The sequence below is a fragment of the Streptomyces sp. 7R007 genome, from assembly GCF_054850255.1.
Map to the genome: position 1 here is coordinate 440,749 of NZ_JBTWMV010000001.1, position 56,059 is coordinate 496,807.

Genomic DNA, 56,059 nt, shown 5'->3' on the forward strand with positions numbered 1-56,059 from the left:
CCCGTCGGTGACCCCCGTGAGCTACCCCCGCCACCAGACGCCGCCGGCCAAGCGGCCCCTCCACAACGGCCCGTCGCCGGTCACCTTCGTCCTGCTCATCACCGCGCCCGCAGTGATCGCCATCGCCGCGCTGCGCCCGCGCTAGCCCTCTGGAGGCACTCCTTGCCGGATTGGCTTGTTCTCACCCTCGCGATGCTGGCCGCCTGTGTCGTGGTGGTCGTCATCACCCTCGTACGCCACAAGGCCGCTCCCGACGACGAGGACCCCAGCGAGACCCCGGACGTCATCGAGTACATGACGATGTGGATCGGCGTCGTCTACGCCATCGTCCTGGGCCTGGCCATGGCCGGGGTGTGGGAGGCCCGCAGCGCCGCCCAGGACCACGTGCAGACCGAGGCCGTCGCCCTGCACGAGATCTCGGAACGGGTACGGGTCTACCCGGCCGACGTCCGTGACCGCATTCGGGACGATGTCAACGCCTATGTCGGACAGGTCGTCACCACCGAGTGGAAGACGATGGCCGACCAGGGCGAGGTCACCGCCCGCGGCACCGAGCTGTTCGCGCGCATCCGCCAGGACGTCACCGACTACCAGCCCGCCAACGACTTCGAGGCCCAGGCCTACCAGCCGCTCCTCGACCAGGTCACCGCGGCGGACCAGGCGCGCAACGCCCGCGCGGACTCCCTGGGGGCGACCATGCCCGGCGTGGTCTGGTTCGGGCTGCTGACCGGGGCGGTGGTCACCATCGGCATGGTCTTCGCGCTGCAGATCCGGCGCACCGCGCGCGAACTGATCCTCGCCGGGCTCTTCTCCGCGCTGATCGCCTTCCTGCTCTTCCTCATCTGGGACTTCGACGCCCCCTACGGCCGCGGCATCACCGCCTCGGCGGAACCCTTCCTGAACCTCTTCCCGCACCTCAGGGCCTGACAAGCCCTCACCCGACGGGCCGCCCGGACGGTGTGCGCCACGCCGCGCGCATCCCCTGGGTGGCCCACACTCGTGCCCCATTCGCCCGACTGCGATCGCGCGGACGCACACCTGTTCCTACCGTTTCGGTCATCGAGGTGCATTTCTGGCCCCAGCGGAAAAGGTCCGCAGCTGCTCCTCGGGGACCCGGAGGACTCACCATGCGCGCGATACGCGTCGCCTCTGCCGCACTGCTGGGCGCGGGCGCCCTCGTCTGCTCCGCGCCGGCCGCCGTCGCCGGCAACGTCACGCCGTTCGGCTTCAGCGTCCTGCCCTCGACCATCGCGGCCGGCGGCCAGGTCACGCTGCAACTCGACCGGGACGGCGGCTGCCGGGGAGCGGCCACGGTCACCTCGGCCGTCTTCGACACGGTCACCATCGCCCAGGGCCGTTCGTCGGCGACGGCGAAGGTCGACTGGGACGCCAAGCCGGGGGCGGTGTACCAGGTGACGTTCACGTGTGACGGCGTGAGCGGGTCGACGGACCTGACCATCGCGGGCGGCCGTCCCGTCGGTCCCACGCCGGTGCCCAACCCCCACCGGGGGGTGCACGCCGGGCAGGGCGGCAGCATCGCCGGGTTCGACGGGAAGGAGATCGGCCTCGGGGCGGCGCTCATCGCCGGGTCGGTCGGGGCGGCGTACCACTTCTCCCGCCGCCGCACCGGCGCGGACGGCGCCTGAGGACGGACCTTCGCCCCGGATTCCCGGTCGGGAGTCCGGGGCGAAGCGCTGTGCGCGTCAGATGTGCTTCTCGGCGCGCCGGCGCATCCAGAACAGTCCGCCGCCGACCACGGCAGCCGCCACGAGCCCGCCGCCGATCGCCATGTCCGTCGGCGTCGCCCCGCTGGTGCTGCTGCCGCCGAGACCGCCGCGGACCCCGCCGATGACGGTGTAGGCGGCCGGGTTGGTCAGGGTCTGGCTGCCGCAGGTGACGGTGATGCTGTGCGATCCCGTCCTGGCGTTGTTGTTGACCGTGGCGGTGCCCCTGGAGGTGTTGCTGTTTCCGACGCGGTTGAGCGTGGTGGGCGAGAAGGCGTCGGAGGTGGCCGTGGCGATGCCCGGGCAGCCGTCGACGGTGATGGTGAGCTGCCCGCCGCGGGCGATGACGCTGGGCAGGGCGACGAGGTTGCTCAGGGTGATGGGCATGCCGTCGCGTGCGACGGCCGCCGGGGCGGCGAGCCCGACGGCGGCGACCGTGGCGGCGACGGCCGCCAGGGCACGAGTAGTACGCATGTGATCCTCCGCGGAAGACGCCCCGGGGCCCGTCCCCGGTCGATCGGCGAGAAAGCGCCTCCCAGAAAGACCCTCAGTTGCCGTGCGCGAGCCCGCATTTCGGCGCTGGTCCGTCCTGGTGAGAGGACACGCCGAGCGAAAAGCACACAATCGGATATCACCGCAGGTCACGGACCGTCAGAAATTTCCTTTCCGCGGCAACTCGGATGGCGCACCAAAGGAGTCCGGACGATGGGCGGCCACCCGTTCGCGCCGTCCCCGTCGCCGGTTCCGGGCAGGCGTCCTAGCGTTCTCGTATGCGCGAATGACGTGGCGACGGCCGCGTCGAGAGGGGAAGTCGAATGTCTGCGTTCGAGCTGGCCGACGACGAGGAGGAGCTGCGGCCGAAGAAGCGTGCTCCTTGGGGCGTGATAGCGCTTGTTCTGCTGACCGGCCTCGCGCTCATTCGCAACGGTTCGGGGGAGTTCGACATGGGTCCGCCGCAGCCCGCCTCCGCGGCCGCGGCGGACAGCCGTGTCCCGAGCACCTTCGCCAAGGCGGCCCCGCTGCCGTTCTCCGCCCCCGACCGGGTGCGGATCCCCGCCATCTCCGTCGACGCGCCCGTGATGCCGGTCGGCCTGGACGCGGACGGCTGGGTCGGCGCGCCGCCGCCCGAGGACCCGAACCTGGCGGGCTGGTTCACCGGCGCCGTCTCGCCCGGCGAGAAGGGCACCGCGGTCGTGGTCGGCCACGTCGACAACATGCAGGGCCCCGCCGTGTTCTACGGCCTCGGGGCCCTGAAGAAGGGAAACCGCGTCGAGATCGCCCGCAAGGACGGAAAGACCGCGGTGTTCGAGATCTACGGCGTCGAGGTCTTCCAGAAGAACGACTTCCCCGGCGACCGTGTCTACGGCTCCAAGGGCGCCCCGGAATTGCGGGTCATCACCTGCGGGGGCGGTTTCTCCAAGCAGAAGGGTTACGACGGAAACGTCGTTGTCTTCGCCCGCCTGGTCGAGGTCCGCTGAGCGTTCCCCGGCCGGGCGGGCGGGCGGCGATGGTGCGTATCGCCGTCCCGGTTATGCGTATCGCCGTCTCGGGACGGTGATGTGATAGCCGGAATCCAGCAGATACGGAAGATAGTTCCGCAGGGCCCGGACGCTCTGGGAGCGGTCGCCCCCGGCGTCGTGCGAGAGCACCACGACGCCGGGGGCGGCGCCGTCCTCGACCCGGTGGACGATGGTGCGGGTGCCGGGGGTGGTCCAGTCGAGGGTGTCGACGGTCCAGGCGAGCGGCTCCATGCCCAGCTCGGCGCCGAGCTGGAAGGCGGCGCGGTTCCAGGCGCCGTAGGGGGCCCGGAACCAGCGGGGGCGTTCGCCGTACGCCTCCTCGATCACGTCGCTGGTGCGCTGCATCTCGGACCGGATCCGAGACCTGGTCAGACGGGTCAGCAGGGGGTGGGACCAGGTGTGGTTGCCGACGATGTGGCCGTCGTCGGCCATCCGGGCCAGGAGGTCCTGGTTGTCGACGGCCATCTCGCCGCAGACGAAGAACATCGCGCGCACGTCGTAGCGGGCGAGCGTGTCCAGGATGTCCGGGGTGTAGCGGGGGTCGGGGCCGTCGTCGAAAGTCAGCACCATGGTGCGACCGCGTCCGGAGACGCGCAGGAACGGCTCGTGGCGCACCAGGGTGCGGGCGGGCGCGGCCTGCGGCGGTCCGTATCCGGTCAGGGGCTGCAGACGGTAGGCGGACGGCTTGAGCGCGCGGCCCGCCCGGGGACCGGCGGCGGGCGCGGCCGGCCGGGCCGGCGCGTCTCCGTTGCCGAGCGCGAGGACGCCGGCGGTGCCGGCCGCGCCCAGAGCGGCGGCGCCGGTGAGCAAGGCCCGGCGCCGCGTGAACAACTGATCCTTCTTCATGACTCATCAGTCGACCGGCGCGAGGCCGACGCACCCCGGCGACACCGGTGCGGCGGCGGGAAAACACCCGCACGGGCCAAGCAGTCGGGTCATACGACGGACGGCGGCCCCGGCGTCCCGCGGCGGGGGCCGCCGTAATCGCCTTTCGAGGAGCGGCCGTTCCTCGCTACCGTCGGCACGGTGGGTGATCACACGGCGCTTCCTCCCGTCCTCGGCGACAGCCCGGACGCCACGCTGGCCGCCTTCCTCACCCGGGCCCGCGCCGACCCGGGCGTCGTCGGCCTGGTCCTGAGCGGCTCCCAGGTGCACGAGGGCATGGCCACAGCCCGCTCCGACCACGACCTGCACGTCGTCCTGCGCGACCGGGCCGCCTCCCCGCTCGCGGGCCTCGACTGGTTCCGCTCCGCCCATCTCGACCTGGCGGTGCTCTCACTGGAGGAGTTCCGCAGTCGTGGCCTGCCCGGTGCCCCCGCCGCCTTCCTGCGGTACGCGTACGTCCACGCCGAGGTGCTGTTCGACCGGCTGGACGGCGAGATCGCCGCGATCGTCGACCGCAAGCGGACCCTGACCCCCGACGAGGCGCACACCGCGGTGGCCGGTCACCTGGACGCGTACGTCAACCAGACCTACCGCTCGCTGAAGAGCCACCGCGACGGGCGGGGCGAGGCCGGTCACCTGGACGCGGCGGAGAGCGTGCCGTACGCGTGGGAGGTGCTCTTCGCGCTGCACCGCAGGGTGCGGCCCTACAACAAGTACCTGCGGTGGGAGCTGGAGCGGCGGCCGCTCGGGGACGGCGACGAGTGGAGCGTGGGGTGGCTGCTGCCGGCGGTGCGCCGCATCCTGGCCGACGGCGATCCGCACACCCAGCGCGAGCTGTTCGTCCGCGTCGAGCGGGCGGCGCGGGCCGTGGGACACGGCGGGGTGCTCGACGCCTGGGGGGACGACCTGCGGCTGCTGCGCCACGCGCCGTCAGGCGGGTGAGACGGGCGGGCGGTTGGCCGGGCCCGGCCCCGTCCCCTCCGGCGAGGCCGAGCGCCGGACGCGCCGGCGGCCCCTCGGCCGGGGCGGGCCGACGCGCCCCCTCGGGTGCCCCGTTCGGCGGGACTTGTGCACGGCCGGGGCGGAAGTGAGGCCCGGGATCGCGCCGGGAGGTCCCGCGTGGCGGCGGGACCTGCGGTTTCCGATAGCCTCGCTGCCGTGACGGAACAGCACTCGCACCAGTTCGAGCGGGGCACCGACGGTCCCAAGGTCATCCTCGTCGGCGTGGACGGCTCCGACTCCTCGCTCCGCGCCGCGGCCTACGCCGGCGGCCTGGCCCGGCGCCAGCACGCCCTGCTGGCGGTCGTGTACGTGCAGCCGGTGCTCGCGGCGGGCGCGGCGATGGGGGCGCCGGTGGCGGAGACGACGGACGAGATCGCCGAGGACCTGGTGAAGCAGATCCGGGAGGCCACCGAGCGCACGAAGGGGATATTCGACGTGCGCTGGGAGTTCCACACCTTCCGCGGCGACCCGTACGGCGGCCTGGTGAAGGCGGCCGACGAGCTCAAGGCGGACGCGGTGGTGGTGGGCGCTTCGGAGCAGGCCGGTCACCGCATCGTCGGCTCGGTCGCCGTCCGCCTGGTGAAGGCGGGCCGCTGGCCGGTGACGGTGGTGCCGTAACCGCGCCTCAGGACAGGCGCCGGCGCATTCGGCCGGCACGCGGGCGGGGCGCGCCGGGTACGCCCCGCCCGCGTGGCGATCCCCTCGTCAGAGGACGTGGTCACGGGCCGTTCGACACCGGCGCGAGGGCCGCGATGCCGCAGACGAGCAGCGCGAGCACGGTCAGCCAGGCCCGCGTGGTCCTCGTGAACATGCGCATAAGCCATCAGCCTCCGTCGATATGGCCGTCGGGCGTGACCGCGTTGTCGTGGTAGCCACTGTCGTGGAACCCGCTGTCGTGGAACCCGCCCGGCACGTCGGCCGCCGACGCCGCGCCGGCCCCGGCGAGCAGGCCCGCGACGGTCAGCGCCGCGGCCGCCAGCGCCGCCGCCACCCGTGTGTGTTTCATCCGTACTCCCCCGTTCCTGGGTCGTTGCCGTCGGTACCAGGTGTAGCGGTCCGGGCGTTGTTCGCGTTCGGGCCCTGGTGCCGAACAAACAAGTCCGGAAAAATGTGACGGCGTTCGCGATGCGTGACGTGCGGGTTCGACGGGGAGGTGCGGCGATGCCGCGCAGGGAGCGACCGCTGGATGCCGGGGACGGTCCGTTACGGGAGTTCGCCGCGGGACTGCGGCGGCTGCGGCGCAAGGCCGGCAATCCGCCCTACCGGCGCCTGGCCGAGCGGGCCCACTACTCGATCTCGACCCTGTCCTCCGCGGCGTCCGGACAGCGGCTGCCGACGCTGGCGGTGACGCTCGCCTATGTGCGCGCCTGCGACGGGGACACAGGGGAGTGGGAGCGCCGCTGGCGGGAGACGGCACGGCTGCTCGGCGCGGAGGAGACGGAGCCGGGGCCCCAGGACGAGTCCGGGGTCCCGCCGCCGTACGTCGGGCTGCGGCCGCTGACGGAGCAGGACGCCGAGTGGTTCTTCGGCCGGGAGCAGCTGGTCGGGCAGGTGGCCGGCCGGCTGGAGCGGCAGCGGTTCGTGATGGTGATCGGGGCGTCCGGGTCGGGCAAGTCGTCACTGCTGCGGGCGGGGTTGGTGCCGCGGCTGCGGGCCGGGGGCGCGACGGTCGTGGTGTGCGCGCCGGGCGCGCGGCCGCTGGAGGAGTGTGCGGTACGGCTGAGCGCGGCGGCGGGGGTGACACCGGGCGCGCTGTACGAGGAGCTGCGGGCGGACACGGAGAACCTGAGCCGGGTGGTGCGGCGGATCACCGCGGGCTCGGACGGGCCGGACGGCGAACTCGTGCTGGTCGTCGACCAGTTCGAGGAGACCTTCACGCTGTGCCGGGACGCGGCCGAGCGCGACCGCTTCATCCGGGCGCTGGTGGTCGCCGCAGCGGCGCCGGAGGGCCGGTGCCGGGTGGCGCTCGGGGTGCGGGCCGACTTCTACGGGCACTGCACGCGCCACGCGCCGCTGGTGGAGGCGATGCGGGACGCGCAGGTGCCGGTCGGTCCGATGAGCCTGGAGGAGCTGCGGCAGGCGGTGGTGGGGCCGGCGCAGCGGGCCGGGCTGAGCGTCGAGGGCGCGCTGCTGGCGACGCTCACCGCGCAGGCGTACGGCCGGCCCGGGGTGCTGCCGCTGCTGTCGCACGCGCTGCGCGAGACCTGGCGGCGCCGGCGGGGCAACGCGCTGACGCTCCAGGGGTTCGAGGCGGCCGGCGGGCTGGAGGGCGGCCTGGCACACACCGCGGAGGAGTTCTACCAGCGGCTCGACACCGCCCAACAGGAGCTGGCGCGGCGGGTGTTCGTCCGGCTGACCGCGCCTGGCGAGGGCACGGAGGACACCCGGCGGCCGGCCTCCTTGACGGAACTGGCCGGGTCGGCCGACGACGACATCGATGTCAGCGGCGTGCTGGAGCACGCGGCCGCCGCGCGCCTGGTGGTGCTGGACCGCGAGCGGGTGGAGCTGGCCCACGAGGCGCTGATCCGGTGCTGGCCCCGGTTGCAGGGCTGGCTGGCCGAGGACCGGGAGGCGACGCGGACGCTGCGGCGGCTGACGGAGGCGGCGCAGACCTGGGAGACCCTCGGCAGGGACCCCGGCGCGCTGTACCGCGGGACGCGGCTGGCGCTCGCGGCGGCGCTCGACCGGGCGTCGATGTCGCCGGCGGAGCGGGCCTTCCTCGACGCGAGCCTGGCCGCGGACTCGGCCGAGCGCGCGGCGGAGCGCCGCCGGGTGCGGCTGCGCCGGGTGATGGTGGCGCTGCTGAGCGTCCTGCTGGTGCTGGCCACCACGACGGCGGTCCTGGCGGTGCGGGCGCAGCGGTCGGCGGACCGGGAGCGGGACGTGGCCAGTTCACAGCGGGCGGCCGACAAGGCGGCGGCTCTCCGGGGCGTCAGCCCTTCCCTGGCCGCCCAGTTGAGCCTGGCCGCCTACCGGATCTCCCCGACTCCCGAGGCGCGCGGCGCGCTGCTGAGCACGTTCGCGACGCCGTACGCCACCCAGCTGACCGGCTACGGGGGTGCGGTCACCGCGCTGGCGTTCCGGTCCGACGGCAAGGTCCTGGCGACCGGCGGCGGCGACGGCAGTGTGCGTCTGTGGGGCACCGGGAACCCGCACAGGCCGCGCAGGCTCGGCGTGCTCGCCCTGTCCGGCGGCGTGCGCGCGCTCGCCCTCAGTCCCGACGGCGGCCTGCTGGCGGCGGGCGGCGACGACGGGGCGATGGCACTGTGGGACGTGCACGACCCGGGGGCGCCCACGCCGGAGGCGACGCTGCACAGCGGCGCCGGCCCGGTCCTCGCGCTGTCGTTCGGTCCCGACGGACGCACGCTGACGGCGGCCGCCCGTGACGGCATCCGGCGCTGGAGCCTGGCCGACGCCCGCCGGCCGCGGGACCTGGGTGTGCGCGAGGTGTCCGCGGACGTGACGGCGGCGGCGTTCAGCCGTGACGGGCGGACGCTGGCCACCGGCCACGCCGACCGCACGGTACGGCTGTGGTCGGCTCCCCCGTCGGGCGACCGGCCCGGCGAGCTGTCGCGCGCGGTCGGCCACCGGCAGGCGGTGACGGCCGTGGCGTTCGCCCCGGACGGCCGCCGACTGGCCACCGGCAGCAGCGACTTCACGGTGCGGCTGTGGGACACGCGCAGCACGCGGCACATCGGCCGGCTGGACGTGCTCACCGCGCACACGGACACGGTCGAGGCCGTGGCCTTCGCCCCGGACGGCCGCACCCTGGCCACCGGCAGCGCCGACGCCACCGTGCGCCGCTGGCAGGTGGCCGGGGCGGGACCCGCCCGGGAACTGGCGGTCCTCACCGGCCACACCGGCGCGGTGGGCGCGCTGGCGTTCGGCCCGGACGGCCGTACGCTCGCCACCGGCAGCGAGGACGAGACCGCCCGCCTGTGGGACCTGCCCGGACCGGCGCTGATCGGCCACACCAGCTCGGTCTACTCCGTCGCCTTCAGTCCGGACAACCACCTCCTGGCGAGCGGGAGTTACGACCAGTCGGTGCTGGTGTGGAACCTCGCCGACCCGCGCCGGTCGCACGAGCCGGTGCGGCTGGCCGGCCACACGGGTCCGGTCAACTCGGTGGTGTTCCGGGCCGGTTCGGACGTCCTGGCCAGCGGCAGCGCCGACGGCACGGTACGGCTGTGGGAGGTGGATGCCTCCGGGAGCGGCCGGGTGCTGACGGTGCTGCGGCCGGGCGACGGCCACGTCAACCGCGTGGCGTTCAGCCGCGACGGCCGCGCCCTGGCCACCGGCAGCGAGTCGGGCACCGTACGCCTGTGGGACACGGCGGATCCGCGCCGGCCCCGTCTCCTGGCGACGCTGCCGGCGGGCGACGCGGTCGACTGCGTGGCCTTCTCCCCCGACGGCCGCACCCTCGCCGTCGCCGGCCGCGACCACACCGCCGCGCTGTGGGGGTTGGCCGACCGGAACCGGCCCACGCGCCTGGCCGTGCTGCGCGGCCACTCCGCCGCCGTGAAGTCCGTGGCGTTCAGCCCCGACGGCCGCACCCTCGCCACCGGCAGCGAAGACCGCACCGTACGGCTGTGGGACGTCTCCGACCGGCGCCGCCCGGATCTGCGCCGTCCGATCACCGGCTACACCGACGGAGTCATGGCGGTCGCCTTCGCCCCGGACGGACGGACCCTGGCCACCGCGAGCTCCGACCGCACCGCGCGCCTGTACGCCCTGTCCGGCCAGGGCGACGTCCGCGAGCTGGCCGTCCTCACGGGTCACGGCAAGCCCGTCGACACGCTCGCCTTCAGCCCGGACGGCCGCACGCTCGCCACCGGCGGCGAGGACTGGACCGTACTCCTGTGGGACCCTGACCCCGAACGCGTGGCCGCCCGGATCTGCGCCACCGTCTCCCCCGCCATGAGGCGGACGGAATGGCGCCAGTACTTCCCGCACCGGGACTACCGGCCGCCCTGCCCCGAGGCACCCCGCGACCATCCGAGGCCGGACGTGCCGTCCTAGGTGGTCCCGTGGGCGCGCATCCGGCCAACCGGGCGCTGACGCACGCGCGTTGGCCGGCTCCGGCCGGTGCGCTGAACGCGGGTTCGGGGTGCGCGCCGGCGTCGGGCGGCTGCGCGGCGTCTTCCGTACCGGGCGGCCCTGGGCCATCATGATCCACCGTCAGCCGTTTCCCGAACGTGAAGAGGTGACGCGCATGGCCGGGCTCCGGACGGGCGAGGGGATTCTCCGCCGCAAACCGATCGAGCACATCGAGGAGACGGAGGTCGGCGAGGGCGTGCGGCTGGACCGGTCCCTCGGACTGTGGCAGCTGACCGCGATCGGCGTCGGCGGCATCATCGGCGCGGGCATCTTCACCCTGGCCGGAACCGTCGCCAACGGCACGGCGGGTCCCGCGGTCCTCGTCTCCTTCCTCATCGCCGGCGTGGCGAGCGCGGCGGCCGCGCTGTCGTACGCGGAGTTCGCGGGGCTGATCCCGAAGGCCGGGTCGGCGTACACGTACGGCTACGCGGTGCTCGGCGAGTTCGCCGGCTGGTTCATCGGCTGGGACCTGCTGCTGGAGTACACGGCGATCGTGGCGGTGGTCGCCATCGGCATCTCGGGCTACTTCAGCTTCCTCGTCGAGGACATGGGCGCCGAACTGCCCAAGTGGATGCTGGGCGCGCCCAGTACGGGCGAGGGACACAGGGTCGACCTGTTCGCGGTGATCCTGTGCCTGCTCATCGCCGCCCTGCTCAACCTGGGCATCCGCAGCGCCGCCCGCTTCGAGACGGCCGTGGTCGCGCTCAAGGTGCTGGTCGTGCTGCTGGTGATCGCCGTCGGCGTCTTCCACGTCGACACCGGCAACTACCACCCGTTCTTCCCGTACGGCGTCGGCGGCGCGTTCACCGGCGCGGCGACGGTGTTCTTCGCGGTCTTCGGCTACGACGCGATGTCGACGGCGGCCGAGGAGTCCCGGGACGCCCAGCGGCACATGCCGAGGGCGATCGTCTACTCGCTGGTCATCTCGATGGTCCTCTACGTGGCCGCGTGTCTGGTGCTGACCGGCATGCAGGACTACCGGCACATCGACAAGGAGAGCGGCTTCTCCACGGCGTTCAAGTCGGTGGGGCTGGGCGGGCTGGCGGACGTGATCGCGGTGGGTGCGATCATCGGCATCCTCACGGTGATGTTCACGTTCATGCTGGGCGTCACCCGGGTGTGGTTCTCCATGTCCCGGGACGGGCTGCTGCCGAGGTGGTTCGCGAAGACGCACCCGACGCGGCACGTGCCGACCCGGGTGACGTGGATCGTCGGGGTGGCGTCGGCCGTCATCGCCGGGTTCCTGCCGATCGGCGAGGCGGCCGAACTGACCAACATCGGCATCCTGTTGGCGTTCGTGGTGGTGTGCACGGCGGTGATCGTGCTGCGCTACCGGCAGCCGGAGCTGCCGCGTGCCTTCCGTACGCCGTGGATGCCGGTCGTGCCCGCGGTGGGTGTCGTCTCCTCGATCTGGCTGATCACGTATCTGCAGTGGCAGACGTGGGTGCGGTTCGCGGTGTGGTTCGTGATCGGCGTGGTGATCTACTTCGGGTACTCGTACAAGAGGTCGGCGCTGGCGGGGCGTTGAGCGTCACAGGCCGCCGGGGAAGGCGTCACAGGCCGCGCAGGAAGTCGAGCAGGATCGCGTTGAAGGTCTGCGGCTGCTCCATGTTCAGGTAGTGGCCGACGCCTTCGACGACCTCGGCCCGGCCGTCGGGGACGGTGTCGGCGAGGCGCTGCGCCGCGTCGAGCATCTCGGCGGGCTCCAGGGCGCCGTTGACGGCGAGCACCGGGACGCCGAGATCCGGCAGCCGGGACCAGGAGCCGGTCACCCGCACCAGCCAGTCCTTCTCGTCGGGCGTGTGCTTGGTGATCGTTCCCAGGGCCATCTCCCGCAGCCGGCGCCCGATGTCCGGGTCGACCTCGTCCGGGCCGCGGTACGGGCCGGGCACGACCCGCAGGAAGACGTCGAGCCAGCCCTCGATGTCACCGGCGGCCAGGGTGCGGGCGTACTCGGCCTGGATGCCCCGGGTCCAGTCGTCCGTGTACTGGAAGTCGCCGGTCGCCGCGCCGCAGGTGACGACCGCGCGGACGAGCTCGGGGTGCTCCAGCACCGTGTCGGTGGCGATCACGCCGCCCATCGAGACGCCGACGAGGACGGCGGGCCCGGCGTCGAGCCGGCGCAGCAGTCCGGCGAGGTCGTCGGCCCAGCGGAAGGGCCCGGTCGCGTTGGCGGAGGCGCCGTGGCCGCGGACGTCCGGGGCGATGACGCGGTGCCCGGCGGCCAGCGCCGGGATCTGGTCCCGCCAGAAGCGGTGGTCGACGTAACCGGAGTGGAGCAGGACCACGAGGTCCCCGGAGCCGGTGTCGAGGTAGGCGAGGTCGCCGTCGGCGGACGCGTGAAAGCTCAGTTCGGAAGCAACCGTCATGACAACCAAGGTGTCATCTCCGGGCGACTTTGACAACTGGGTTGTCATGATGGATCGGTGCATGATGTCCGGGTGAACGACGACGACGCCCCGCTGCCCCCCGACGAACTCGGCCACCGTGTCTCCGAGGTGTTCGACCTGATCGGCGCGCTCTACCGGCGCGGCCTGCGCAAGATCGAGCAGGGCGAACAGGTCGAGGGCGTCCCCGTCGGCGTGCGCTCCGTGCTCGCCCTGCTGCGCCGGCACGGGCCCATGACGGTGCCCCAGATGGGCCGCGTCATGACGCTGACCCGGCAGTTCGTGCAGCGCATGGTCAACGACGCGGCGGCCGAGGGCTGGGTCGAGGTCACGCCCAACCCGGCGCACCAGCGGTCCTCGCTGATCCGGATCACCGGGGCGGGCGAGACGGTGATCGACACGATCCTGGCCCGCGAGCACGCCCTGAACCGGCAGGTCGGCGGCGATCTCACCGACGCCGAACTCACGGCGTGCGTCCGCGTGCTGAAGCAGATGCTGAAGACGTTCGACCACGTGGAAGCCGAGTGAGCGCCCCTACTCCCCCATCACCAGGCCGTCGTTCGCCGCACCCCGGCTGAGGACGACGTCCCGGATGCGGTCCCGCACGCCCTGCAGATCCGCTCCCTGCTCGATCGCCCGGTTGAGGTTGACCACCCGCCCCGCGTCGACATCGAACACCTGCGGGATGAACTCGGCCCGGGTCACCTCCCAGCGCCCGCCCGGACGGCTCGGCGGCGCGAAGGTGAACCGCGCGAGGGTGGACTGGTTGCCGCGCGGGTCCTGCGCGCCCTCGTGGTTGTACATCTCACCGGCCACCTGGTCGCCCATGCCGTAGACGACCCAGGTGCCGTTGACCTTCTCGTACGCCTGCGGGACGTGGGCGTGGGTGCCGAGGACGAGGTCGATGTCGGGTCGGCCCCCCGTGCGCGAGGCGGTGAGCGTCTGGGCGAGCGCGAGCTGCTGCTGGTCGGGCTCGTCCTGCCACTCCGTGCCCCAGTGCAGCGAGACGACGACCACGTCGGCGCCGGCCCGCCGGGCGGCGCGCGCGTCGGCGATGATCCGGTTCTGGTCCATGAAATCGACCGCCCACGGCTGGCCCGGCGGCAGCGGGAAGCCGTTGGTGTCGTAGGTGTAGGCGAGGTGGGCGACCTTCGCCGCGCCGGCGCGCAGGAGGGTGGTGGTGCGCGCCTCCGCCTCCGTACGGGCCGTGCCGGCGTGCCGTACGCCCGCGCGGTCGAGGGCGTCGAGGGTGCGGTCGATGCCGGCGGCGCCATCGTCGAGGCTGTGGTTGGAGGCGGTGGAGCAGCCGTCGTAGCCGGTGGCGGCCAGGCCCTGGGCGATCTCGGGCGGGGACTTGAAGAGGGGGTAGCCGGTGTAGTCGCCGTTCGCGCCGTAGACGGTCTCCATGTGACACAGCGCCAGGTCGGCGCGGGCGACGACGGAGCGGACGCCTGCGAGCATCGGGCGGAAGTCGTAGGTGGTGCCGCCGCCGTCGAAGCGGGCGCGGTCGATGACGGAGGTGTGCGGGAGGACGTCGCCGGAGGCCACGAGCGTGAATCCGCGGGCGGCGGGCGGGGCCGGGTGGGCGGCTCGGGCGGCGGCTTCGTGGTGCCGGGCCTGGCAGGCCGCGCCCGAGGCGAGGACGGCCGTGAGGGCCAGGGCAACCTGTCGTCTGCGTGCAATCATCAGCTCACCCCAGAGTGGCGGCTCGTCATATTTACGGACAAAAGGTACGGAGGTGAGGGGCCCCGGATGCGGCTGCGGCACGCCGATTAGCCCGTCCGGCGCGCACACCGGCCGTCCGCGACCGCCCGGAAGGACCGCCCGGGACCGTTCGTCGAACCGTTCGTCGACGCGATCGACCGTCCGCCGCAGATCCCCGTACGGGCCCTGTCCCGGAACCGGTGCCTGCGGTGCCATACGGCCATGACGGCCGGAACCACCCTCACGAACGGGACGACCGCCGAGCACGAGCTCGCCGCACTGCAGCGGGAGCACGGCCGGCCCCTCTTCGCGCTGCTGCTCCGGCTGTGTGACGGCGACCGACAGCGCGCCGAGGACCTCGTGCAGGAGACCCTCGTCCGCGCCTGGCAGCACCCCGAGGCGCTGCGCGCCGACGATTTCGACTCCGTACGGCCGTGGCTGATGACCGTCGGACGGCGGCTGGCCATCGACGCGCGCCGGGCCCGCCAGGCGCGGCCCGCGGAGGTCGGCGACGCGATCCTGGAGAACGCTCGGGTGTGCGCGGACCACGCCGAACGAGCGGCCGCCACCCTCGATGTGCGCGAGGCTGTGAAGACACTCACTCCCGAGCACCGCGAAGTCCTGGTGCTCGTGTACTTCCAGGGGGCGAGTGTTGCGGAGGCCGCCCAAACCCTGGGAATCCCGCCCGGTACGGTGAAGTCCCGCGCGTACTACGCGCTGCGCGCCCTGCGCCGGGTGCTTCCGGGATACGCGGCCGACCTGCGGTGAAACCAACGGATCAGTCAAACCTCCGTAAAGCGCCTTGCTGAGGACCCCTGTTGAGTATTCGGCTGTCCTCATCCGTGTTCCGGACTGGAGCCCGGGCGTTCGGGCTGACGCGCACGCACCACCGGAGGAAGGCAGGAAGGGATGCTGCACAGAGGTCAAGAGAGCACGGACGGCGCCGGCGGCGAACTGGTCGTTCCCATGGCCTGGTTGTACGCCGAGTACATCGCCGACGAGCTGCTGCGGACGGGCGATCTGATGCCGCCGACGTCCTTCGAGTTCCGCGCCGGGCGCGACGCGCTGGCGCTGACCATCTTCCTCGCGGACACCGACGGTGAACTCTCCGGCATCCGGGTCGTCTCCCAGCTGGAGACCTGGCTGTCGCTGACGGCCTACGACCAGCCGTGGCAGGACTGGGTGGGCGAGCGGATGGCGAAGCTCGCCGCCGAGGCCGCCGAGGCCGGCGTCCGCGCGCCGGACCTGGACCTGGCCGAGGCGGCCTGGCGCTGGCTGGAGGAGACCGAGTTGCTCGCGCCCGATCTGAACGCCGTGCCGGGCGGCGCCGTAGGGGTCGGCGAGGACGAGGGTCCGAAGGTGTGGACGAAGGCGTGGCAGCTCGGACTGCCCCTCGGGCACCTGGCCATCCACCTCTTCTAGATTTTTTCTCTTCGGACCAATCCGCGAGCCGGGCCGCTACGAATCCGAAGGTTCACGATTCTGTGTGTGCCTTGAGTGATTCGGCGGCCTGGTGCGTACCGGTGGGAGCAAGGAGTAACCCCACCCGCACCCAACGGCACGAGGATTCGGCATGAGGTCCCTGGAGAGGCATCGCGACGTCGCCGCGTACGCGCTCGGCGTGCTGGACGAGGCGGACGCCTTCCGCTTCGAGGACCACCTCATGGAGTGCCCGCGCTGCGCGGCCTCCGTGACCGAATTCGGGCCCATCACCCGCCAGTTGATGCTGTACCGGCGGGCCACCCCGCGTTTCGTGCACCCGATGGCCGGGCCCGGACCCCAGCTGCTGGACCGGCTCATGGGCGCGGTGGCCGCCCGGCGCCGCGCCACCCGCCGCCGCTTCCTGTACGCGGTCGCCGCCTCGGTCGTGGTCGGTCTCGCCGGACCCGGCATCGCGCTCGGCGGAGGCGACGAGGAGGGCGCCGCACGGGTCTCGGCCACCGACGCCCGCTCGGGCGTGTGGGCACAGGTGACCACGAAGAAGGAGGACTACGGCAGCGACCTCACCCTGGAGGTCAAGGACGGCGCCGGTCCCCGCTCCTGCCGCCTCGTGGTCGTCGGCCGGGACGGCACCGAGCAGACGGTCGCCAGCTGGAACGTGCGCCGCCACGACGCCCGCCCGAACACCGTGCAGGGCAGCTCGGCCATGCGCCCGGACGAGATCGACCGCTACGAGGTGCGCACGGACGAGGGCGAACACCTGGTCACCGTGGACGCACACCACTAGGCCGGCCGGGCCGCGGCGTACGGAGTTGCCGCACCGTGCCGACCGGCCGAAACTGAAGACGATGACGTGGAGCCACCGTCGGTCCGACTCTGCGCCGCCCCGACCCGTACGGACGAAGGGGCTGACCCGGTGGAGAAAGAACTGCGGATCCTCCTGACCGAGGAGGGCGCGGAAGCCGAGCGGGTGGCGACCCTCACCGGCTATCTGCGACAGGAACTGCTGCAACTCGACGTGGACGACGTGACCGCCCTGCCCGGCGCGGAGGTACCGCCCGGGGCCCGCGCGGTGGACGTCACCCAGATCGGCGCCCTGCTGGTGGGGCTCGGCAGCTCGGCCGGCGCGCTGAACCAGGTGATGGGCGTGCTGCGCGACTGGCTCGGCCGGTTCCGGGGCACCAGACCCGCGCTGCGGCTGACGCTCGACGACGACGTGCTGGAGATCTCGCAGGCCTCGCCGGAGCAGGTGAACGAGGCGTTCGACGTCTTCATCCGGCGGCACACCCCGGCCCAGGCCCCGCCATGACCGAGTCACGGCACGCGCTGATCATCGCCAACGACAGCTACGACGACCGGGGGCTGAAGCAGCTGAAGGCGCCGGGGCACGACGCCGACGCGCTCGCCGAGGTGCTGCGCGACCCGCAGATCGGCGACTTCGAGGTGGTGGTGATCCGCAACCAGCCCGTGCAGGTCATCCGCCGGACCATCGAGCACTTCTTCGCCGACCGGCGCCGCGACGACACGCTCGTGCTGCACTTCTCCTGCCACGGGCTCAAGAGCGAGTCCGGCGAGCTGTACTTCGCCGCCAGCGACACCGAGCCGCTGCTGCTCGAAGCGACCGCGGTCGCCGCCCCGTTCGTGCGGCGCTGCATGTCCCGCAGCCGGGCGGGACGCACGGTGCTGTTCCTCGACTGCTGCTACGGCGGCGCCTTCTCCCGCGGGTCGTCCGGCGTCCGGGCGGCGGGCGACGTGAACGTCCTCGACAACTTCGCCGAGGAGAGGCCGGCCGGCGGACGCGGCTGGGCCGTCATCACCGCCTCCAACTCCATGGAGTACGCCTTCGAGGGCGAGCAGCTCGCCGAGCACTCCGCGCGGCGGCCCTCGGTGTTCACGCGCGCGGTGGTGCAGGGCCTGGAGACGGGCGAGGCGGACCTCGACGCGGACGGCGAGATCTCGCTGGACGACCTGTACGACTACGTCTTCGACCACGTCCGGGAGCAGAACCCGAACCAGACGCCGAGCAAGACCGTGGAGCTGCAGGGCGAGCTCTACCTGGCGCACAGCCGGCGGCCCACGATGAGGATCGTTCCGGAGCCGATCCCGGTCTCCTGGCACACCGCCCTCAACAGCCGCAACCACTTCACCCGGCTGGGGGCGGTCGCGGAGTTGCGGCTGCGGCTGGAGAACGAGGACCTGTCCCGGGCAGAGGGAGCCCGTCAGGCCCTGGAGGAGGTCGCGCGCAACGACGTCAGACCGGTCGCGGACGCCGCCACCGCCGCGCTGCACGAGGTACGGCTGCGGCCGTCGACCGCGAGGGTGGACTTCGGCCGGCTGGCACGGGGCGCGCCCGTCGCGCACCGGCAGGTGGCCCTGACCGGCCTGCCCCTGGCCCGCGCGTGCGTGCCGCACGTCTCGGAGCCGTGGCTGCGGGTCGGTGTCTCGGCGGAGGGCCTGGACGTCGGCGTGGACCCGGTCGCCGAGGGGCGCCTCAGCGGCGACATCGTGCTCAAGGGGGTCGCCGGCGACGCCACGATCCACGTGGAGGCCGAGGTGGAGCCGGCGGCCGAGGCCAGGACCGAGGAGCACGACGCACGCCAGGACACGGAACGCCGGACACGCGAGGAGCAGGAGGAGGCGGCGAGCCGGCGCCGAGAGGCCGAGGAGACACGGCGCCAGGCCACCGAGGAAGCGCTGCGACAGGAAACCGAACGGCGGACGGCCCGCGAGGCGGAGGAACAGGCGGCACGGGACGCCCAGGAGCCCCAGGCCCCGGCGGCACGCGAAACTGAACAACAGACGGCGCGCGAGGCACAGGAGCGGGCCGCGCGGGAGGCACAAGAACAGGCGACGCGCGCGGCCCAGACACAGACGGCCCGCGAGGCGCAGCAACAGGCGGCGCCGGATACCCAGGAGCAGGCCGCGCGGGAAGCCCACACACAAGCAGCCCCCGAGGCGCAGCAACAGGCGGCGCGCGAGGCGCGGGCAGCGCCGGAGGCCCAGACACGGGCGGCGCGCGAGGCGCAGCAGCTGGCAGCGCGGGAAGCCCAAACACAGGCGGCCCCCGAGGCGGAGCAACAGGCGCGCGAGGCACAAGAGCGGGCCGCGCGGGAAGCGCAGGCACAGGCGGCACGGGAAGCCCAGGGGCAGGCGGCACGGGAAGCGCAGGCACAGGCGGCACGGGAAGCGCAGGCGCAGGCGGCGCGGGAAGCCCAAGCACAGGCGGCACGGGAAGCCCAAGCACAGGCGGCACGGGAAGCCCAAGCACAGGCGGCGCGGGAAGCGCAGGCGCGGGCGGCGCGGGAGGCCGAGGTGCGGGAGGCTCAGGAGCGGCAGGTGCGGCTGGAGGCCGAGCGGCGGGCTCGCGAGAGCGAGCAGCGCAGGGCCTGGGCGGCCGAGCAGCGACGGGCGTACGAGCGCGCGCAGGCCCAGCGGCGGCGCCGCGAGACGGCTCCGCGCCGGCCCAAGACCGCGCCCCTGCTCGCCGTCGCCGCGCTGGTCTCGGCCGCGGTCTCGCTGGTCACCGTGATCCTGTCCGCGCTCGCGGCGATCGACGACGTCACGGGCTGGCGGCACGATCCGGGGAGCAGACTCGAAGACCATGTCCGCGACATGTCGGCGTCGCTCACCCTCGCGCTGATCACCGCGGCGGCAGCGCTCCTGCTCGGCGCGATCGCCCGGCACGGCGCGAACGCGCGCAAGGACCGCTACACGGCCACCGCGAAGGACGTCACCGCGTCCCTGACCCGGGCCGCGAGGATCGTGGCCGTCCCGGCGCTGGTCCTCGCCGTGCTCCTCACCGTCGCCCACGCGGTGGTGCGTCACCTGTGACCGCTCACTTCAGCAGCCGGGACATCCTCCGGTCCGCGAGCGGCTTGCCGCCGGTCTGGCAGGTCGGGCAGTACTGGAGGGAGGAGTCGCTGAAGGAGACCTCGCGGATGGTGTCGCCGCAGACCGGGCAGGGCTCGCCGGTGCGGCCGTGCACGCGCAGGCCGCTCTTCTTCTCCGACTTCAGCCGCCCGGCCGCCACACCCCGGGAGCGCTCGACCGCCTCGGTGAGGGTGGTGCGCAGCGCCTGGTAGAGGCGGGTGGTCTCCTCGGGGGTGAGCGAGGCGGCCAGCTTGAACGGCGACATTTTCGCGGCGTGCAGGATCTCGTCGCTGTAGGCGTTGCCGATGCCGGCGATGAGGCCCTGGTCGCGCAGGGCGCCCTTGATCTGGCGTCTCTCCGCCGTCAGCAGGCCGGCGAAGGCCCGCTCGTCGAAGTCGTCGGCCAAGGGGTCCGGGCCGAGCCGGGAGACGCCCGGGACCTGCCCGGGGTCCTGGACGACGTACACGGCGAGGCGCTTCTGCGTGCCGGCCTCGGTCAGGTCGAAGCCCTCGCCGGTCTCCAGGGCCACCCGCAGGGCGAGCGGCCCCTTGCCGGGGCGCGGCACGCCGTCCGGGAGCCGGTCCTTCCACTGCAGCCAGCCCGCGCGGGCCAGATGGGTCACCAGGTGCGGGCCGCCGTCCGTGGCCAGGTCGAGGAACTTGCCGTGCCGGCGCACGGCGACGACCTCGCGGCCCTCGACGGCGGTCAGCGGGGGGTCGTACGTCTTCAGGACGCTGATCGCGACGGGCAGCACGCGGACGATCTCGTGGCCGACCAGGTGCTCGGCCAGGAAGTCCTTGAGCGCTTCCACCTCGGGGAGTTCCGGCATACGTCCAGAGTGCCAGGCGGGCTCACTCGCGTCCCGGCACCACGAACTCGCACCACACGCACTTGCCGCCGCCCCGCGCCTCCACGCCCCAGGCGTGGGTGAGCAGGTCGACCAGGAGCAGGCCCCGCCCCGAGACGCCCGACTCCCCCGCCTCGCGGCGGCGTGGCAGGGCGCTGGAGGAGTCCTCGACCTCGACGCGCAGTCGGCGGTCGCCGCCGGTGAGGACCCGCAGGGTGACGACGGCGGCGCCCTCGGTGTGCATGAGGGCGTTGGTGATCAGCTCGTCGGCGACGAGTTCGATCTCGTCGGCGCGCTCCCGGGCGCCCCAGGCGCGGACCGCCGCCCGGATCATGTGCCGTGCCTCGGTGAGGGCCTCGGGGTCGCCGGGCGCCACGTGCTGGCGCAGCCGGCAGCCCGCGCGCGCCGCCTCCAGGCCGCGGCGGCGCAGCAGGAGCAGGGCCACGTCGTCGTCCCCGCCGCGCTCCTCGGCCACGTCGATGAGGCGGTCGGCGAGATCCCGTACGTCGTCCGGGCCGGTGGCGATGAGGGCGGTGAGGTTCTGCATGCCGTCGTCGAGGTCGGCGCCGGGCTGTTCGACCAGTCCGTCGGTGCACAGCAGGAGGGTGTGGCCGGGGTCGAGTTCGAGGGTGCCGACGGGGTATTCGAGGCTGCCGAACTCGGCGGACAGGCCCAGCGGCAGGCCGCCCTCGACCGGGACGCGCCGGCAGCTGCCGTCGGCGGCGCGCACCAGCGGGTCGATGTGGCCGGCCCGGACCACCTGCACGACCCCGGTGGCCAGGTCGGCCTCCGCGTACAGGCAGGTCGCGAAGCGGTCGGTGTCCAGCTCGTGCAGGAAGACCGAGGCGCGGGCCATCACGGTGGCCGGGGTGTGGCCCTCGGCGGCGTACGCGCGCAGCACGATGCGCAGCTGGCCCATCACCGCCGAGGCGTGGGTGTCATGGCCCTGGACGTCGCCGATGACGGCCCCGACCCGGCCGCCGGGCAGCGGGATGAGGTCGTACCAGTCGCCGCCGATGTCCCGGCCGAAGGAGCCGGCGGCGGACCCGGCGCGGTAGCGGACGGCGACGTCGGCGCCGCGCACGCTGGGGATGGTGCGCGGCAGCATGGCCTGCTGGAGCCCGGTCGCGAGGTCCTTCTCCTGCTCGTAGAACATGGCGCGTTGCAGGCTCTGCGCGATGCCGCTGCCGAGGGCGACCAGGACGTTGCGGTCCTCGGGCGAGAAGCCGTGCCGGTCGCTGTAGAGCAGGCCCATGGCGCCGATCGGGCGGCCCTGGGCGATCAGCGGGAGGTAGGCGGCGGCCGTGATGCGCAGGTCGGTGATGTGCGGCCACAGCACGGGGTAGCGCTCGGCGAACTCCTCCGGTGACTCGATGAAGCGGGGCGTGAGGGTGCGCACGACCTCGCTCATCGGGTAGGGGTCGTCGATGCGGGTGATGTCCGTGCCGGGCACGAAGCTGCCCGCGGGTCCCTCGGCGACCAGCCGGATGCGGCCGGCCTCGACCAGGCCCATCACCAGGCTGGTGGCGCCGAGATGGGTGAGGCCGTGGGTGTCCTTGAGGACGTCGATGACGTCCTGGACCGTCCGGGCGTAGGCCAGGGCGGCCGTGGTCAGCTGGACGACGTTGGTCTGTTCGCGCCGGGCCGCGTCCTGGGCGGCCTGCTCACGGCGGGCCTCGCTCTCGCGCAGCTCCTGGGTGGCGTCCCGGACGATGCCGATGATCCGGCGCGGGCGGCCGGTCTCGTCGCGCCGGATGTAGCCCTGGGTGTGGGTCCAGCGCAGCGTGCCGTCGCGGCAGCGGATGCGGAAGTAGGCGCCGTAGTTCTCGCTGCCGTCCTTCATCGCCTGGGAGACCAGGCCGTCGAGCCGGTAGGCCTCCGGCGGCGGGACCCGGATCGCGAGGGACTCGGGGCGGCCGTCGTACTCGTCGGGGCGCACGTCGAAGACCTCGTGGGCCTGGGCGTCCATGTGGAACAGGCCGGCGTCCAGGTCCCAGTCGAAGCTGCCCATGCGGTTGAGCGCCAGGATCGGATCCGGGTGGGCGGGCCAGTCGTCCGGGAGTGACAGGGCGCTCGCTCCCCGATCAGCCATGGGGCCACCTTGCCAGGAATCGCCCGATTCTTCGACCGGGGTGGCGAGGTTCGTCACGGGGCGTCCGCGTTCAGCCCGCGAAGACGTCGGTCGGGCTGTCGAAGATGCTGCCGGTGTCGTCCGGGATCAGGCCGCCGCCGTCGGGCAGGTCGGGGGTCTCCGGCACGGTCGAGGGGCCGAGGCCGTCCGGGGAGTCCGAGGCGGTCTGCGGTGCGGTCTGCGGCGGGGTGCCGGGGGAGGATTCCGGCCGGCCGGGCACGGGCGTGGTGGGGGGTGTGGCCGTGGCGGTGGCCGCCGGGCAGCCGGTGGGCGGCGGGGACGGCCGGGCGGACGTCAGGGCGTCGGTGGCGCCCGGGGGGGCGGTCACGGCCGGGGTGGGGGTGGCACAGTCGGTGGGCGAGCCGGACGGCGAGGCGCTGTCGTGCGGGCGCGGCGAGGGCGTGGACGGTGTGGGGGTCAGCGGCGGGGGCGCGGGCACCACGCGGTCGTGGCCGACGTCGTGGCCGACGTGCCGTTCGATCCAGGTGTTGCGGACGACGTCGATGATCGTGAGGGTGGTGACGACCTGCGCGGCCGGTGTCACCACGACCGTCCGCTCCGGCCGGTAGCCGGCCCAGGGGCGGCCGCTCGTGCTGTAGGCGCCCTGCGGTGCCGACGCCTTCAGCGGGTTGCCGCAGGCGCAGCGCACGCGCGGCACGCCCCGGTCGTCGACGAGGACGGCGGTGCCGGCCTGGAGGACGGACGGGAAGGCGGTGGCCCCTCCGGCGCGGAAGCCGTGGTTGGTGACCAGGGTGTCGGCGCGCAGCTGGACCGGGGCGAGCGCGCGCAGGTAGGACGGGATCGAGGCCGGGTCGATGCCCTCGGCCTCGGCGAAGGCACGGGCCTTGGCCGGGTCGGCGGTGAGCTGGTCGATCTGCCGCTCGACGTCGCAGCTGCCGACGCGTTCGGTGCCGCCGTACAGGCCGGGGGTGGTGCCGGAGACCTGGCGCGGCGCCTGCGCGGACGCCGCGGGCTCGGCCGGCCGGGTGACCGGCGCGGGGGTGGCCGTGGAGGGCGTGAAGGGGTCGGGGCCCTGTGCGGCGGCGGGCTGGAGGAAGACCTCCCGGCCCGCCTCCGCCTGCTCCCCGCCGTCACCGGCGGCGCAGCCGGCCACGACGAGCGCCGCCGAGAGCGCACAGACCGTGGTGAAGGTTCCGGTGGTTGTCGGCACCTCGTCCTCCTCGCGCCCCCACCTCACTTCGGGCATTTCGCCACTATTGTCTGCTTCACTCACTTGGGTTACGCAAGCGGAGGAGGGATACACGGAGCGTGACGCGGGGGTCCGGCGGGAGAATGGAGCGAAGGAGCGTACGGCCGTGGACTGGTTCACCGCATCCGAGTACTGGTGGAGCCGGCTGGTCTTCCAGCGGGCTCTGGCCGGCGTGTACCTGGTGGCGTTCGCGGCGGCGGCCCTCCAGTTCCGCGCGCTGCTGGGCGAGCGCGGAATGCTGCCGATCCCCCGCTTCACCGAACGGGTCGGCTTCCGTCGCGCCCCGAGCCTGTTCCACCTGCACTACTCGGACCGCTTCTTCGCGGTCTGCGCCTGGACGGGCTGCGCGGTCGCGGCAGGGCTGGCCGCCGGCCTGGACTCCCTGCTGCCGCTGTGGGCGGGGATGGTGCTGTGGCTGGTGCCGTGGGCCCTGTATCTGTCGATCGTCAACGTCGGTCAGACCTGGTACGCGTTCGGCTGGGAGTCGCTGCTGCTGGAGGTCGGCTTCCTGGCCGTCTTCCTCGGCAACGACGAGGTGGCGCCGCCGGTCGTCGTGCTGTTCCTGCTGCGCTGGGTGCTGTTCCGCGTCGAGTTCGGCGCGGGGCTGATCAAGATGCGCGGTGACGCGTGCTGGCGGAAGCTGACGTGCCTGGACTACCACCACGAGACCCAGCCGATGCCGGGCCCGCTGAGCTGGTTCTTCCACCATCTGCCGCGGGCGGCGCACCGGGTGGAGGTGGCCGCCAACCACGTCACCCAACTTGTCGTACCCGTCCTGCTGTTCACCCCGCAGCCGATCGCCACGGCCGCCGCATCCCTGATGATCGTCACCCAGCTCTGGCTGGTCCTGTCGGGCAACTTCTCCTGGCTGAACTGGATCACCATCGTGGTCGCCCTGTCCGCCGTGGAGTTCCCGGCGCACGGGCGGTCCGCGCCTGCCGCGCCGCTCTGGTACGAGACCGTGGTCCTCGCGGTCGCCGCGCTGCTGGTCGTCCTGAGCCACCAGCCGGTCCGCAACATGATCTCCCGCCGCCAGATCATGAACCGCTCCTTCGACCCGCTCCATCTGGTCAACACCTACGGCGCGTTCGGCAGTGTCAGCCGGATCCGCTACGAGGTGGTCGTCGAGGGCACCGCCGAGGAGGTGCCGCGCGAGGACTCGGACTGGCGGGAGTACGAGTTCAAGGGCAAGCCGGGCGATCCCCGGCGCTGGCCCCGCCAGTTCGCCCCCTACCATCTGCGCCTGGACTGGCTGATGTGGTTCGCGGCGCTCTCCCCCGGTTACGCCGGCTCCTGGTTCGGCGCCTTCGTGGAGCGCCTGCTGGAGAACGACCGCGACACCCTGCGCCTGCTGCGCCGCTCCCCCTTCCCGCCGGACGCCCCGCCGCGCTTCGTGCGCGCCCGGCTCTTCCGCTACGAGTACACGAGCTGGCGCGAGCTGCGCCGGACGGGCGCGTGCTGGCGGCGGCAGTACGTACGGGAGTACCTGCCGCCGACACGGCTCGCGGGGGTGACTCAGAGGTCGTAGACGCGGGCGGCGGTGGTCTCGAAGAGCCGGCCGTGTTCGGACGCGCCGGTCAACTGCCGTAGGGCGTCCATGACGTCGCCGTAGGACGCGGCGAGGGTGCACACCGGCCAGTCCGAGCCGGCCATCAGCCGGTCCGGGCCGAAGGCCTCCAGGGCGGTGTCGGTGTAGGGGCGCAGGTCGGCGGGGCGCCAGGTCTGCCAGTCGGCCTCGGTGACCAGGCCCGACAGTTTGGCGACCGTGTTGGGCAGGGCGGCGAGGGCGCGGAGGCGGGACGCCCAGGGTTCCAGGGCCGCCGAGGCGATGGGGGGCTTGCCCAAGTGGTCGAGGACGAAGGTCAGTTCGGGCAGGAGGGCGGCAGCCTTGACGCAGGACGGGAGCTGGTGGGGCAGCACGACCAGGTCGTAGACCAGGCCCGCGTCGGCGACCGCCCGCAGGCCGCGCAGGACGTCCGGGCGCAGCAGCCACTCGGGGTCGGGTTCGCCCTGGACCTGGTGGCGGACGCCCTTGAGGTACGCCCCGCCGGGCAGTTCGCGCAGGCGGGCGAGTTCGTCGGCGAGGTCCGGGCGGGTGAGGTCGCTCCAGCCGACCACGCCGGCGATCAGGTCGTGGCCGGCGGCCAGGCGCAGGAACTCCGGGGTCTCCTCGGGCACGGTGACGGTCTGGACGAGGACCGTGCGGTCGACGCCGGCCGCGCGGGCCTGGGGTTCGAGGTCGGCGACGGTGAAGGTCCTGCGCAGCGGGCTGCCTTCGGGGATCCAGTCCTGGTCGCGCACGGACAGGTCCCAGACGTGGTGGTGGGCGTCGACCGTCACGGCAGCTCCCAGACCACGGGCAGGCCCGCCTGGGCACCCTCGCCGGAGTAGTCGTGCACGACGTCCAGCAGTTCGGCCATCCGGGCCTGCCAGGCGATGTTGACGGGCAGTTTCTCCAGCTCGGCGAGGAGGCGGGCGTAGTCCTCGCACTCCAGGACGTGGAAGAGGTCGGTTCCGCTGCGCCAGATCGTCCAGGACCTGGCGCCGGCCGCCCGGATCGCGTCGGTGAGTGCGGCCGGGACCTCGCGGTGGGCGGCCTCGTACTCGGCGATCCGGTCGGCGCGGACCCTGGTGTGCAGGGCGACTCTCATGACGGCTCCTCGCTCAGCTCCTGCCAGAAGGCGTCCGGTATCGGGGCGGCGAACTGCTCGGCGCAGTCGTGGACTTCGGCCGCCGAACGGGCGCCCACCAGGACGCTGGCGACGGCTGGAGGGGAGGCGCAGAAGGCCAGGGCGGCGGCGCGCAGGGTGATGCCGTGGCGTTCGGCGGCTTCCTTCATCCGCAGGGCGCGCTGGAGCAACTCCGGCGGGGCGGCGGCGTAGTTGTACGTCGCGCCCGCTCTGGGGTCGGCCAGCAGGCCGGAGTTGAAGGCGCCGCCGATGACGACGGACACGCCCCGCTCGGCGGCCGCGGGCAGCAGCTCGGCGGCGGCGCGCCGGTCGAGCAGGGTGTAGCGGCCGGCGCACAGCACCACGTCGACGTCCGTGTCGCGGACGAAGCGGGTCAGCATCTCCGCCTGGTTCATGCCGGCGCCGATCGCGCCGACGACGCCCTCCGAGCGGAGCTGCTCCAGGGCGGGATAGCCTTCGCGGAAGGCCTGTTCGGCGTGGTCGTCGGGGTCGTGGAGGTAGACGATGTCCACCCGGTCCAGGCCGAGCCGTTCGAGGCTGGCGTCGAGGGTGCGCCGTATGCCGTCGGCGGTGAAGTCCCACACCCGGCGGTGGGTGGCGGGAACGGCGAAGCCGTGGGCCAGGTCGTCGCCGCCCTGGTCGGAGGCGACCAGTCTGCGGCCCACCTTCGTGGAGATCGCGTACTCCTCGCGCGGCCGCTCGCGCAGGGCCGCGCCCAGCCGGCGCTCGGAGAGGCCGAGGCCGTAGTGCGGGGCCGTGTCGAAGTAGCGGATGCCGCGTTCCCAGGCGGCGTCGACCGCCTCGTGCGCCTGCTCCTCGGTGACCTCGGCGTAGAGGTTGCCGATGCCGGCGGCGCCGAAGCCCAGTTCGCTGACGGTGACGCCGCCGGCGCCGAGGGTCCTCACTGGCCCACCGGCCTCAGCCGGAGGCCCTGCATGCCGCCGTCCACGGCCAGGGCCGTGCCGGTGGTGGCGCCGGACAGGGGGCTCGCCAAGTAGGCGATGGCGCCCGCGACTTCGGCCGCCGAGACGAGCCGGCCGGTGGGCTGGCGGGCCTCCAGGGCGGCCCGCTCGGCGGCGGGGTCGGGGGCCGCGTCGAGCAGGCGGCCGATCCACGGGGTGTCCGCTGTACCGGGGTTGACGCAGTTGACGCGGATGCCCTCGCGGATGTGGTCGGCGGCCATGGCGAGGGTCAGCGACTGGACCGCGCCCTTGCTCGCGCTGTACAGGGCGCGCTGCGGCAGGCCGGCGGTGGCGGCGATGGAGCAGGTGTTGACGATCACCGCGTGCCGGGACGCGCGCAGGTGCGGCAGGCAGGCGCGGGCCGTGCGGACCATGCCGAGGACGTTGACGTCGAAGACGCGCCGCCACTCGGCGTCGTCGTTGTCCTCGACGGTGCCCTGGGCGCCGATGCCCGCGTTGTTGACCAGCACGTCGAGTCCGCCGAGGTCGTCGACGGCGACGGCCACCGCCTCCCGTACCGAAGTGTCGTCGGTGACGTCGGCGCGGTAGGCCAGCAGCGGTTTGTCGACCGTCGTCGGGTCCAGGTCGAGGACGGCGACCCGGGCGCCGCGCTCGGCCAGCAGCTGGGCCGTGGCCCGGCCGATCCCGGAGGCTCCGCCGGTCACCAGGGCTGTCAGCCCCTCGAAGTCGTTCATGCCGCCTGCCCCTTCTTCTGCGTCTTCAGGTCGGCGGCCCAGAAGGCGCCGCCGGGGAAGGTGTACCGCGCGAGGGACTCCGGTCGCATGGCGGCCGAGAAGCCCGGCGCGGTGGGTGCCGTGTAGTGACCGTCGCGGATCACCGCCGGGTCGAGGAAGTGCTCGTGCAGATGGTCGACGTACTCGATGACGCGGTTGTCGGTGGTGCCGGTGAGGGCCACGTAGTCGAACATCGACAGGTGCTGGACGAGTTCGCACAGGCCGACGCCGCCGGCGTGCGGGCAGACCGGGACGCCGAACTTGGCGGCGAGCAGCAGGATGGCGAGGTTCTCGTTGACGCCGGCGACGCGGGCCGCGTCGATCTGGAGGACGTCGAGGGCGCCGGCTTGGAGGAGTTGCTTGAAGACGATCCGGTTCTGCACGTGTTCGCCGGTGGCGACCTTGACGGGGGCGACCGCCCGGCGGATCGCGGCGTGGCCGAGGACGTCGTCGGGGCTGGTCGGCTCCTCGATCCAGTACGGGTCGAACTCGGCGAGGGCCTTGGTCCAGCGGATCGCCTCGTCGACGTCCCAGCGCTGGTTGGCGTCGATGGCCAGGCGGACGCCGGGGCCGACGACCGTGCGGGCGACGCGGCAGCGGCGGACGTCGTCGTCGAGGTCGGCGCCGACCTTGAGCTTGATCTGCGTGAAGCCGTCGGCGACGGCCTGGGCGGCGAGCCGGGTGAGCTTCTCGTCGCTGTAGCCGAGCCAGCCGGCGGAGGTGGTGTAGGCGGGGTAGCCGCGCTCCAGCAGCCGGGCGGCGCGTTCCCCGGCGCCGGGCCGGCCCCGGCGCAGGAGCTCCAGCGCCTCCTCGGGGGTCAGGGCGTCGGTGAGGTAGCGGAAGTCGACCTGGCCGACCAGCCACTCGGGGTCGGCCTCCGCGAGCAGCCGCCACAGGGGCTTGTCGGCGCGCTTGGCGGCCAGGTCCCAGACGGCGTTGACGACCGCGCCGATCGCCATGTGCATCACGCCCTTCTCGGGCCCGAGCCAGCGCAGCTGGCTGTCACCGGTCAGGTCCCGGTACAGCGCGCCCGGGTCGGCGCAGACCTCCTCGACGGACCGTCCGAGCACGTGGTGGCGCAGTGCGTGGATCGCGGCGACCTGGACCTCGTTGCCCCGCCCGATGGTGAAGGTGAACCCGTGCCCCTCCGGTCCGCCGACGGCGTCCGTGCGCAGCACGACGTACGCGGCCGAGTAGTCGGGGTCCGGGTTCATCGCGTCGGAGCCGTCGAGCTCCCGCGAGGTGGGAAACCGGATGTCATGGGTGTCGACCGCGGTGATGCGGACGGGCGTCGGGGACACAGAGGGCCTTTCGGTCGGTGGCGGGGGTCTGGGCGGTCAGTCCTGCGCGCGGCCTGTCGTCACGCGGGCGATCATGAGGGCGAGCAGGATGATTCCGCCGTAGATGGCCTGGATCCAGAAGGACGGCACCTGGGCGAGGGTGAGCAGGTTCTGGACGACTCCCAGCAGGAGGACGCCGGTCAGGGCGCCGAACATGGTGCCCTTGCCGCCGTCGAGGCTGATGCCGCCGATCACCGCCGCCGCGAACACCGTGAAGATCATGTTCTGGCCCTGGTTGGCGCTGATCGCGCCGACGTACCCGGTCTGCATGATCCCGCCGACCGAGGCGAGGACTCCCGCGACGACGTACACGCCGAGCGTCACGCGGTCGACACGGATGCCAGCCGCGCGGGCCGCGTCCGCGTTGCCGCCGATGGCGTACAGGGCGCGGCCGACCCGGTGGTACCTCAGGACGAGCCCGGCGACGGCGAAGGCGACCGCGGCGAGCCACACCGACATCGGGACGTTGAGGAAGGTGCTGGTGGCGAGGGTGTAGAAGCTGTCGGGCATGCCGAAGAGGGTCTTGCCCTTGGTCGCGCCGACCAGCAGTCCGCGCAGCACGATCAGCATCGCGAGCGTCACGATGAAGGCGTTCAGCTTGAACTTGACGACCAGGACGCCGTTGAAGGCGCCGACGGCCCCGCCCACCAGGAGGATCGCGAACAGGGCTGCTCCGGCGGGGAGTTGGGTGCCCCAGCCGGACTGCGCGGCGGGCAGCACGAGCAGCGCGCCCACGGCGGGCGCGATGCCGACGACCGATTCGAGGGACAGGTCGAACTTGCCGGTGATCAGGACCAGTGACTCGGCGAGCACCACCATGGCGAGGGCGGCACTGGCGCCGAGGATGGAGATGAGGTTGCGCTCGGTGAGGAACGAGTCGTTGACCACCGTGCCGAGCACCATCAGCAGCAACAGGGCGGGTACGAGGGCCAGTTCGCGGGCGCGGCGCAGCAGGACGGCCCGTGCCGAGCGCGGGCCCTGCACGCGAACCGGTTTCACCTCCAGCGCCTTGGTGTCAGCCATGGTCCACTCCTTCGATGGAGGCGATCAGTTCGTGGTCGCGCCAGCCCGCCGCGTGCTCGGCGACCACGCGGCCGTGGAAGAGGACGAGGACGCGGTCGCAGCGGCGCAGGTCGTCGAGTTCGTCGGAGACGACGAGGACGGCGGTGCCGTCCTCGCGGGCGGTGTCCACGCGGGCGAGCAGGGACTCCTTGGACTTCACGTCGACGCCCGCGGTGGGGTTGATGAGGACGAGCAGGCGGGGGTCGGAGGCGAGGGCGCGGGCCATGACGACCTTCTGCGCGTTGCCGCCGGACAGGTCGGAGACGGGCTGGTCGGGGCCCTCGGCGTGGATGTCGAGACGGTCGATGAGCCGGCCGGCGACGGCGCGTTTGCGGTCGGTGCCGACGAAGCCGAGGCGGCCGAGCCGGTCCAGGACGCTCATGGTGGCGTTGTCGCCGACGGACATGCCGCGCACCAGGCCCTGTTCGTGCCGGTCGCGTGGCACGCAGGCGACGCCGGCCTTGAGGGCAGCCGGCACCGAGCCGAACGTGAGCTGCTCGCCGCCGAGTCGAGCCGTGCCGCCGGTGGGGGTGCCGAGGCCCGCGAACGCCTCCGCCAGCTCGATCTTGCCGCTGGCGCTGGAGCCGGCGAGCCCGACGACCTCGCCGCGCCGCACGGTCAGGTCGACGTTCTCGTACGTCTGCGAGGTGAGCCCGCGGGCCTCCAGCAGGACGGGTGCGCTGTCGTCCACGAGCCGTTCCCGGACGGCCTGTCCGGCGATCGTCTCGATGCTCTCCCCCGCCATGGCCTCGACGAGCGCCGTCCGGGGCAGGTCGGCGACGGGGGCCGTGGTGATCCAGCGGGCGTCGCGCAGCACGGTGACGGTCTGGCAGACCTCGTAGACCTCCTTGAGGTGGTGGGAGATGAACAGGAAGGTGACGCCGGAGTCCTGCAGGGCGCGCATCCGGACGAAGAGCCGTTCGATCTCGCGGTTGTCGAGCTGGGCGGTGGGTTCGTCGAGGACGATGAAGCGGGCGCCGAAGCTCAACGCCCGTGCGATCTCGACCATTTGACGGTCCTCGACCTTGAGGTCGGCGGTGCGCGCGTCGGGGTCGACGTGCACGTCCCAGGTGTCGAGGAGCGCGGCGGCCTCGCTCCTGAGGCGGCGCCAGCTGATGAACCCGCGGCTGACCGGCTGCCGGTTGATGAAGAGGTTCTCGGCGACGGTCAACTCGGGGACGACGGTGGGGTGTTGGTAGACGCAGGCCACCTTGCGGCGCCAGGCGTCACGGTCGGCGAGCGCCGGTGCGGGCTCGCCGTCGAAGCGGACCGTGCCCTCGTCGGGCGCCTGGAGGCCGGTGAGGACGGTGACCAGGGTCGACTTGCCGGCGCCGTTGCGGCCGACGAGGGCGTGCGACTCGCCGGGCAGCACGGTGAGCCGGCCGTCGGCGAGGGCGGTGGTGGGGCCGTAGCGCTTGACGATGCCCCGGGCCTCAACGAGTGGCGTGCTCATTTGACCGTGTTGCCCCAGAGCTTGGGGTCGTCGACGTTGGACTTGGTCACCAGCGGGGCGGGCAGCTGGTCCTCCAGGATGCCGCCGGGCAGCTTGACGATGGTGGAGTCGTGGTCGGTCGGCCCGGGCCGGAAGGTCTTCCCCTCCATCGCCGCCTTGATGTAGTACATCCCGTACTTGGCGTAGGCGTCGGCGGGCTGGGAGACGGTCGCGTCGATCTGGCCCTTGCGGATGGCGTCGTACTCCTGCGGGATGCCGTCGTTGGAGACGATGACGATGTGGCCCTTCCGGCCCGCCGTCTTGAGCATGTTCTTCGACTTCAGGGTCTGCAGGGTCGGCGCGAGGTAGACGCCGCCGGCCTGCAGGTAGATGCCCTTGATGTCGGGGTTGGCGTTCAGCAGCGTGTCGAGCTTGGAGGCCGCGGTGTCGGACTCCCACTTGGCGGGGATCTCCAGCACCTTCAGCCGTGGGTACTTCTTCTTCACGCAGGAGCGGAACGCCTCGGAGCGGTCACGGCCGTTGACCGAGGCGAGGTCGCCCATGATCTGCACGACCTTGCCGCTGGTGACGTGCTGCCCGAGGTAGTCGCAGGCCTTGGTGCCGTAGGCGACGTTGTCGGCGCGCACCACCATGGCGACCTTGCCCTTGTCGGGTGCGACGTCGACGGCGACGACCGGCACGCCCTTGCGCTCGGCCTGGTCGAGGCCGGCCTCGATGGCGGCACTGTCGAGCGGGGCCACGACGAGGCCCTTGACGCCCTGGTTGAGCTGGTTGTTGATGTCGGTGATCTGCTGCGAGGGGTCGCTGTTGGAGTTGACCGTCTTGAGCGCGTCGACACCTTCGGAGGCGGCCATCTTCGGCACGTAGTCGTTGTACGACTGCCAGAACGGCGAGGTCAGCAGGGGCAGGATCACCCCGACCTTGCCGGTGCCGCCGCCTCCCGCGCTGCCGGAGCCGGTGTCCTTGGTGCTGCCGCATGCGGCGAGTACGAGTGCGGCGCAGGCGGCAGCCGCCACCGCGCCGACGATCCGTGACCTGTTCTGCGTTCGCGCTGTCGTGCCGGGCATCTGGGCGGCTCCTCGTTGAGCGTGTACGAGCGTGAGCGGGGTCGGGCGTGAGGGGGGGCGGGCGTGATCGTGCGTGAGCGGGGTCGAGCAGATGTCCGCATATTTATCAGACCACTTCCGGGAAACAACACCCTCCGTCCGCATATTTTCGCGGTTCCTGACGGTATTGGTCCGACCACCCCGGCGGTTAGACTGCGGCGCACCGGCGACAGGAGGACGGGCGTGGACGAGATCGCCCCGCAGAAGGGCACGGTGACGCAGCGCGCCATCGAGCAGATCAAGGCGATGATCGCGGAGGGCCGTCTGGAGCCCGGCCAGCGCCTGCCCACCGAGCGCGACCTCGCGACGCAACTGGGCATCTCCCGCAGCTCGATGCGCGAGGCGATCCGCGCGCTGACGGTGCTGGGCGTGCTGGAGGCCCGGCACGGCTCCGGCATCTACGTCACCCAGCTGGAGGCCGGAGACCTGCTGGAGACGTTCGGTGTGGTGGCCGACCTGTCCCGGGGTCCGCGGCTGGTGGAGCTGCTGGAGGTGCGGCGCATCCTGGAGTCGACGGCGACCGCCCTCGCGGCGGCCCGGATCACGGACGACCAGCTGGCCGAGGTCGAAAAGCACCTCACGGCGATGAACGCGACCGACGATCCCGAGGAGATCCTCGCGCACGACCTCGCCTTCCACCGCGAGATCGCCGTCGCCGCCGGCAACGACACCATGGCGGCCATCCTGGAGGGCCTGTCCTCACGGACCTTCCGCGCCCGGGTGTGGCGCGGCTACCAGGAGGAGGGCGCCTTCGAACGCACCCGCCGGGAGCACGCGGCGATCCACCGCGCCCTGGTCGCCCACGACCCGGAGGCGGCACGGGCGGCGGCGGCCGCCCACGTGGGAGAAGTGGAGGAGTGGCTGCGCTCCCAACTGAGCGGCTGACAAGGGACGTTCACACCTTGGACGTTCAGACGTCTCCCCGGTTGGCGGCGAGCGCGGCGAGGCACCGGGCGGTGCGGTCCGGGTCGGCCGACGCTCCGGCGCAGACGCGCGCCGGGCAGGTGGGCCACACGCCCGTCCCGTTCGCGCGCCCCGGCGGCGACGAGAACGAAGATCGGCCGCACTCCCGATCCTGCCGCCTCCCGACTCTGCCGCCCGCCCCGTCACGGGCATGACGGAATCGGCCGACGGCACAGCGTCCGCACGGGCAGACGCCACGAGCCGGCGCCGGCGCCGGCATATCGGTCTGCCCCGAGGTGTCGGCCCCGCCGTGTCAGACCTGCCGGCCGCTCCGGCGGGCGTTGAGGCGGGCGGCCTGGCGGGTGAGGTGGTGGCGTTCGGCGAGGTGGGGTGCCTTGTGGGCCGCCTCCGCGTACAGCCGGGCCGCCGTGGCCAGGTCGCCGTCCCGCTCGTGGAGGTAGGCCGCCACCGCGGTGTGGCGCGGCAGCGAGGCGTCCAGTTCCGCGAGTGCCGCCAGCCCCGCGCGCGGTCCGTCCGCCTCGCCGACGGCGACGGCTCGGTTGAGGCGGACGACGGGGCTGTCGGTCAGGCGGGCGAGCTCGTCGTACCACTCGACGATCTGCACCCAGTCCGTCTCCTCGGCGGTGGGCGCGTCGGCGTGCAGGGCGGCGATGGCGGCCTGGGCCTGGAACTCGCCCAGCCGGTCGCGGGCGAGGGCCGCCTGGAGGATGGCGACGCCCTCGGCGATCAGGCGGGTGTCCCAGCGGCCGCGGTCCTGCTCGGCGAGCGGCACCAGGCCGCCGTCGGGTGCGGTGCGGGCGGCGCGCCGGGCGTGGTGGAGCAGCATCAGGGCCAGCAGTCCGGACACCTCGGGGTGGTCGATGACGGCCGCGAGCTGCCGGGTGAGCCGGATGGCCTCGGCCGCGAGGTCGACGTCTCCTGAGTAGCCCTCGTTGAAGACCAGGTAGAGGACGCGCAGCACGGTGGCGACGTCGCCGGGCTGGTCGAAGCGCACCCCGGACACGGTCCGCTTGGCCCGGCTGATGCGCTGGGCCATGGTCGCCTCGGGCACCAGGTACGCCTCGGCGATCTGGCGGGTGGTGAGTCCGCCGACCGCGCGCAGGGTGAGGGCCACGGCGGAGGACGGGGTGAGCGAGGGGTGGGCGCACAGGAAGTAGAGCTGGAGCGTGTCGTCCACGGCCGGCGCGGGCCCGGCGGCCGGTTCCTCGTGGACACGGTCCTCCCGGCGGCGGCGCGCGGTGTCCGCGCGGCTGTGGTCGAGGAACTTGCGCCAGGCCACGGTGACCAGCCAGCCCTTGGCGTCCCGCGGCGGGTCGGCGGGCCAGACGCGGAGGGCCTCGACCAGGGCGTCCTGTACGGCGTCCTCGGCCGCCGCGAAGTCGGCTCCGCGGCGGACGAGGACGGCGAGGACGCTCGGCGTGAGGCTTCTGAGCAGCGCCTCATCCACCGGCATGGCAGTCCGCGTCCGTGGGCGAGGCGGCGTAGAAGGGGCGCAGCTCCAGCCACTCGTGGATCGGCTTCCCGCCCGCGCCGGGCGCGGCCGACAGCTCCCCGGCCAGCTCGACGGCCCGGTCGTAGCTGTCGACGTCGATCACCATCCACCCGGCGATGAGGTCCTTGGTCTCGGCGAACGGCCCGTCGGTCACGGGCGGGCGCCCCTCACCGTCGTAGCGCACCCACGCCCCCTCGGGAGCGAGGGCCTGCCCGTCGACGTACTCCCCGCTCTTGACCAGCCGGTCCGCGAAGTCCCGCATGTACTGCACGTGCGCCGAGATCTCCTCCGGCGTCCACTCCTCCATGGGAACGTCGTTCACGGCGGCCGGGGCGCCGCGGTAGTGCTTCAGCAGCAGGTACTTCGCCATCGGGGTCTCCTCGGTACTGGTGCGACCCATTGTGGCCGCGTTCACCCCTGGGACGGAGCAGGGCCGGGGTTCTCGACATCGCCGTCCGAGATTTTCTCCCGGCCCGTGCCCGTCCCTCCGCCTACGCCCTGCGCAGCCGCAGCGTCACCAGTTCGAAGGGCCGCAGACGTACGGCGATGCGTCCGCCGTCGTGCTGCACGGCGGCGCCCTCCGCCGACGGCCGTTCCAGCAGGTCGGTCACCGTGACGTCGGCGACCTCGAACCCCGCGGTGAGCACGGCGCGGACCCGGCCGCCGTGCGCCTCGTGGAAGCGCACCACCACGTCGCCGCTGCCGTCGTCGGCCAGCTTGACGGCCGTGATCACCACCGCCTCCTGGTCGACCGTGACGAGTGGTGCCACCTCGCGCGCGCCCTCGACGCGCCGCTCGGGAAGGTTGATCCGCCAGCCCTCGCGCACCGCGTCCCCGATGCCCGCGCCGACCACGAGCGCGTGCCGGAAGCGGTGGACGCCCTGGTCGGTCTCGGGGTCCGGGAAGCGCGGGGCGCGCAGCAGGGAGGCCCGTACGGTCGTGGTGGTGCCGCGGTCGCCGTCGGTGCGTACCGTGCGGGTCACGTCGTGGCCGTAGGTCGAGTCGTTGACGAGCGCCACACCCCAGCCGGGCTCCTCCAGGTGGACGAAGCGGTGGTTGCATGCCTCGAACTTCGCCGCCTCCCAGGAGGTGTTGGTGTGGGTGGGGCGGTGGACGTGCCCGAACTGGGTTTCCGACGCGTACCGTTCGGCGTGCACGTCGAGCGGGAAGGAGAGCTTGAGGAACTTCTCCGTCTCGTGCCAGTCGACCTCCGTGTCCACCACCAGCCGCCGCTCCCCCGGCGGCAGCGACAGCACCTGCGTGGCCCGTGAGGCGCCGAAGCGGCGCACGATCCGGACCGACGCGCCGTCCGCACCGGGGGTCACCTCGTCGGCGTCCGTGAGGTCGGTGACGGTGTTGCGGTAGAACGCGTCGACGTCCCAGGCGTCCCACATGTTCGGGAAGTCGGGGTGGAGCTGGAGGAGGTTGGCGGATCCGCCGGGGGCGATCGCCTCGCGGTCGGCGCCGAGGTCGTGGGCCGATACGACCAGGCCCCGGGCGTCGATCTCCACGCGCAGCAGGCCGTTGTCGAGGACGTGTCCGCCGCCGGGGCGGGGCGAGAGGCGCGTGGCCCCTTCCGTGTGCGCCGTGCCCGCGCCGCCGGCCGGGATGCCGGCGCGGGTGTGGGGGGCCGCGTTGAAGACGAGCGGCGTCGATCCCTCGCCGGCCAGGGCGTGTTGGGCGGCGTCGATGACGGCCTCCAGCTCGGCGGCGAGGCGGTCGTAGGTCGCCCGTGCCTCCCGGTGCACCCAGGCGATCGACGATCCCGGCAGGATGTCGTGGAACTGGTGCAGCAGGACCGTCTTCCAGATGCGGTCCAACTCCTCGTAGGGGTAGGCGAATCCGGTGCGCACGGCGGCCGTGGCCGCCCACAGTTCCGCCTCGCGCAGCAGGTGTTCGCTGCGGCGGTTGCCCTGCTTGGTCCTGGCCTGGCTGGTGAGGGTGGCGCGGTGCAGTTCGAGGTAGAGCTCGCCGACCCAGACCGGCGGTTCGGGGTATTCGGCCTCGGCCTTCTCGAAGAACGCGCGCGGGGTCTCCCAGGTGACGGTGGGCGAACCCTCCAGGTCCCGCAGCCGGGCCGCCTTGGCGACCATCTCACGGGTGGTGCCGCCGCCTCCGTCGCCCCAGCCGGTGGGGGCGAGGGAGTGCCGGGCGACCCCCTTGTCCTTGAAGTTGCGGGCCCCGTGGGCGAGTTCGCTGCCCTTCATGGAGCAGTTGTAGGTGTCGACGGGCGGGAAGTGGGTGAAGATCCGGGTGCCGTCGATGCCCTCCCAGCGGAAGGTGTGGTGGGGGAACTTGTTGGTCTGGGACCAGGAGATCTTCTGCGTCAGCAGCCACTTGGAGCCCGCCGCACGGATGATCTGCGGGAGCCCGGCCGCGAAACCGAAGGTGTCCGGCAGCCACGCCTCCTCGTTCTCGATGCCGAACTCGTCGAGGAAGAACCGCTTGCCGTGGACGAACTGACGGGCCATCGCCTCCGAGCCGGGCATGTTGGTGTCCGACTCCACCCACATCCCGCCGGCCGGCACGAACCGGCCGTCGGCCACCGCCTTCTTCACCCGTGCCCACACCTCCGGCCGGTGCTCCTTCACCCACGCCCACTGCTGGGCCTGGGACATGGCGAAGACGAAGTCGGGCTCGTCGTCGAGGAGAGCGGTCATGTTGGAGGTGGTGCGGGCGACCTTGCGGACGGTCTCGCGCAGCGGCCACAGCCACGCCGAGTCGATGTGGGCGTGGCCGACCGCGCTGATGCGGTGGGCGGAGGGAGCCGCGGGGGTCGCCAGGACGTCGGTGAGCTGCGAACGCGCCGGCCCCGCCGTGCCGTTGACGTTCTGGAGGTCGATCGCGTCCAGCGCCCGCTCCACCGCCCGCAGGATCTCCCAGCGCCGTGCCGACTCCACCGGCAGCTCGGCCATCAGCTCGCCGAGCACCTCCAGGTCGACGACCAGCTGCCACACGGTCTCGTCGAAGACGGCGAGGTCCATGCGGGTGAGGGTGTACTGGGGTGCGCTGCCCGCGGTCTCCTTGTCGCCCAACTGCGTGGGCAGGAAGGGGTGGTAGTCGAGGATGACCGGATTGGAGGCGGCCTCGACGTGCAGGCGCACCTCCTCGCCGCCCTCGGCCGGGGCGCCGATCCGCACCCACTGGTTGCGCGGGTTGAGCCCCTTCACCGGGGTGCCGTCGGGACGGTAGACCAGGCCCTCGCACTGGAAGCCGGGCATGTTCTCGTCGAAGCCGAGGTCGAGGATCGCCTCGACGGTCCGCCCGGCCCACGCCTCGGGCACGGTCCCGGTGACCCGGAACCAGCTGGTGCCCCACGGAGCACCCCAGCGGGCGCCCACCGCGATCGGCTCGGGCTCGGCCGCCAGCCCCTCGGCGACCGGCACGGGCTCGCCGGGCGCGTGCCACACCGCCACCTCCAGCGGCACGGACTCGGGGTACACGGCGGGGCGGACTCGCTCGTCGAGGACACGCTTGAGGCGGGCTTCGACCAGGGTGCGGTCGTCATGCATGCGGGGTGCTCCAAGGCTGCGGAGAGACTGTTACCAGGGGTGGGTCACGGTGACGGGGGCCGACGAGGTGTACAGCTCCCCCACGGCACGCAGTTCCAACCGCGCGGCCTGCTCGCCCTGTTCGGGTTGGAGACCGGCGAGGAAGTAGGCCTGCTGGCAGGTGGCGCCGAGGAAGCGCCGGGTGCCGTCGGGCAGGAGCCGGTGCAGCGTGTAGTGGCGTACGTCGCCGGGGGCGGGGTCCCAGGCGAGGCGCAGGTCGCCGCCGGTGGCCGCGGTGACGCGCAGGCCGGCGGGGGCGGCGGGGGTGGTGACGGCGTCCCGGACGGCGAACGCGCCGAGCCGCCACCGCACCGGGCCGCCGGTCGCGGTGAGCCGTACGCCGACCGCGTGGACCGTCCCGGACAGGCCGGCGAGCGGCACCGTCACGGTCCGCCAGGTGCCGGCCACGTCCACCGGCAGATACGTGTACGGCGGCGCCGCCCCTGGCGCGCCCGGCTCGCCGAGGGCGACGGCGAGCTCGACCGTCACGGCCCCGGCGTCCGTTCGGTGCGTCAGCTCGACGACCGTGCCGGCACCGACCGGCAGCCGCGTCGCGTACAGGTCCACCGTCACCGGCTCGTCCAGCGCGCCGTCGACGAGCACGCTGCTGCCGCCGCGCCAGGCGTCCGCGAAGTCGAAGGAGACGGACGGCCGTTGGCCCTCGGTGCGCACCACCCACCGGCGCGAGGGCAGCCGGTCCTGGAGCCCGAGGTGGTTCCACGGCGTGTCCGACGTGACGGCCCCGTCCTCGTACCAGCGCAGCCCGTGCCCGGTGTTGAAGCTGCTCGCGAACGGCAGCCCGGTCACCGTCGACCGGTCCGCGACCGACACGGCGGGCGCCCGCCAGGGGTCGGCGGCGTCGGGCCGGGACGGGTCCAGCGAACGGCCGGTCCAGAACCGGTCGTCCGCGGCGTGGAAGTCGCCCGGGGTGCGGGAGGCGGGGAGGTGGTTGCGGGTCCACTCGGGCCGGTAGAGGCCGATGGAGGCGATGTGCGCCTTGGTGGTGGGCACGATCGCGTCCCAGTTCACGGCCGTGTCCGAGCCGTTGGACTCCACGTCGACGCCCGCCCACAACTCGTAGCGGCTGCGCCCGAGTTGACCGGCCTTGGTGCCGGAGGAGACCAGCGAGCCCGCGCTCCAGCGGAAGTCGACGAACATGTCGTCGGCGGCCTGGAAGAACGCCTGGTTCTGGCTGTCCAGGGCTCCCTGCCAGCTCACCGTGCCGTTTACGGTCATCGCGTCGTACCAGGTCACACGCTGTCCTCGTGCGGCGGCGAGCGTCCTGAGCTCGGTGACGAAGCCGAGCATGTCGGCGCCCAGGGCCGCGTTGCCGCCGCCGGTCTCCGCGTTGACGAACCAGCCGTCGAAGCCGTACGCGGCGGCCACCGCGACCAGTTGGGCGGCGAGCGGGTAGTGCCCGGCGGCGTCCTTCTGCACCAGGTCGCGGGTCCACTGCAACTGGCCGCCGTAGGCGGTGGGCGGCAGGAAGATGTTGCCGAGGACGGGGACGCCGTGGCGGTGGGCGGCGTCGACGACGGGCGCGTTCGGGGCGAGGATGAGGCCCTCGCCGGACGAGCCGCCCCAGAAGACGAGTTCGTCGAGGTAGGCCCAGTGGGTGAGGGCGTAGTAGTCGGCGGTGGCCGAGCCCTGCGCGGGGTTGGCGGAGGTCGGTCCGAAGGAGACCAGTGCCTGGATGCGGGCCTGCCCGGTGCGGGCGGTCGTGTTCGCGGGGGTCGGGGTGAAGCGGGGCGCGAGCGGCACCGAGGCCGCGTTGAAGGCGAGGTCACCGTCGCCTTCCGGCGTCCAGCTCTTCAGGCTGCGCCAGGTGATGCCGGCACCGGGGGTGCCGGAGGGCAGCGAGTCGGGGTACCAGTAGGAGGCGTACGGCGGGGTGGCGCCGGTGTCGGCCTTCGGGGCGGCGACGGCGGGCAGCGACGGCAGCAGGGCCGCGGCCGCGCCGGCGAGCAGGACGGTGCGTCTGGTGGGGTTCACGAGCTGGTGCCTCCTGGTGGGGTGGGGAGTACCTGTTCGGGAGTGACGACCTCGGTGATGCCGCGTGCGGCGAGGTGGCCGGCGTCGTCCGCGCGGGTGTCCAGGACGGTCGTGGGGCGGGCGCCGTCGGCGGTGAGCCGGAAGAAGGCGTCGAAGACCGGGCCGCCGGGCGCGCAGCGGGAGCGGTGGGCGGGGTCGGCGGGGACGACCAGGGCGGTGGTGCGGGGTGCGGGCGCCGGGGTGTGTCCGCGGGCGGCCCGTTCGAGCACCCGGGCGGTGTCCTTCGGTTTGCGGTCGTTGGTCAACAGGCCGAGGCCGTATTCGAGTTCGGGGAAGTCGGCGAGGTCGCGGGAGACGTCGTGGGAGCACCACCAGGTGATGCCCCACAGGTCGGGGCAGTCCAGGGCGTTGGCGACGGTCGCCTCGGTGAAGGCGGCGGCGTGCTCCGGCGGGATCAGCGGCGCGGGGGCGCCGACCTCCTGGAGCCAGACGGGGCGGTGGGGGGCGTCGGCCCATGCCTTGGCGAGTTCGACGAGGTAGGCGGCGTGGTGCTCGGTGGGGACGCCGGTGCGGCCGTGCCGCTGGGCGGTGCCGTTGAAGACCCAGGAGTGCACGGCCGTCAGGGCTCCGCGGCGGGCCGCCTGGGCCGGGGTGAAGGGCATGTCGTCCTGGTACCAGGTGGCGTCGTACTCGGCGTGCAGGTGCGTCCTGCCGGGGGCGCCGGCCTCGCAGGCGGCGAGCATGCGCTCCAGCCAGGCGTCGATCTCGGCCTCGCCGGCGCGGTCGGGGTCGGGGTGCGGGCCCGCCGAGAACTGGTTGACCTCGTTGCCGAGGGTCATGCCGAGGAAGCCCGGCCGGTCGGCGAGGGCGGCGGCGAGGGCGCGCAGGTAGGCGGCCTGGCCGTCGAGGACCTCGGGGTCGGTGAAGAGGTTGCGGCGATGCCAGGTGCGGGTCCACGCGGGCAGGAAGTCGAAGCTGCTCAGGTGCCCTTGCAGGCCGTCCACGCTGACGTCGAGGCCGCGTTCGGCCGCCGCGTCGACCAGCGCCACGAGCTGTTCGACCGCCCGGGGCCGGATCAGGGTGCGGTTGGGCTGGAAGTAGGGCCACAGCGGGAAGACGCGGACGTGGTCGAGGCCCAGCGCGGCGATGGAGTCGAGGTCGGCGCGTACGGAGTCGAGGTCGAAGTCGAGCCAGTGGTGGAACCACCCTTCGCTGGGGGTGTAGTTGACGCCGAAGCGCACGGCAGAAGGCATGTGTCGTTCCTTGGGCTCAGGGGTTCAGCCCTTCACCGCGCCCTCGCCGACCCCGCGGAAGAAGTACCGCTGCAGACAGGCGAAGAGGGCGATCAGCGGGGCGACGGCGATGACCGTGCCCGCGGCGACGAGGCGTTCGTCGTTGGCGAAGGTGCCGTGCAGGTAGTTGAGGCCGATGGTGAGGGTGAACTTCGACGGGTCGCTGAGCACGATCAGCGGCCACAGGAAGTCGTCCCAGGCGCCCATGAAGGCGAAGATGGCGACGACGGCGACGGTGCCCCGCACCGACGGCAGCGCGATGCGCAGGAACCGCTGCCAGACGTTGGCGCCGTCGACGTAGGCCGCCTCCTCGATCTCGTAGGGCAGGTTGAGGAAGGCGTTGCGCATCAGCAGCACGTTCATGGCGCCGACGCAGCCGGGCAGGACCACCCCGATCAGGGTGTTGTTCAGGCCCAGTTCCCGCATGGTCGTGAACTGGGCGATGATGATGCCCTCGACGGGTACGAGCATGGCCAGGATGAAGACGAGCGTGGCGACCCGGCGGCCCCGGTAGCGCAGCCGGGCCAGGGCGTAGCCGGCGAGGGCCGAGCCGACGCAGTTGGTGACGACGTTGGCCGAGGCGACCTTCAGGGAGTTGAGGGCGTAGTCCCACACGGGGATGGTGTCGGCGACCCGTTCGTAGTTGTGCAGGGTGGGGTGCTCGGGCAGGAACGTGGGCGGGGAGCTGAAGATGTCCTCCGTCGGGCCCTTGAGGGAGGTCGACAGCTGCCACAGGAAGGGGCCGACGGTCAGCGCGAGGACGGCCAGCAACAGGACGTAGCGCACGACCAGTTCCCACACCCGGATGCGGCGGCCGTGCTCGTCGGTGACACGGGGCTCGCGGGGGGCCTGCGGCCGGGAAACGGGTCGTACCTTGTCCAGCACGCTCATGACCCGTCCCTCCGGTCCGCGCGCAGTACCAGCAGCATCAGGGCGACGGTGACCACGAAGACGACGACGGACAGGGCGGAGGCGTAGCCGACGCGGCCGGTCAGGCCGGTTCCGGTGCGCTGGACGAGCATGACGAGAGTGGTGTCCTCGCCGGCCGGTCCGCCGCTGGGGCCGGCCATCAGGTACACCTCGGAGAACACCTTGAAGGCGGCGACCGAGGAGAGCGCGCCGACCAGGACCATGGTGGAGCGCACGGCGGGCACGGTGACCGTCAGGAAGCGGCGCACCGCGCCCGCGCCGTCGACGGCGGCGGCCTCGTGCAGTTCGCGCGGTACGTTGGCCAGGGCCGCCAGATAAATGATCATGTAGTAGCCGAGGCCCTTCCAGACGGTCACGGCCATGGCGCTGAACAGCAGCAGCCACTGGTCGCTGAGGAAACCGACGCGGCGGACGCCGACGGTCTCCAGAAGCGAGTTGACCAGGCCGCGTTCGTCCAGCAGCCACACCCAGATCAGGCCGACCACGACGATCGAGGCGACCACCGGGGTGTAGAAGGCGGACCGGAAGAAGGCGATGCCGGGGATGTTCTTCTGCACCAGCAGGGCGAGCAGCAAGGGCAGGACGACGAGGGCGGGGACGACGCCCAGCACGTACAGCGTGCTGTTGCGCAGGCCGGTCCAGAACATGTCGTCGTGCAGCAGCTCGCGGAAGTTGGCGAGCCCCACGAACCTGCCCGGGACCAGGGTGCGGCGGTCGGTGAACGCGTTGACCAGCGTGGAGATGAAGGGGTACAGGATGAACACGCCGGTGATCAGCAGCCCGGGGGCGGCGAACAGCCAGGGACTGGTCGGCAGTTGCCGCCGTACCCGGGTGACGGTGGAGGTGGCCATCGGACGCTATCCCTGCTGCTGCAACAGGGTGTCGCAGGCCTTGACAGCGTTGTCGAGAGCCGCCTTGGGGCTCTCCTTGCCCTGCAGGGCCTTGGCCACCTCGTTGCGCAGCGCCGTCTTCATCTGGTCGCTGAACAGCACGGGCGTGTAGTTGACCGCGGTCTTCAGGGACTTGGCGGCGGCGATCCGCACCCGGGTCTCGTCGGTCCCGTCCTCCTTGGTGAAGTACGGGTCGTCGAGCGAGCCGGCGGTGCTCGGGAAGATGGCGACCTTCTTCGCGAACGACATCTGGTGCGCGGCGTCGGTGACGAAGTGCGCGAACGCCACGGCGGCCGGGGTGTGCTTGGTCTTGGAGTTGACCATCACGCCCATCACGTACATGTTGACGTGGCCGGTGCTGGTGATCTGGTCGGTGATGCCGATGTTCTTGTACAGGTTCGGCGCCTGCTTCTTGAAGTTGTCGAGGTCGAGGGCGCTGCCGGGGTTCATGGCGACGGCCCCGGTGAGGAACTTCTTGCCGGACGACTCCGGCGTGGCGGTCAGCGCCTGCGGGTCGAGGGCCTTGGCGTCGTACAACTCCTTGTACTTGGTGAGCAGTTCGACGCCCTTGCTGTCGTTGAAGGCGAAGGCGGTGCCCTGCTTGTTCATCAGCTCGACGCCGTAGCGGCCGAAGTCCTCGATGGTGGGGACGTTGGCGAGGGTGGCGACCTTGCCGTGGCTCTTGTCGGCCATGGTCAGGGCGTCGGCGAAGAGTTCGTCGTACGTCTTCGGCGGGTTGTCGGGGTCGAGCCCGGCCTTCTCGAACAGGGACTTGTTGTAGAACAGCGGCCCGGTGTTGAGGTACCAGGGGAAGGCGTACGTGCCCGTCATGCCCGGTATCTGATGGCTGGCCCAGGCGCCCGGCAGGTACTCCTTCTTGTACGTCGCCGCCGCCTTGTCCAGGTCGAGGGCGAGGCCCGCCTTGGCGAGCGGGGCGACCAGGTCCGGGGAGACGTTGACGACGTCGGGCAGGGTGCCGCCGGCCGCGTCGGCGCTGATCTTGTCGGCGTAGCCCTCGGCGGGCTGGTCGACCCACTTCACATGGGTGCCGGGGTACTTCTTCTCGAACTCGGCGATCACGCCCTCGAAGTAGGACTTGAAGTTGGCGCGCAGGTTCCAGGTCTGGAAGGTGATGTCGCCCTCGACTTTTCCGGAGGCGTCGCTCGATCCGCCGTCGTCTCCGCCGGAGCCGCAGGCACTGAGCGGCAGGGCGAGACAGACGACGGCGGCGGCCAGGGCTCGGCGGGACATGGGCACGGTGAAAGGCCTCCTTGTGCAGCGGAGTTGATGCGGCGGGATTGGCCAACGACCGAGACCCTGCACGCCGTTTCACCGGCCCGTCAATGGCGTCGGCGCAGCTAATTTATTTAGTTGCTAATGCGCATTAGGTGCTCGGCGACTTCTTCCAGCTGAACCGCATTAGTGCATACTGATCGACAATCCGTCGCGGAGGGCGTGATGGTCGCAGGAATGGGGGAGTCACCGTGTCAGGCAAGCGGTCGCCCGCACGTCGGCCGACGATGAAGGACATCGCCCGGCACGCCGGGGTCTCGCAGAGCGCCGTCTCCTTCGCGCTCAACGGCCGGCCCGGAGTGTCCGACGTGACCCGCGACCGGGTGCGCCGGGTCGCCGAACAGCTGGGCTGGCGGCCGAGCGCGGCGGCGCGCCAGTTGTCCGGCGAGGGCGCGGCGACGGTGGGCTTCGTGCTGGCCCGGCCCGCCGACACGCTCGGCGTGGACTCGTTTTTCCTGCAACTCGTCTCGGGCATCCAGGAGGTGCTGGCGGAGCGTCATCTCGGGCTGCTGTTCCAGGTGGTGGAGGACGTCGACGACGAGTGCGCGGTCTACCGGCGGTGGTGGGCCGAGCACCGGGTGGACGGAGTCCTCGTCGTCGACCCGCGCACCGCCGACCCGCGCCCCGACCTGCTCGACGAACTGGGCCTGCCCGCCGTGGTGATCGGCGGCGCGCCCGACGAGCGCCACCCCGGTCTGTCGACGGTGTGGGCGGACGACGCGGGCGCGATGGCCTCGGTCGTCGACGAGCTGACCGCGCTGGGCCACCGCCGGATCGTGCACATCGCGGGCCTGCCCGGGCTCGCCCACACCGAGCGCCGTATCCGCACCCTGCGCGCCGAGGCCGGCCGGCGCGGGCTGACCCAGGTCGAGTCGGTCACCACCGACTACTCCGACGCCGAGGGCGCGGCCGTCACCCGCCGGGTCCTGGAGGGCGCCACTCCCCCGACGGCGCTGATCTACGACAACGACGTGATGGCCGTCGCCGGAGTCGCCGCGGCCGGCGAACTCGGCTTCTCCGTACCGGCCGACGTCTCGGTGGTGGCGTGGGAGGACTCGGCGCTGTGCCGCATGGTCAAGCCGTGGCTGTCCGCCCTGTCCCGGGACAGCGTGGAGTTCGGGCGGACGGCGGCCCGGGAGCTGACGGCGCTGCTGGACGGGGGGCCGGCGCGGACGGTGCGGGTGCCGGTGCCCCGGGTGATCGTGCGGGACAGCACGGGGACGGCGCGGGGCGCCTGACCGGGCAGCCGGGGTTCCGGTCGTCCGGGGCGCGCTCAGTAGCGTGTCGTGCTCTGCAGCAGCGGCGGGTACACGGTGCTCGGCACGCCGTCGACGGTCGCGCCCGCGTACTTGAGCATCGGGCCGACCCGCCGGTTGAGCTCGTAGGGGAAGTTGAGCGTGGGCGCCGAGACCTCGTCGAGGGCCGCGGTCTGCTCCGGGGTGAGGCGGACGTCGAGCCCGGCGAGGTTGGCCTCGAAGTGGGCCAGGGTGCGCGGGCCGATGAGGGTGGAGCTGACGCCCGGACGGCCCCGCACCCAGGCCAGCGCGACCGCGGCGGGGCTCGCCCCGATCTCCTCGGCGACGGCGGCCAGCGCCTCGATCACCGTGAACTGGTCGTCGGTGGGCATGCCGACGGCGGCCGCGCGCCGGGTGTCCTCGGGCACGGCGCGGTTCTTGCGGTACTTGCCGGACAGGAAGCCGTTCTTCAGCGGACTCCACGGCAGCACCCCCATGCCCGCGTCCTGGGCCAGCGGAATCAGCTCGCCCTCGATGGTGCGCTCCAGCAGGGAGTACTCCATCTGCAGCGCGACGACCGGCGTCCAGCCGCGCAGCAGGGCGGTCGTGTGGGCCTTGGCGGTGAACCAGGCGGGGGTGTCGGAGAAGCCGACGTAGCGGACCTTGCCCGCGGTGACGAGGTCGTCCAGGGTGCGCAGGGTCTCCTCGACCGGCGTGGACCAGTCGTGGTTGTGCAGCCAGTACAGGTCGACGTGGTCGGTGCGCAGCCGTCGTAGCGAGTCGTGCAGCTGGTTGAGGATCGCCTTGCGGCTCGCGCCGCCGCCGTTGGGGTCGCCGGGGTGGAGGTTGCCGTAGAACTTGGTGGCCAGCACCAGCCGGTCGCGCAGGCCCGGGCGGGCGGCGAGGAAGTCGCCGATGATCGCCTCCGAATGGCCGTTGGTGTAGAGGTTCGCGGTGTCGACGAAGTTCCCGCCGCGGTCGAGGTAGGCCGCGAGGATCTTCTCGGACTCCTCGACGCCGCTGCCGAAACCGCCGTCCTCGCCGAAGTTCATCGCGCCGAGGCAGAAGGGGCTGACCTTGAGTCCGGACCGGCCGAGGCCGACGTACGAGTCGAGTGCCATGAAATGCTCCGTGAGTGATGCGGTGAACGAGCGACACTTCGAGACAACCACTCCGAGCTGGGCGGTTGTTAGTGCGATCCCGCCGCTGCCGTGCACGATCCTGTCGACTTCTCTCGGAGTGACCTTGCGCCCTGACCGCCCGCCGCCTTCAATCGGAGGGTGTCCCCTTCACCGGCGCCGCCCCTGGACGAGCTGCGCACGCTGATCGCCCGGCACACGAGCCGGGCCTCCGCCGCCGTGGTCGACGGTCTGATGATGTCCGCCGAGTGCCGACCGACACCGCCGCGGGGCGGGATCGCCGAGCCGGTGGTGGCGGTCGTCGCGCAGGGCGCCAAGCGGGTCGTCGTGGGTGACCGGGTCTACGACTACGGCGCCGGCCAGTACCTGGTCGTACCGCTGAACCTGCCGGTCACCGGCCATGTCACCGAGGCGAGCCCCGAGCGTCCGCTGCTGGGCGCCGGGCTGGCCCTGCGGCCGGCCGCGATCGCCTCGCTGCTCCTGGAGACGGCAGCGGGGGCACCGGCCAGGGCACCCTCGCCCGCCCTGGCGGTGAGCGACGCACCCGCCGACCTCGTCGACGCGTTCGTCCGCATGATCCGGCTCCTCGACCGCCCCGCCGACGTCCCGGTCCTCGCCCCGATGATCGAACGCGAGATCCTGTGGCGACTGGTCAACGGCGAACAGGGCGCGCTGGTACGGCAGATCGGGGTGGCCGACAGCCGTCTCTCCCAGATCGGCCACGCCCTGCGCTGGATCCGCGACCACTACACCCAGACGCTGCGCGTGGCGGACCTGGCCCGGATGTGCGGGATGAGTCCGTCGCCCTTCCACCGCCACTTCCGCGCGCTGACCGCGATGACGCCGGTCCAGTACCAGAAGCGCATCCGCCTCCAGGAGGCCCGGCTGCTGCTGATGAGCAGCGGCGACGACGTGACGACCGTCGGTTTCGCGGTCGGCTACGACAGCGCCTCGCAGTTCAGCCGCGAGTACCGCCGCCACTTCGGCCTGCCCCCGGGCCGCGACGCGGCCCGCCTGCGGTCCGCACCGCGCGAGGGGGCGGGGGCCGGCGTCCCGTGACGACGCGCCCCTTGCCGATGCGCGACGGTCACCGGGCCGCCGACTGGCCGGTGACCGTCTGCCGTTGCGTCTGCCCCTCAGGTCCGGGAGCGGTACAGGGCGAACTCCGCCAGGCGCACGACGCCTCGGGACTGCGTCGTCCGCAGGCGCCAGCGCCGGGCCGTCACCGGTGTGGCCAGGAGCAGGATCCGGCTCGCGCCGATGGTTCCGGCCCGTGCGGTCTCCCGCCAGGCGCCGTCCCGCCATGCCTCGACGACGAAGCTCTCCACCTGCTGGCCGTGCCGGATGTCCTCGGCCAGCCGGGTGCGGTCCACCTCCCGCCGCGTGCCGAGGTCGACGGTGACCCGGCCGGGCGTCGCGGTGGTCCGCGCCCCGGCGGCGAGGTTCTCGGGCAGTTCCCGCTCCACGCGCTCGCGGAACTTCCGCAGCCGTGTCACGTCGGCGGCGGGCAGCAACCCGTCCGTGTCCGGCGGGACGTTGAGCAGGAGGACGGAGTTGCGGCCCACGGACCCGAAGTAGGTCTCCGTCAACTCCTCGACGCTCTTGGGCTGTTGGTCGGGGTGGTAGAACCAGCCGTCCCGGATGGAGACGTCGCACTCGGCCGGCCACCACTGGAGGTAGTCCGTCTTCGGCCGGGCCGTCACCAGGGCGTCGCGGCTGCCCTCGTCGGGGGTGTCGTAGGACAGGGCCCAGTCGGTGCGCCCGTACTGGTTCTCCTTGACCGGGATGACGCTCCACTCGTTCTCGCGGGCAGTGCCGGCCTCGTTGCCGACCCAGCGCAGGTCGGGGCCGGTGACGGCGATCGCCGCGTCCGGGGCGAGCGCGCGGACCAGCGCGTACCAGCTGTCCCAGTCGTAGTTCTCCACCTTGTCCGGCGGGATGTGCCCCTGGGCGCCGTCGAACCACACCTCGTCGACCGGCCCGTACTCGGTGAGGACCTCGTGGAGCTGGTTGAGCATGTGGGCGCCGTAGTCGGTGGCCGGGAGGCTGTACGACCGTGTCGGTGTGCGGTCGTCGCCGTCGACGAGGGTGGGGATGGTGCGCGCGGTGCGGGCGCTGCCGTTGGCGTACACCCCGTGCAGGTACTGGTTCTCGTCGGCGGGCGAGATGTAGACGCCGACCTTGATGCCGTGGCGGCGCATGGAGTCGGCGAAGGAGCGCAGCACGTCGCCGTGACCGTCCCGCCAACTGCTCGACCATACTGAGTGGTTGGTGTAGCGGGAGGGATAGAGGACGAAGCCGTCGTGGTGCTTGACCGTGAGGATGGCGAGCCTGAAGCCGCCGTCGCGCAGGGCTCTGGCCCACTGGTCGGTGTCGAGGCCGGTCGGCTGGAAGACGTCGGGGTCCTCGTCGCCGGTGCCCCATTCCAGGCCGGTGAAGGTGTTCACGCCGAAGTGCAGGAACGCGGTGCGCTCCAGGTTCTGCCAGGCGATCTGCCGTGCGGTGGGCCGGACTTGGGACGCCTTGCGGACGAGGTCGGCCTCGGTGTCGTCCGGGGAGACGGGGATGCGGTAGCGCGTGTCGTCCTGCGGTGCGGCGTGGGCGGCAGGCAGGGGGAGGCCGGTCGTGGCGAGTGCGGTGGCGGCGGTGACGAAGAGGCGTCGGGAGACGGCCATGGAGGGCTCCTCGCGTCAGGAAGCGGTCAGGTGCCAGACGGCGGGCCGCCGTTGGTCCGGCGGGTACTGGCGCAGACCGCCGTCGTCGCCCACGGTCAGCGCCATCTGCGTGATGGCGTTGACGAGTTCGTAGCCGCCGTCGGCCGGCCGCAGCTGCCAGCGCTGCAGGGTGTCGGCGGTGTCGCAGGTGCCGGCGCTCGCCTCCACGCCCGGCTGGAGCGGCACGTTGAGGGTGAGCCTGCCGCCGTTGATCTCCAGGCAGCCGTCCGCCGTCCGCAGGGTGGCGTAGCCGTCGGCGGTGCGCGTGAGCCGGGCGTCGAGGGAGCGGCCGGCGGTACGGAAGGTGTAGGCGCCGTCGCTCACCGGCAGCCGGATCAGGTCCCGCCAGCCGGGCGCGTGGCCCACGGCCGTGCCGCGTGCGGCGAACTCGGCGTAGGTGGCGTCGGGATGCGGGTCGCCCCAGGTCGCCTGGGCGATGTGGCGCAGGGCGGGCCGGAGTTCGGTGGCGACCTCGTTCTCGGTCTCGCCGCGGCCGTTGTCGGGCCACAGGCTGATCTTGGCCCCGGTGACGCCCTCGCGGGACGTCAGCTGCTCGCCCTCGAAGCTGCGCGGGTCCCACCCCTGGTCGTACAGGCCCCCGGTGTCGCTGTGGAAGCCGCCGCGGACCAGGTACAGCGCGTAGGCGGCGTTCTCCACCTGGTAGCCCTGCGCGATGAGTTGACTCGGCCTGACCGCCACGTTCAGCCAGTGCTCGACGGTCGTCCCGGCGGCCACCGGCACGGTGTTGGCGCCGGTCAGGCCGTCGTTCCAGATGCGCAGCCGCTTGCCCTTGCCCGCCGCGTAGGTCTGGACGCGGTTGACGAAGTCGACGTACGCGTCTTGCGGGGTGGCGTTCGGGCCGTACTTCGCCTGCGCGTACCGCAGCATCTGCGGGTACTTGGAGTAGTCGGAGCCGAGCATGTACTCGTCGGCGCCCATGTGCCAGGACGCCGAGGTGAACACCTGCGCGTACTCGTCCATGAGGCTGGTGTAGTAGTCGAACGCGGCCTGCTGGGTGACGTCGAGGCGGGCGGGCTGCTTGTCGCCGTCGGAGTCGGTCAGTTGCAGGTCGGGGCGGTTCTCGATCCAGGGGTCCATGTGGCCCGGCGAGTTGATCTCCGGGATGATCTGGACGTGGTAACGGTCGCCGAGGGTGACCAGGCGGCGGATCTCGTCCTTGGTGTAGTAGCCCCAGGTGTTCGCCTCGGGGTGGGCGTCGCTCTTCACCTTCAGCTCGACGAGGAGCTGGTTGAGCTTGTGGTACGCCATCTCGCGGACGAGGTTCTCCAGCCACGGCAGCGTGATGTGGATGTAGCAGGCGCAGACGCCGACGCCCCGCTCCTTGTAGCGCGGCACGTCGACCGTGTGCCCGGCGGGTATCCGGTCGCCCTGGGCGAGGAGTTGGAGGAGGGTGCGGGTGCCGTAGAAGGCGCCGGTCTCGGTCGCGCCGGTCACCGTCAGCCGGCGGCCCGCGTCGAGCGTGTAGCCCTCGGCACCGAGGGAGGTCCGCGACGGCTGTACGTCGATCACGATGTCGCCGGTCCGGGCGGCGCCGCCGACCACCGGGACCGTACCGTGTCCCGCCGCCCGAAGATCGTCGGCGAGGGTGTCGGCGACGCGCCGCCCGGCCGCGTCGGAGGCCACGAGCCGGGTACCGCGCCCGAGGACGTACTGCCCGCTCCCGGGCGTCCAGTCACTGAGCGCCGGCACGGTGACCGGGACGACAGGGGTCTGCACCTGCGCGGGCACGGTCACCGGGACAACCGGGCTCTGCACCTGCACCGGCACGGTGACCGGGACGACAGGGGTCTGCGCCTGCGCCGGCACGGTGACCGGGACGACAGGGGTCCGCACCTGCGCGGGCACGGTGACCGGGACGACCGAGCTCTGCACCTGCACCGGCACGGTCACCGGGGCCGCCGGCGTCTGCTCCAACGCCCGCACGGTCACCGGGGCCGCCGGCGTCTGCTCCCCCATCCGCACGGATGCCGCCCCGGTCCGCCCCTGTGCCAGCGCCGGCGTGGGTGCCGCGAGCAGCAGCAGCGCCGCGGCGGCGACCCGCACCGGCCAGAGCCGTCTCTTCCTGTGCTCCGTCATGCCACTCCCCTTCTCCCCTTCAGAACCCCATCGAGACCCCCCGCACGCCCCTGAACACCCCCCAGTCATCGGAGGTCTGATCATTGGGCGGGGTCGGAGGGGTGTCAATGGCAGCCGTCGGCAGGTGAGTTGACCCATTGATCGGATGACCTGCGGCTCGTCCACGGCGCCCCTCACCCGGCAGCCGAAAAGTCCAAGAAGACCCGCCCGAATGTCCAAGAGCGCGCCCGAAGAGCGCCCACCCTCGACGTGGCGCCCGGCACGCGGCAGAGTGCTCTGCATACTCACCAGTAATCCCCTGAACCGGACCCCGAGGAGCGCCCGTGACCAGCTGGGTCGGCCGGACCGCCGCCGAGATCGCCGCCGCCGTACGCGAGAAGCGGGCCACGCCCCGTGAGGTGGTCGCCGAGCACCTCGCCCGGATCGAGCGGCTGGACGGCCGTGTGGGGGCGTTCCGGGTGGTGCGCGCCGAGGCGGCACTGGCCGAGGCCGACGAGGTCGGCGGGCGCGGCGACCTTTCCGAACTGCCCCTCGCGGGCGTGCCGGTGGCGGTCAAGGACAACCTCGCCGTGCGCGGTGAGGCCAACCGGGTCGGCTCCGCCGCGACGCCGGACACGCCGGCCGGCGAGGACCATGTGACGGTGGCCCGGCTGCGGGCGGCCGGCGCGGTGGTCGTGGGCCTGACCAACGTGCCCGAGCTGTGCGTCTTCGGCACCACCGAGGGCGTGCACGGCACCGCCCGCAACCCCTGGGACCTCAGCCGCACGGCGGGCGGGTCCTCGGGCGGCAGCGCGGCCGCGGTCGCCGCCGGCATGGTGCCGATCGCCCTCGGCAACGACGGCATGGGCTCGCTGCGCATCCCGGCCGCCAACTGCGGTCTGGTCACCCTCAAGCCGGGGCACGGGGTGGTGCCCGCGGGCATCGGCGAGGGCGACTGGTTCGGCATGTCGGAGAACGGCCCGCTCACGACGACGGTCGAGGACGCGCGCCTGATGTTCGCGGTCCTCGCCGGCACCGGCCCCGAGGCGGTACGGTCCGACGCGCCCGGCATGCGCAGGGTCGCCGTCTCGCTGCGCAGCCCCCTGGCCGGCGTCGTGATCACCGGGCCGTACACGAGCGCGGCCCGCGAGGCGGCCGGCGTGCTGATGAAGGCCGGCCACCAGGTGCGCCGCGCCGACCCGCCGTACCCCCTCTCGCTGAGCACGACGTCCCTCACCCACTGGACGGCGGGCACGGCCGTCGACGCCCAGGGGCTCGACCCTCGTCTGCTGAACCGGCGCACCCGGGTGCACGCCGCGATCGGACGCCGTTTCGTCGGCTCCGTGCGCACGAGCGACGTCCGGGACCGGCTGCGCCGGCGTCTGGAGCCGTTCTTCGCCGAGTACGACGTCCTGCTCACGCCCGCGCTCGCCCGCCGCTCCCCCCGGTCCGCCGAGTGGCACGAGCGCGGGTGGCTGCGCAACATCCTCGCGAACACCGCCTATTCGCCGCTGACCCCGCCCTGGAACCTCACCGGCTGGCCGGCGATGGTGGTCCCCTTCGGCACCCTGCCCTCGGGCGCCCCCACCGCCGTGCAGCTGGTGGGCCGTCCGGGCACGGAGGCCGATCTGCTGGACCTCGCCGGGCAGTTGGAGAGGCTGCGTCCGTGGCGGCGGACGGCACCGCTGGAGGACGAGCCGGCCTCAGCCGTCTGACACGGTCACGCCGCCCCACTCCTCCGGGGCGACGTCGGCGAGGGTCTCGGAGAACGTCCACTGGTGACCGGCCAGGTCCTCGGCGGTGTACTGCCGTTCGCCGTACTCGAAGTCGGTCGGCTCCATCAGGATGCGCGCGCCGTGCTCCCGCGCCCGCGCGCAGTGGGCGCGGGCGTCCTGCACGCGCACGGTCACCGAGTGGGTGACCTCACCGGGGCGCGGCGGACGCCGGTCGCGGTGGACGTCCCCGATGATCACCGCGCCGTCGCCGACCTTCAGCTGCGCGCGGTGGTGCTCGCCGATGCGGACCCGCTCGACGAAGCCGAAGGCCGCCGCGAGCCAGGCGACCGCGGCGCGCACGTCGGGGTAGGTCAGGACGGGGATGACCGTCGGGGCGGGGATGGAGCGGTTCGGCCTCATGGCGACTCCTGAACGGCGAGGAGAACTGCGCGACACGCTAGCCCGGTCCAGGCCCCGGTGCCGGTGGCGAAATGCGCTCGCCGGGTGAACCGGGCGCGTGCTTGCATGGCCGCATGATGTCCACCGACCGTCTCCTCGCCTTCGCGGCGCTGTCGTTCCTGCTGATCGTGATACCGGGCCCCAGCGTCCTGTTCGTGGTCGGGCGGGCGCTCGCGCAGGGGCGGCGGGCCGCCCTGACCACGGTCGCGGGCAACACCCTCGGCGCGTATGTGCTGGTGGTCGCCGTGGCGGTCGGGATCGGGTCCGTGGTGGAGCGCTCGGTGCTGGTCTTCACGACACTGAAGCTGGCGGGCGCCGCCTATCTGGTGTTCCTGGGCGTGAAGGCGTGGCGTCAACGCGGGTCCCTGCGGGCCGCGTTCACCGACGGCAGGGTCGCCCACGGCACGCTGCGCACGTTCTGGGAGGGCTTCGCGGTCGGGGTGACCAACCCGAAGACGATCGTGTTCTTCGCGGCCGTCCTGCCCCAGTTCGTCGACCGTGAGCAGGGCCGTGTCACCCTGCAGATGCTGCTGCTCGGCCTGGTCTTCAACGCGATCGCGCTCGCCTCCGACAGCGTGTGGGGCCTGGCCGCGTCCACCGCCCGCGACTGGTTCGCCCGCTCCCCGCGCCGGCTCTCCCTGGTCGGCGGCGTGGGCGGCCTGACCATGATCGGCCTGGGCGTGACCGTGGCGGTGACGGGCCGCACGGACTGACCGGGCACCCAGGACCGGAAGCGCCACGAGGTTCTGTCTTCAACTTCTGCAGACGCGGCTTACCGGCCATCCGGAAGTTGAACAAGAAATTAAGGGCATATCTGGATTTTGCGCATTAATCGGTCGCTTTCGGTCACTAGATGAGGTGAGTCGAATCCACAGCTCAACGACAGGGAGATGGTGGTATGGCTTACCCCGAGAAGATCATCGAAGAGACCCGCGTGCGCGACATCGATCTCGACGCGGTACTGGACCCCGCCGAGCCCGACGGTGTCTACCGGGACAGCAGGGAGTGCGCCGCGCTGGCGCTGTCGTCCGGGACGACGAACCTTCTGCTGTCGCCGCCGACCCCGCGGCCCAAGAAGGGCTGAACGCCTCGACGGGAGCGACAGATGAAGCAGTCAGGTACTTCCGCCCTCTTGCAGGGCGCGGTGCAGGACCTCGCTTCGAGCGTGGTCTCCGCCCTCCGTGGCGGAGGCC

At 72.6% G+C, this 56,059-nt stretch carries 50 protein-coding genes (2 of these 50 running past the window's edge); 22 read left to right on the top strand and 28 right to left on the bottom strand.

Features of this window, described 5'->3' with window-relative positions; all coding sequences use genetic code 11:
• The 3 genes from ACYF6T_RS02150 to ACYF6T_RS02160 form a co-directional block, all read left to right on the top strand.
• Positions 1–145 carry the final stretch of a hypothetical protein gene (locus ACYF6T_RS02150; RefSeq protein ID WP_461692896.1) on the top strand. It extends 440 nt beyond the left edge of the window, so only the last 145 of its 585 coding nucleotides appear in the window; the start codon falls outside the window, past its left edge; its stop codon occupies positions 143–145.
• 17 nt (positions 146–162) lie between these two features.
• Entirely contained in the window at positions 163–927 is a 765-nt protein-coding gene (locus ACYF6T_RS02155; protein ID WP_461692898.1) for a bestrophin-like domain, read from the top strand.
• 200 nt (positions 928–1,127) lie between these two features.
• A complete protein-coding gene (locus ACYF6T_RS02160; protein WP_461692900.1) occupies positions 1,128–1,646 on the top strand; it encodes a hypothetical protein in 519 nt (172 codons plus the stop codon).
• Positions 1,647–1,703: 57 nt separating this feature from the next.
• Here ACYF6T_RS02160 and ACYF6T_RS02165 read toward each other — a convergent pair whose 3' ends face one another.
• Positions 1,704–2,198, bottom strand: coding sequence for a hypothetical protein (locus ACYF6T_RS02165; RefSeq protein ID WP_461692901.1), 495 nt, complete (start codon positions 2,196–2,198; stop codon positions 1,704–1,706).
• A gap of 341 nt (positions 2,199–2,539) precedes the next feature.
• Between ACYF6T_RS02165 and ACYF6T_RS02170 the strand changes: the two genes are divergently transcribed.
• Entirely contained in the window at positions 2,540–3,202 is a 663-nt protein-coding gene (locus ACYF6T_RS02170; protein ID WP_461692902.1) for a class F sortase, read from the top strand.
• Between the two features lie 51 nt (positions 3,203–3,253).
• Here the strand turns inward: ACYF6T_RS02170 and ACYF6T_RS02175 are convergent, their stop codons facing one another.
• Complete coding sequence (locus tag ACYF6T_RS02175; RefSeq protein WP_461692904.1) at positions 3,254–4,090, bottom strand: polysaccharide deacetylase family protein; 837 nt, start codon at positions 4,088–4,090, stop codon at positions 3,254–3,256.
• Positions 4,091–4,270: 180 nt separating this feature from the next.
• Between ACYF6T_RS02175 and ACYF6T_RS02180 the strand changes: the two genes are divergently transcribed.
• The gene (locus ACYF6T_RS02180) at positions 4,271–5,071 is read left to right on the top strand and encodes a hypothetical protein (RefSeq protein WP_461692905.1); all 801 of its coding nucleotides are present in this window, start codon (positions 4,271–4,273) and stop codon (positions 5,069–5,071) included.
• Between the two features lie 216 nt (positions 5,072–5,287).
• Positions 5,288–5,749 (top strand): universal stress protein, encoded by a 462-nt coding sequence (locus tag ACYF6T_RS02185; protein WP_461692906.1) that lies wholly within the window; start codon positions 5,288–5,290, stop codon positions 5,747–5,749.
• Between the two features lie 205 nt (positions 5,750–5,954).
• On the opposite strand, the gene ACYF6T_RS02190 is transcribed toward ACYF6T_RS02185, so the two are convergent.
• The gene (locus tag ACYF6T_RS02190; protein ID WP_461692907.1) at positions 5,955–6,137 is read right to left on the bottom strand and encodes a hypothetical protein; all 183 of its coding nucleotides are present in this window, start codon (positions 6,135–6,137) and stop codon (positions 5,955–5,957) included.
• A 155-nt stretch (positions 6,138–6,292) separates the two neighbouring features.
• On the opposite strand from ACYF6T_RS02190, the gene ACYF6T_RS02195 reads away from it, so the two are divergent.
• Both ACYF6T_RS02195 and ACYF6T_RS02200 read left to right on the top strand, forming a co-directional pair.
• Positions 6,293–10,150, top strand: coding sequence for an nSTAND1 domain-containing NTPase (locus ACYF6T_RS02195; protein WP_461692908.1), 3,858 nt, complete (start codon positions 6,293–6,295; stop codon positions 10,148–10,150).
• A gap of 193 nt (positions 10,151–10,343) precedes the next feature.
• Positions 10,344–11,756, top strand: a complete 1,413-nt coding sequence (locus ACYF6T_RS02200; RefSeq protein WP_461692909.1) for an amino acid permease — start codon at positions 10,344–10,346, stop codon at positions 11,754–11,756.
• Positions 11,757–11,781: 25 nt separating this feature from the next.
• Here the strand turns inward: ACYF6T_RS02200 and ACYF6T_RS02205 are convergent, their stop codons facing one another.
• Positions 11,782–12,597, bottom strand: coding sequence for an alpha/beta fold hydrolase (locus ACYF6T_RS02205; RefSeq protein ID WP_461692911.1), 816 nt, complete (start codon positions 12,595–12,597; stop codon positions 11,782–11,784).
• 72 nt (positions 12,598–12,669) lie between these two features.
• Here ACYF6T_RS02205 and ACYF6T_RS02210 point away from each other — a divergent pair, with 72 nt between their 5' ends.
• Positions 12,670–13,143 carry a MarR family winged helix-turn-helix transcriptional regulator gene (locus tag ACYF6T_RS02210; RefSeq protein ID WP_461692913.1) on the top strand — a complete coding sequence of 158 codons (474 nt, stop codon included), beginning with the start codon at positions 12,670–12,672 and terminating at the stop codon, positions 13,141–13,143.
• A 6-nt stretch (positions 13,144–13,149) separates the two neighbouring features.
• Here the strand turns inward: ACYF6T_RS02210 and ACYF6T_RS02215 are convergent, their stop codons facing one another.
• Entirely contained in the window at positions 13,150–14,301 is a 1,152-nt protein-coding gene (locus tag ACYF6T_RS02215; RefSeq protein WP_461692914.1) for a CapA family protein, read from the bottom strand.
• A gap of 240 nt (positions 14,302–14,541) precedes the next feature.
• Between ACYF6T_RS02215 and ACYF6T_RS02220 the strand changes: the two genes are divergently transcribed.
• From ACYF6T_RS02220 to ACYF6T_RS02240, 5 genes are all read left to right on the top strand, one after another.
• Positions 14,542–15,087, top strand: a complete 546-nt coding sequence (locus ACYF6T_RS02220) for a sigma-70 family RNA polymerase sigma factor (RefSeq protein ID WP_461692916.1) — start codon at positions 14,542–14,544, stop codon at positions 15,085–15,087.
• A gap of 141 nt (positions 15,088–15,228) precedes the next feature.
• Positions 15,229–15,741, top strand: coding sequence for a hypothetical protein (locus tag ACYF6T_RS02225; RefSeq protein ID WP_461692917.1), 513 nt, complete (start codon positions 15,229–15,231; stop codon positions 15,739–15,741).
• Positions 15,742–15,892: 151 nt separating this feature from the next.
• Positions 15,893–16,546: an anti-sigma factor family protein gene (locus ACYF6T_RS02230; protein WP_461692919.1), complete on the top strand. Its 654-nt coding sequence runs from the start codon at positions 15,893–15,895 to the stop codon at positions 16,544–16,546.
• Between the two features lie 129 nt (positions 16,547–16,675).
• Positions 16,676–17,068 carry a hypothetical protein gene (locus ACYF6T_RS02235; RefSeq protein ID WP_461692920.1) on the top strand — a complete coding sequence of 131 codons (393 nt, stop codon included), beginning with the start codon at positions 16,676–16,678 and terminating at the stop codon, positions 17,066–17,068.
• Positions 17,065–19,590, top strand: coding sequence for a caspase, EACC1-associated type (locus ACYF6T_RS02240; protein WP_461692922.1), 2,526 nt, complete (start codon positions 17,065–17,067; stop codon positions 19,588–19,590). The genes ACYF6T_RS02235 and ACYF6T_RS02240 overlap by 4 nt, the downstream gene beginning before the upstream one ends.
• Before the next feature lie 4 nt (positions 19,591–19,594).
• Here the strand turns inward: ACYF6T_RS02240 and ACYF6T_RS02245 are convergent, their stop codons facing one another.
• The 3 genes from ACYF6T_RS02245 to ACYF6T_RS02255 all read right to left on the bottom strand — a co-directional run bounded on the left by ACYF6T_RS02245 (position 19,595) and on the right by ACYF6T_RS02255 (position 23,814).
• Positions 19,595–20,458, bottom strand: a complete 864-nt coding sequence (locus ACYF6T_RS02245; protein ID WP_461692923.1) for an Fpg/Nei family DNA glycosylase — start codon at positions 20,456–20,458, stop codon at positions 19,595–19,597.
• Between the two features lie 22 nt (positions 20,459–20,480).
• Positions 20,481–22,568: a SpoIIE family protein phosphatase gene (locus ACYF6T_RS02250; RefSeq protein WP_461692924.1), complete on the bottom strand. Its 2,088-nt coding sequence runs from the start codon at positions 22,566–22,568 to the stop codon at positions 20,481–20,483.
• Positions 22,569–22,638: 70 nt separating this feature from the next.
• On the bottom strand, positions 22,639–23,814 hold the full coding sequence (locus tag ACYF6T_RS02255; protein WP_461692925.1) for a DUF6777 domain-containing protein: 1,176 nt from the start codon (positions 23,812–23,814) through the stop codon (positions 22,639–22,641).
• A 109-nt stretch (positions 23,815–23,923) separates the two neighbouring features.
• Between ACYF6T_RS02255 and ACYF6T_RS02260 the strand changes: the two genes are divergently transcribed.
• Complete coding sequence (locus ACYF6T_RS02260; RefSeq protein WP_461692926.1) at positions 23,924–25,345, top strand: lipase maturation factor family protein; 1,422 nt, start codon at positions 23,924–23,926, stop codon at positions 25,343–25,345.
• Here the strand turns inward: ACYF6T_RS02260 and ACYF6T_RS02265 are convergent.
• The 8 genes from ACYF6T_RS02265 to ACYF6T_RS02300 are packed head-to-tail and all read right to left on the bottom strand — an operon-like array spanning position 25,333 to position 33,125.
• Positions 25,333–26,157, bottom strand: coding sequence for an amidohydrolase family protein (locus tag ACYF6T_RS02265; protein ID WP_461692928.1), 825 nt, complete (start codon positions 26,155–26,157; stop codon positions 25,333–25,335). The two genes, ACYF6T_RS02260 and ACYF6T_RS02265, sit on opposite strands and share 13 nt — an antisense overlap.
• Positions 26,154–26,468, bottom strand: a complete 315-nt coding sequence (locus ACYF6T_RS02270) for an L-rhamnose mutarotase (RefSeq protein ID WP_461692930.1) — start codon at positions 26,466–26,468, stop codon at positions 26,154–26,156. The genes ACYF6T_RS02265 and ACYF6T_RS02270 overlap by 4 nt, the downstream gene beginning before the upstream one ends.
• Positions 26,465–27,412: an aldo/keto reductase gene (locus ACYF6T_RS02275; protein ID WP_461692931.1), complete on the bottom strand. Its 948-nt coding sequence runs from the start codon at positions 27,410–27,412 to the stop codon at positions 26,465–26,467. The genes ACYF6T_RS02270 and ACYF6T_RS02275 overlap by 4 nt, the downstream gene beginning before the upstream one ends.
• A complete protein-coding gene (locus tag ACYF6T_RS02280; protein ID WP_461692932.1) occupies positions 27,409–28,164 on the bottom strand; it encodes an SDR family NAD(P)-dependent oxidoreductase in 756 nt (251 codons plus the stop codon). The genes ACYF6T_RS02275 and ACYF6T_RS02280 overlap by 4 nt, the downstream gene beginning before the upstream one ends.
• Entirely contained in the window at positions 28,161–29,504 is a 1,344-nt protein-coding gene (locus ACYF6T_RS02285; protein ID WP_461692933.1) for an L-fuconate dehydratase, read from the bottom strand. The genes ACYF6T_RS02280 and ACYF6T_RS02285 overlap by 4 nt, the downstream gene beginning before the upstream one ends.
• A 36-nt stretch (positions 29,505–29,540) precedes the next feature.
• The gene (locus ACYF6T_RS02290; RefSeq protein WP_461692935.1) at positions 29,541–30,566 is read right to left on the bottom strand and encodes an ABC transporter permease; all 1,026 of its coding nucleotides are present in this window, start codon (positions 30,564–30,566) and stop codon (positions 29,541–29,543) included.
• Positions 30,559–32,058, bottom strand: a complete 1,500-nt coding sequence (locus tag ACYF6T_RS02295) for a sugar ABC transporter ATP-binding protein (protein ID WP_461692937.1) — start codon at positions 32,056–32,058, stop codon at positions 30,559–30,561. The genes ACYF6T_RS02290 and ACYF6T_RS02295 overlap by 8 nt, the downstream gene beginning before the upstream one ends.
• Positions 32,055–33,125, bottom strand: a complete 1,071-nt coding sequence (locus ACYF6T_RS02300; protein WP_461692939.1) for a sugar ABC transporter substrate-binding protein — start codon at positions 33,123–33,125, stop codon at positions 32,055–32,057. The genes ACYF6T_RS02295 and ACYF6T_RS02300 overlap by 4 nt, the downstream gene beginning before the upstream one ends.
• A gap of 222 nt (positions 33,126–33,347) precedes the next feature.
• Here ACYF6T_RS02300 and ACYF6T_RS02305 point away from each other — a divergent pair, with 222 nt between their 5' ends.
• The gene (locus ACYF6T_RS02305) at positions 33,348–34,049 is read left to right on the top strand and encodes a FadR/GntR family transcriptional regulator (protein WP_461692940.1); all 702 of its coding nucleotides are present in this window, start codon (positions 33,348–33,350) and stop codon (positions 34,047–34,049) included.
• A gap of 331 nt (positions 34,050–34,380) precedes the next feature.
• On the opposite strand, the gene ACYF6T_RS02310 is transcribed toward ACYF6T_RS02305, so the two are convergent.
• From ACYF6T_RS02310 to ACYF6T_RS02345, 8 genes are all read right to left on the bottom strand, one after another.
• Positions 34,381–35,535, bottom strand: coding sequence for an RNA polymerase sigma factor (locus ACYF6T_RS02310; RefSeq protein WP_461693235.1), 1,155 nt, complete (start codon positions 35,533–35,535; stop codon positions 34,381–34,383).
• On the bottom strand, positions 35,528–35,950 hold the full coding sequence (locus ACYF6T_RS02315) for a YciI family protein (protein ID WP_461692942.1): 423 nt from the start codon (positions 35,948–35,950) through the stop codon (positions 35,528–35,530). Before ACYF6T_RS02315 ends, ACYF6T_RS02310 begins: the two co-directional genes overlap by 8 nt.
• A gap of 121 nt (positions 35,951–36,071) precedes the next feature.
• A complete protein-coding gene (locus ACYF6T_RS02320) occupies positions 36,072–39,092 on the bottom strand; it encodes an alpha-mannosidase (RefSeq protein WP_461692943.1) in 3,021 nt (1,006 codons plus the stop codon).
• Positions 39,093–39,122: 30 nt separating this feature from the next.
• On the bottom strand, positions 39,123–41,123 hold the full coding sequence (locus ACYF6T_RS02325; RefSeq protein ID WP_461692945.1) for an endo-beta-N-acetylglucosaminidase: 2,001 nt from the start codon (positions 41,121–41,123) through the stop codon (positions 39,123–39,125).
• Positions 41,120–42,376: a glycoside hydrolase 5 family protein gene (locus ACYF6T_RS02330; RefSeq protein ID WP_461692946.1), complete on the bottom strand. Its 1,257-nt coding sequence runs from the start codon at positions 42,374–42,376 to the stop codon at positions 41,120–41,122. Before ACYF6T_RS02330 ends, ACYF6T_RS02325 begins: the two co-directional genes overlap by 4 nt.
• A gap of 24 nt (positions 42,377–42,400) precedes the next feature.
• Complete coding sequence (locus tag ACYF6T_RS02335; RefSeq protein WP_461692947.1) at positions 42,401–43,306, bottom strand: carbohydrate ABC transporter permease; 906 nt, start codon at positions 43,304–43,306, stop codon at positions 42,401–42,403.
• Complete coding sequence (locus tag ACYF6T_RS02340; RefSeq protein WP_461692948.1) at positions 43,303–44,196, bottom strand: carbohydrate ABC transporter permease; 894 nt, start codon at positions 44,194–44,196, stop codon at positions 43,303–43,305. The genes ACYF6T_RS02335 and ACYF6T_RS02340 overlap by 4 nt, the downstream gene beginning before the upstream one ends.
• 6 nt (positions 44,197–44,202) lie before the next feature.
• A complete protein-coding gene (locus ACYF6T_RS02345; RefSeq protein ID WP_461692950.1) occupies positions 44,203–45,492 on the bottom strand; it encodes an ABC transporter substrate-binding protein in 1,290 nt (429 codons plus the stop codon).
• A 263-nt stretch (positions 45,493–45,755) separates the two neighbouring features.
• Here ACYF6T_RS02345 and ACYF6T_RS02350 point away from each other — a divergent pair, with 263 nt between their 5' ends.
• Positions 45,756–46,766 carry a LacI family DNA-binding transcriptional regulator gene (locus ACYF6T_RS02350; RefSeq protein ID WP_461693236.1) on the top strand — a complete coding sequence of 337 codons (1,011 nt, stop codon included), beginning with the start codon at positions 45,756–45,758 and terminating at the stop codon, positions 46,764–46,766.
• A gap of 35 nt (positions 46,767–46,801) precedes the next feature.
• Here ACYF6T_RS02350 and ACYF6T_RS02355 read toward each other — a convergent pair whose 3' ends face one another.
• Positions 46,802–47,884, bottom strand: a complete 1,083-nt coding sequence (locus ACYF6T_RS02355; protein ID WP_461692951.1) for an aldo/keto reductase — start codon at positions 47,882–47,884, stop codon at positions 46,802–46,804.
• 159 nt (positions 47,885–48,043) lie between these two features.
• On the opposite strand from ACYF6T_RS02355, the gene ACYF6T_RS02360 reads away from it, so the two are divergent.
• The gene (locus tag ACYF6T_RS02360; RefSeq protein ID WP_461692953.1) at positions 48,044–48,961 is read left to right on the top strand and encodes an AraC family transcriptional regulator; all 918 of its coding nucleotides are present in this window, start codon (positions 48,044–48,046) and stop codon (positions 48,959–48,961) included.
• A 77-nt stretch (positions 48,962–49,038) separates the two neighbouring features.
• Here the strand turns inward: ACYF6T_RS02360 and ACYF6T_RS02365 are convergent, their stop codons facing one another.
• Positions 49,039–50,577: an alpha-L-fucosidase gene (locus tag ACYF6T_RS02365; RefSeq protein WP_461692955.1), complete on the bottom strand. Its 1,539-nt coding sequence runs from the start codon at positions 50,575–50,577 to the stop codon at positions 49,039–49,041.
• Positions 50,578–50,592: 15 nt separating this feature from the next.
• Positions 50,593–52,713 carry a family 20 glycosylhydrolase gene (locus tag ACYF6T_RS02370; RefSeq protein ID WP_461692956.1) on the bottom strand — a complete coding sequence of 707 codons (2,121 nt, stop codon included), beginning with the start codon at positions 52,711–52,713 and terminating at the stop codon, positions 50,593–50,595.
• A gap of 323 nt (positions 52,714–53,036) precedes the next feature.
• On the opposite strand from ACYF6T_RS02370, the gene ACYF6T_RS02375 reads away from it, so the two are divergent.
• The gene (locus ACYF6T_RS02375; protein ID WP_461692958.1) at positions 53,037–54,407 is read left to right on the top strand and encodes an amidase; all 1,371 of its coding nucleotides are present in this window, start codon (positions 53,037–53,039) and stop codon (positions 54,405–54,407) included.
• On the opposite strand, the gene ACYF6T_RS02380 is transcribed toward ACYF6T_RS02375, so the two are convergent.
• Positions 54,396–54,827, bottom strand: a complete 432-nt coding sequence (locus ACYF6T_RS02380; RefSeq protein ID WP_461692960.1) for a VOC family protein — start codon at positions 54,825–54,827, stop codon at positions 54,396–54,398. The genes ACYF6T_RS02375 and ACYF6T_RS02380 overlap by 12 nt on opposite strands.
• 113 nt (positions 54,828–54,940) lie before the next feature.
• Between ACYF6T_RS02380 and ACYF6T_RS02385 the strand changes: the two genes are divergently transcribed.
• The 3 genes from ACYF6T_RS02385 to ACYF6T_RS02395 form a co-directional block, all read left to right on the top strand.
• Positions 54,941–55,579, top strand: a complete 639-nt coding sequence (locus ACYF6T_RS02385) for a LysE family translocator (RefSeq protein ID WP_461692961.1) — start codon at positions 54,941–54,943, stop codon at positions 55,577–55,579.
• 185 nt (positions 55,580–55,764) lie between these two features.
• The gene (locus tag ACYF6T_RS02390; protein WP_461692963.1) at positions 55,765–55,950 is read left to right on the top strand and encodes a hypothetical protein; all 186 of its coding nucleotides are present in this window, start codon (positions 55,765–55,767) and stop codon (positions 55,948–55,950) included.
• Positions 55,951–55,971: 21 nt separating this feature from the next.
• Positions 55,972–56,059: the 5' portion of a hypothetical protein gene (locus ACYF6T_RS02395; RefSeq protein ID WP_461692965.1), read on the top strand. Its footprint extends 602 nt past the window's final position; 88 of the gene's 690 nt are visible here — the first part of the coding sequence; it begins with the start codon at positions 55,972–55,974; its stop codon lies beyond the right edge, outside the window.

What these genes read in the sequence shown, in the direction of transcription:
- ACYF6T_RS02385 (WP_461692961.1), top strand. Translation starts at nt 54,941, where the DNA reads ATGATGTCCACCGACCGTCTCCTCGCCTTCGCGGCGCTGTCGTTCCTG.
- ACYF6T_RS02165 (WP_461692901.1), bottom strand. Translation starts at nt 2,198, where the DNA reads ATGCGTACTACTCGTGCCCTGGCGGCCGTCGCCGCCACGGTCGCCGCC.
- ACYF6T_RS02390 (WP_461692963.1), top strand. Translation starts at nt 55,765, where the DNA reads ATGGCTTACCCCGAGAAGATCATCGAAGAGACCCGCGTGCGCGACATC.
- ACYF6T_RS02290 (WP_461692935.1), bottom strand. Translation starts at nt 30,566, where the DNA reads ATGGCTGACACCAAGGCGCTGGAGGTGAAACCGGTTCGCGTGCAGGGC.
- ACYF6T_RS02215 (WP_461692914.1), bottom strand. Translation starts at nt 14,301, where the DNA reads ATGATTGCACGCAGACGACAGGTTGCCCTGGCCCTCACGGCCGTCCTC.
- ACYF6T_RS02365 (WP_461692955.1), bottom strand. Translation starts at nt 50,577, where the DNA reads ATGGCCGTCTCCCGACGCCTCTTCGTCACCGCCGCCACCGCACTCGCC.
- ACYF6T_RS02350 (WP_461693236.1), top strand. Translation starts at nt 45,756, where the DNA reads ATGAAGGACATCGCCCGGCACGCCGGGGTCTCGCAGAGCGCCGTCTCC.
- ACYF6T_RS02170 (WP_461692902.1), top strand. Translation starts at nt 2,540, where the DNA reads ATGTCTGCGTTCGAGCTGGCCGACGACGAGGAGGAGCTGCGGCCGAAG.
- ACYF6T_RS02370 (WP_461692956.1), bottom strand. Translation starts at nt 52,713, where the DNA reads ATGACGGAGCACAGGAAGAGACGGCTCTGGCCGGTGCGGGTCGCCGCC.
- ACYF6T_RS02355 (WP_461692951.1), bottom strand. Translation starts at nt 47,884, where the DNA reads ATGGCACTCGACTCGTACGTCGGCCTCGGCCGGTCCGGACTCAAGGTC.
- ACYF6T_RS02380 (WP_461692960.1), bottom strand. Translation starts at nt 54,827, where the DNA reads ATGAGGCCGAACCGCTCCATCCCCGCCCCGACGGTCATCCCCGTCCTG.
- ACYF6T_RS02250 (WP_461692924.1), bottom strand. Translation starts at nt 22,568, where the DNA reads ATGGCTGATCGGGGAGCGAGCGCCCTGTCACTCCCGGACGACTGGCCC.
- ACYF6T_RS02160 (WP_461692900.1), top strand. Translation starts at nt 1,128, where the DNA reads ATGCGCGCGATACGCGTCGCCTCTGCCGCACTGCTGGGCGCGGGCGCC.
- ACYF6T_RS02300 (WP_461692939.1), bottom strand. Translation starts at nt 33,125, where the DNA reads ATGCCCGGCACGACAGCGCGAACGCAGAACAGGTCACGGATCGTCGGC.
- ACYF6T_RS02230 (WP_461692919.1), top strand. Translation starts at nt 15,893, where the DNA reads ATGAGGTCCCTGGAGAGGCATCGCGACGTCGCCGCGTACGCGCTCGGC.
- ACYF6T_RS02330 (WP_461692946.1), bottom strand. Translation starts at nt 42,376, where the DNA reads ATGCCTTCTGCCGTGCGCTTCGGCGTCAACTACACCCCCAGCGAAGGG.
- ACYF6T_RS02340 (WP_461692948.1), bottom strand. Translation starts at nt 44,196, where the DNA reads ATGGCCACCTCCACCGTCACCCGGGTACGGCGGCAACTGCCGACCAGT.
- ACYF6T_RS02245 (WP_461692923.1), bottom strand. Translation starts at nt 20,458, where the DNA reads ATGCCGGAACTCCCCGAGGTGGAAGCGCTCAAGGACTTCCTGGCCGAG.
- ACYF6T_RS02205 (WP_461692911.1), bottom strand. Translation starts at nt 12,597, where the DNA reads ATGACGGTTGCTTCCGAACTGAGCTTTCACGCGTCCGCCGACGGCGAC.
- ACYF6T_RS02175 (WP_461692904.1), bottom strand. Translation starts at nt 4,090, where the DNA reads ATGAAGAAGGATCAGTTGTTCACGCGGCGCCGGGCCTTGCTCACCGGC.
- ACYF6T_RS02240 (WP_461692922.1), top strand. Translation starts at nt 17,065, where the DNA reads ATGACCGAGTCACGGCACGCGCTGATCATCGCCAACGACAGCTACGAC.
- ACYF6T_RS02335 (WP_461692947.1), bottom strand. Translation starts at nt 43,306, where the DNA reads ATGAGCGTGCTGGACAAGGTACGACCCGTTTCCCGGCCGCAGGCCCCC.
- ACYF6T_RS02295 (WP_461692937.1), bottom strand. Translation starts at nt 32,058, where the DNA reads ATGAGCACGCCACTCGTTGAGGCCCGGGGCATCGTCAAGCGCTACGGC.
- ACYF6T_RS02315 (WP_461692942.1), bottom strand. Translation starts at nt 35,950, where the DNA reads ATGGCGAAGTACCTGCTGCTGAAGCACTACCGCGGCGCCCCGGCCGCC.
- ACYF6T_RS02320 (WP_461692943.1), bottom strand. Translation starts at nt 39,092, where the DNA reads ATGCATGACGACCGCACCCTGGTCGAAGCCCGCCTCAAGCGTGTCCTC.
- ACYF6T_RS02190 (WP_461692907.1), bottom strand. Translation starts at nt 6,137, where the DNA reads ATGAAACACACACGGGTGGCGGCGGCGCTGGCGGCCGCGGCGCTGACC.
- ACYF6T_RS02255 (WP_461692925.1), bottom strand. Translation starts at nt 23,814, where the DNA reads ATGCCCGAAGTGAGGTGGGGGCGCGAGGAGGACGAGGTGCCGACAACC.
- ACYF6T_RS02200 (WP_461692909.1), top strand. Translation starts at nt 10,344, where the DNA reads ATGGCCGGGCTCCGGACGGGCGAGGGGATTCTCCGCCGCAAACCGATC.
- ACYF6T_RS02280 (WP_461692932.1), bottom strand. Translation starts at nt 28,164, where the DNA reads ATGAACGACTTCGAGGGGCTGACAGCCCTGGTGACCGGCGGAGCCTCC.
- ACYF6T_RS02195 (WP_461692908.1), top strand. Translation starts at nt 6,293, where the DNA reads ATGCCGCGCAGGGAGCGACCGCTGGATGCCGGGGACGGTCCGTTACGG.
- ACYF6T_RS02220 (WP_461692916.1), top strand. Translation starts at nt 14,542, where the DNA reads ATGACGGCCGGAACCACCCTCACGAACGGGACGACCGCCGAGCACGAG.
- ACYF6T_RS02270 (WP_461692930.1), bottom strand. Translation starts at nt 26,468, where the DNA reads ATGAGAGTCGCCCTGCACACCAGGGTCCGCGCCGACCGGATCGCCGAG.
- ACYF6T_RS02225 (WP_461692917.1), top strand. Translation starts at nt 15,229, where the DNA reads ATGCTGCACAGAGGTCAAGAGAGCACGGACGGCGCCGGCGGCGAACTG.